General features: G+C 51.4%; 47 protein-coding genes and 1 other annotated feature (2 of these 48 cut by a window edge). Of the genes, 17 read left to right on the forward strand and 30 right to left on the reverse strand.

The window, feature by feature from the left end; all coding sequences use genetic code 11:
* The 5 genes from WDY75_RS29320 to WDY75_RS29340 all read right to left on the reverse strand — a co-directional run.
* Positions 1 to 905, reverse strand: partial view of a long-chain-fatty-acid--CoA ligase gene (locus WDY75_RS29320; protein WP_063478314.1) — the 5' portion only. The gene continues 772 nt to the left of window position 1, outside the view; 905 of the gene's 1,677 nt are visible here — the first part of the coding sequence; it begins with the start codon at positions 903 to 905; the stop codon falls past the left edge of the window.
* A gap of 99 nt (positions 906 to 1,004) precedes the next feature.
* Complete coding sequence (locus tag WDY75_RS29325) at positions 1,005 to 2,795, reverse strand: acyl-CoA dehydrogenase family protein (protein WP_063478313.1); 1,791 nt, start codon at positions 2,793 to 2,795, stop codon at positions 1,005 to 1,007.
* 521 nt (positions 2,796 to 3,316) lie between these two features.
* A complete protein-coding gene (locus tag WDY75_RS29330) occupies positions 3,317 to 4,507 on the reverse strand; it encodes an acetyl-CoA C-acyltransferase (RefSeq protein WP_063478312.1) in 1,191 nt (396 codons plus the stop codon).
* Positions 4,508 to 4,752: 245 nt separating this feature from the next.
* Positions 4,753 to 7,194 (reverse strand): 3-hydroxyacyl-CoA dehydrogenase/enoyl-CoA hydratase family protein, encoded by a 2,442-nt coding sequence (locus WDY75_RS29335; protein ID WP_063478311.1) that lies wholly within the window; start codon positions 7,192 to 7,194, stop codon positions 4,753 to 4,755.
* Positions 7,191 to 9,371 (reverse strand): heterodisulfide reductase-related iron-sulfur binding cluster, encoded by a 2,181-nt coding sequence (locus WDY75_RS29340; protein ID WP_063478310.1) that lies wholly within the window; start codon positions 9,369 to 9,371, stop codon positions 7,191 to 7,193. The genes WDY75_RS29335 and WDY75_RS29340 overlap by 4 nt, the downstream gene beginning before the upstream one ends.
* A gap of 451 nt (positions 9,372 to 9,822) precedes the next feature.
* On the opposite strand from WDY75_RS29340, the gene WDY75_RS29345 reads away from it, so the two are divergent.
* The 3 genes from WDY75_RS29345 (at position 9,823) to WDY75_RS29355 (ending at position 12,468) form a co-directional block, all read left to right on the forward strand.
* Positions 9,823 to 10,413 carry a TetR/AcrR family transcriptional regulator gene (locus tag WDY75_RS29345; protein WP_036644349.1) on the forward strand — a complete coding sequence of 197 codons (591 nt, stop codon included), beginning with the start codon at positions 9,823 to 9,825 and terminating at the stop codon, positions 10,411 to 10,413.
* 38 nt (positions 10,414 to 10,451) lie between these two features.
* Positions 10,452 to 11,219 (forward strand): electron transfer flavoprotein subunit beta/FixA family protein, encoded by a 768-nt coding sequence (locus WDY75_RS29350; RefSeq protein ID WP_063478309.1) that lies wholly within the window; start codon positions 10,452 to 10,454, stop codon positions 11,217 to 11,219.
* A 271-nt stretch (positions 11,220 to 11,490) separates the two neighbouring features.
* Positions 11,491 to 12,468, forward strand: coding sequence for an electron transfer flavoprotein subunit alpha/FixB family protein (locus tag WDY75_RS29355; RefSeq protein ID WP_063478308.1), 978 nt, complete (start codon positions 11,491 to 11,493; stop codon positions 12,466 to 12,468).
* 184 nt (positions 12,469 to 12,652) lie between these two features.
* Here the strand turns inward: WDY75_RS29355 and WDY75_RS29360 are convergent, their stop codons facing one another.
* Complete coding sequence (locus WDY75_RS29360; protein WP_063478307.1) at positions 12,653 to 12,970, reverse strand: MazG nucleotide pyrophosphohydrolase domain-containing protein; 318 nt, start codon at positions 12,968 to 12,970, stop codon at positions 12,653 to 12,655.
* 225 nt (positions 12,971 to 13,195) lie between these two features.
* Here WDY75_RS29360 and WDY75_RS29365 point away from each other — a divergent pair, with 225 nt between their 5' ends.
* Positions 13,196 to 13,774, forward strand: coding sequence for a TIGR00730 family Rossman fold protein (locus WDY75_RS29365; protein ID WP_006207631.1), 579 nt, complete (start codon positions 13,196 to 13,198; stop codon positions 13,772 to 13,774).
* A 173-nt stretch (positions 13,775 to 13,947) separates the two neighbouring features.
* Here WDY75_RS29365 and WDY75_RS29370 read toward each other — a convergent pair whose 3' ends face one another.
* Together WDY75_RS29370 and WDY75_RS29375 are read right to left on the reverse strand one after the other, a co-directional pair.
* Entirely contained in the window at positions 13,948 to 14,691 is a 744-nt protein-coding gene (locus tag WDY75_RS29370) for an SDR family oxidoreductase (protein WP_063478306.1), read from the reverse strand.
* A gap of 312 nt (positions 14,692 to 15,003) precedes the next feature.
* Positions 15,004 to 15,648, reverse strand: coding sequence for a TetR family transcriptional regulator (locus WDY75_RS29375; RefSeq protein ID WP_172964004.1), 645 nt, complete (start codon positions 15,646 to 15,648; stop codon positions 15,004 to 15,006).
* Between the two features lie 178 nt (positions 15,649 to 15,826).
* Between WDY75_RS29375 and WDY75_RS29380 the strand changes: the two genes are divergently transcribed.
* Complete coding sequence (locus tag WDY75_RS29380; protein ID WP_063478305.1) at positions 15,827 to 16,798, forward strand: helix-turn-helix transcriptional regulator; 972 nt, start codon at positions 15,827 to 15,829, stop codon at positions 16,796 to 16,798.
* 86 nt (positions 16,799 to 16,884) lie between these two features.
* Entirely contained in the window at positions 16,885 to 17,502 is a 618-nt protein-coding gene (locus WDY75_RS29385; protein WP_063478304.1) for a GyrI-like domain-containing protein, read from the forward strand.
* Positions 17,503 to 17,597: 95 nt separating this feature from the next.
* Here the strand turns inward: WDY75_RS29385 and WDY75_RS29390 are convergent, their stop codons facing one another.
* A complete protein-coding gene (locus WDY75_RS29390; protein WP_063478303.1) occupies positions 17,598 to 18,311 on the reverse strand; it encodes a methyltransferase domain-containing protein in 714 nt (237 codons plus the stop codon).
* A 196-nt stretch (positions 18,312 to 18,507) separates the two neighbouring features.
* On the opposite strand from WDY75_RS29390, the gene WDY75_RS29395 reads away from it, so the two are divergent.
* Both WDY75_RS29395 and WDY75_RS29400 read left to right on the forward strand, forming a co-directional pair.
* Positions 18,508 to 19,269, forward strand: a complete 762-nt coding sequence (locus WDY75_RS29395) for a kanamycin nucleotidyltransferase C-terminal domain-containing protein (protein WP_063478302.1) — start codon at positions 18,508 to 18,510, stop codon at positions 19,267 to 19,269.
* Positions 19,270 to 19,328: 59 nt separating this feature from the next.
* The gene (locus WDY75_RS29400; protein ID WP_063478301.1) at positions 19,329 to 21,077 is read left to right on the forward strand and encodes a M28 family peptidase; all 1,749 of its coding nucleotides are present in this window, start codon (positions 19,329 to 19,331) and stop codon (positions 21,075 to 21,077) included.
* 130 nt (positions 21,078 to 21,207) lie between these two features.
* Here WDY75_RS29400 and WDY75_RS29405 read toward each other — a convergent pair whose 3' ends face one another.
* Positions 21,208 to 21,651: a DUF3888 domain-containing protein gene (locus WDY75_RS29405; protein WP_063478300.1), complete on the reverse strand. Its 444-nt coding sequence runs from the start codon at positions 21,649 to 21,651 to the stop codon at positions 21,208 to 21,210.
* Positions 21,652 to 21,875: 224 nt separating this feature from the next.
* Between WDY75_RS29405 and WDY75_RS29410 the strand changes: the two genes are divergently transcribed.
* On the forward strand, positions 21,876 to 22,823 hold the full coding sequence (locus WDY75_RS29410) for an alpha/beta hydrolase (RefSeq protein WP_063478299.1): 948 nt from the start codon (positions 21,876 to 21,878) through the stop codon (positions 22,821 to 22,823).
* A gap of 61 nt (positions 22,824 to 22,884) precedes the next feature.
* Here the strand turns inward: WDY75_RS29410 and WDY75_RS29415 are convergent, their stop codons facing one another.
* Positions 22,885 to 24,333, reverse strand: a complete 1,449-nt coding sequence (locus WDY75_RS29415) for a serine hydrolase (protein WP_063478298.1) — start codon at positions 24,331 to 24,333, stop codon at positions 22,885 to 22,887.
* 241 nt (positions 24,334 to 24,574) lie between these two features.
* Between WDY75_RS29415 and WDY75_RS29420 the strand changes: the two genes are divergently transcribed.
* Positions 24,575 to 25,033, forward strand: a complete 459-nt coding sequence (locus WDY75_RS29420) for a DUF2306 domain-containing protein (protein WP_331000337.1) — start codon at positions 24,575 to 24,577, stop codon at positions 25,031 to 25,033.
* A gap of 268 nt (positions 25,034 to 25,301) precedes the next feature.
* Here the strand turns inward: WDY75_RS29420 and phnX are convergent, their stop codons facing one another.
* The 5 genes from phnX to WDY75_RS29445 all read right to left on the reverse strand — a co-directional run bounded on the left by phnX (position 25,302) and on the right by WDY75_RS29445 (position 30,893).
* Positions 25,302 to 26,120 carry a phosphonoacetaldehyde hydrolase gene (gene phnX / locus WDY75_RS29425; protein ID WP_063478297.1) on the reverse strand — a complete coding sequence of 273 codons (819 nt, stop codon included), beginning with the start codon at positions 26,118 to 26,120 and terminating at the stop codon, positions 25,302 to 25,304.
* Positions 26,117 to 27,211 (reverse strand): 2-aminoethylphosphonate--pyruvate transaminase, encoded by a 1,095-nt coding sequence (gene phnW / locus WDY75_RS29430; protein ID WP_063478296.1) that lies wholly within the window; start codon positions 27,209 to 27,211, stop codon positions 26,117 to 26,119. Before phnW ends, phnX begins: the two co-directional genes overlap by 4 nt.
* 21 nt (positions 27,212 to 27,232) lie before the next feature.
* Positions 27,233 to 28,228 (reverse strand): extracellular solute-binding protein, encoded by a 996-nt coding sequence (locus WDY75_RS29435; protein ID WP_036644328.1) that lies wholly within the window; start codon positions 28,226 to 28,228, stop codon positions 27,233 to 27,235.
* Positions 28,229 to 28,528: 300 nt separating this feature from the next.
* Positions 28,529 to 30,148, reverse strand: coding sequence for an ABC transporter permease subunit (locus tag WDY75_RS29440; RefSeq protein ID WP_063478295.1), 1,620 nt, complete (start codon positions 30,146 to 30,148; stop codon positions 28,529 to 28,531).
* On the reverse strand, positions 30,141 to 30,893 hold the full coding sequence (locus tag WDY75_RS29445) for an ABC transporter ATP-binding protein (protein ID WP_006207616.1): 753 nt from the start codon (positions 30,891 to 30,893) through the stop codon (positions 30,141 to 30,143). Before WDY75_RS29445 ends, WDY75_RS29440 begins: the two co-directional genes overlap by 8 nt.
* A 253-nt stretch (positions 30,894 to 31,146) precedes the next feature.
* Between WDY75_RS29445 and WDY75_RS29450 the strand changes: the two genes are divergently transcribed.
* The 4 genes from WDY75_RS29450 to WDY75_RS29465 all read left to right on the forward strand — a co-directional run bounded on the left by WDY75_RS29450 (position 31,147) and on the right by WDY75_RS29465 (position 35,748).
* Positions 31,147 to 31,911, forward strand: a complete 765-nt coding sequence (locus WDY75_RS29450; protein WP_006207615.1) for a DeoR/GlpR family DNA-binding transcription regulator — start codon at positions 31,147 to 31,149, stop codon at positions 31,909 to 31,911.
* 295 nt (positions 31,912 to 32,206) lie between these two features.
* Entirely contained in the window at positions 32,207 to 33,262 is a 1,056-nt protein-coding gene (locus WDY75_RS29455; RefSeq protein ID WP_063478294.1) for a hypothetical protein, read from the forward strand.
* A gap of 291 nt (positions 33,263 to 33,553) precedes the next feature.
* The gene (locus WDY75_RS29460; protein ID WP_063478293.1) at positions 33,554 to 34,672 is read left to right on the forward strand and encodes an ATP-binding protein; all 1,119 of its coding nucleotides are present in this window, start codon (positions 33,554 to 33,556) and stop codon (positions 34,670 to 34,672) included.
* Positions 34,673 to 34,893: 221 nt separating this feature from the next.
* Positions 34,894 to 35,748: an alpha/beta fold hydrolase gene (locus WDY75_RS29465; protein ID WP_063478292.1), complete on the forward strand. Its 855-nt coding sequence runs from the start codon at positions 34,894 to 34,896 to the stop codon at positions 35,746 to 35,748.
* An 82-nt stretch (positions 35,749 to 35,830) separates the two neighbouring features.
* Here WDY75_RS29465 and WDY75_RS29470 read toward each other — a convergent pair whose 3' ends face one another.
* The 3 genes from WDY75_RS29470 to WDY75_RS29480 form a co-directional block, all read right to left on the reverse strand.
* Positions 35,831 to 37,504, reverse strand: a complete 1,674-nt coding sequence (locus WDY75_RS29470) for a glycoside hydrolase family 13 protein (protein WP_063478291.1) — start codon at positions 37,502 to 37,504, stop codon at positions 35,831 to 35,833.
* A 1,007-nt stretch (positions 37,505 to 38,511) separates the two neighbouring features.
* Positions 38,512 to 40,152: a methionine--tRNA ligase gene (metG, locus tag WDY75_RS29475; protein WP_063478290.1), complete on the reverse strand. Its 1,641-nt coding sequence runs from the start codon at positions 40,150 to 40,152 to the stop codon at positions 38,512 to 38,514.
* Between the two features lie 45 nt (positions 40,153 to 40,197).
* Positions 40,198 to 40,468 (reverse strand) — a binding site (T-box leader).
* A 49-nt stretch (positions 40,469 to 40,517) separates the two neighbouring features.
* A complete protein-coding gene (locus WDY75_RS29480) occupies positions 40,518 to 40,841 on the reverse strand; it encodes a sigma factor-like helix-turn-helix DNA-binding protein (protein WP_338841552.1) in 324 nt (107 codons plus the stop codon).
* Between the two features lie 631 nt (positions 40,842 to 41,472).
* Between WDY75_RS29480 and WDY75_RS29485 the strand changes: the two genes are divergently transcribed.
* Both WDY75_RS29485 and WDY75_RS29490 read left to right on the forward strand, forming a co-directional pair.
* The gene (locus WDY75_RS29485; protein ID WP_063478288.1) at positions 41,473 to 42,396 is read left to right on the forward strand and encodes an ArsR/SmtB family transcription factor; all 924 of its coding nucleotides are present in this window, start codon (positions 41,473 to 41,475) and stop codon (positions 42,394 to 42,396) included.
* Positions 42,397 to 42,409: 13 nt separating this feature from the next.
* Positions 42,410 to 42,769 (forward strand): DUF4181 domain-containing protein, encoded by a 360-nt coding sequence (locus WDY75_RS29490; RefSeq protein ID WP_006207605.1) that lies wholly within the window; start codon positions 42,410 to 42,412, stop codon positions 42,767 to 42,769.
* A 131-nt stretch (positions 42,770 to 42,900) separates the two neighbouring features.
* On the opposite strand, the gene WDY75_RS29495 is transcribed toward WDY75_RS29490, so the two are convergent.
* The 9 genes from WDY75_RS29495 to WDY75_RS29535 all read right to left on the reverse strand — a co-directional run bounded on the left by WDY75_RS29495 (position 42,901) and on the right by WDY75_RS29535 (position 55,757).
* Positions 42,901 to 44,247, reverse strand: coding sequence for a glycoside hydrolase family 30 protein (locus tag WDY75_RS29495; RefSeq protein ID WP_063478287.1), 1,347 nt, complete (start codon positions 44,245 to 44,247; stop codon positions 42,901 to 42,903).
* A gap of 116 nt (positions 44,248 to 44,363) precedes the next feature.
* Positions 44,364 to 46,010 carry a hypothetical protein gene (locus tag WDY75_RS29500; RefSeq protein WP_063478286.1) on the reverse strand — a complete coding sequence of 549 codons (1,647 nt, stop codon included), beginning with the start codon at positions 46,008 to 46,010 and terminating at the stop codon, positions 44,364 to 44,366.
* A 92-nt stretch (positions 46,011 to 46,102) separates the two neighbouring features.
* A complete protein-coding gene (locus WDY75_RS29505) occupies positions 46,103 to 46,987 on the reverse strand; it encodes a carbohydrate ABC transporter permease (protein ID WP_063478285.1) in 885 nt (294 codons plus the stop codon).
* Positions 46,988 to 47,010: 23 nt separating this feature from the next.
* A complete protein-coding gene (locus WDY75_RS29510; RefSeq protein ID WP_006207601.1) occupies positions 47,011 to 48,000 on the reverse strand; it encodes an ABC transporter permease in 990 nt (329 codons plus the stop codon).
* Between the two features lie 136 nt (positions 48,001 to 48,136).
* The gene (locus WDY75_RS29515; RefSeq protein WP_006207600.1) at positions 48,137 to 49,156 is read right to left on the reverse strand and encodes a LacI family DNA-binding transcriptional regulator; all 1,020 of its coding nucleotides are present in this window, start codon (positions 49,154 to 49,156) and stop codon (positions 48,137 to 48,139) included.
* Between the two features lie 173 nt (positions 49,157 to 49,329).
* A complete protein-coding gene (locus tag WDY75_RS29520) occupies positions 49,330 to 50,142 on the reverse strand; it encodes an aminoglycoside phosphotransferase family protein (RefSeq protein ID WP_006207599.1) in 813 nt (270 codons plus the stop codon).
* Positions 50,135 to 52,354, reverse strand: coding sequence for a DEAD/DEAH box helicase (locus WDY75_RS29525; protein WP_063478284.1), 2,220 nt, complete (start codon positions 52,352 to 52,354; stop codon positions 50,135 to 50,137). The genes WDY75_RS29520 and WDY75_RS29525 overlap by 8 nt, the downstream gene beginning before the upstream one ends.
* A complete protein-coding gene (locus WDY75_RS29530; protein WP_063478283.1) occupies positions 52,351 to 53,688 on the reverse strand; it encodes an ATP-binding protein in 1,338 nt (445 codons plus the stop codon). The genes WDY75_RS29525 and WDY75_RS29530 overlap by 4 nt, the downstream gene beginning before the upstream one ends.
* Positions 53,689 to 53,750: 62 nt before the next feature.
* On the reverse strand, positions 53,751 to 55,757 hold the full coding sequence (locus tag WDY75_RS29535) for a TerB N-terminal domain-containing protein (protein WP_063478282.1): 2,007 nt from the start codon (positions 55,755 to 55,757) through the stop codon (positions 53,751 to 53,753).
* Positions 55,758 to 55,895: 138 nt separating this feature from the next.
* Between WDY75_RS29535 and WDY75_RS29540 the strand changes: the two genes are divergently transcribed.
* Complete coding sequence (locus WDY75_RS29540; RefSeq protein WP_006207595.1) at positions 55,896 to 56,558, forward strand: M50 family metallopeptidase; 663 nt, start codon at positions 55,896 to 55,898, stop codon at positions 56,556 to 56,558.
* Positions 56,559 to 56,884: 326 nt separating this feature from the next.
* On the opposite strand, the gene WDY75_RS29545 is transcribed toward WDY75_RS29540, so the two are convergent.
* Both WDY75_RS29545 and WDY75_RS29550 read right to left on the reverse strand, forming a co-directional pair.
* Positions 56,885 to 56,941: a putative holin-like toxin gene (locus WDY75_RS29545; protein WP_228029912.1), complete on the reverse strand. Its 57-nt coding sequence runs from the start codon at positions 56,939 to 56,941 to the stop codon at positions 56,885 to 56,887.
* A 375-nt stretch (positions 56,942 to 57,316) separates the two neighbouring features.
* Positions 57,317 to 57,671: the 3' portion of a glycoside hydrolase family 2 protein gene (locus tag WDY75_RS29550; RefSeq protein ID WP_063478281.1), read on the reverse strand. The gene runs 2,426 nt beyond the window's last position; 355 of the gene's 2,781 nt are visible here — the last part of the coding sequence; its start codon lies beyond the right edge, outside the window; it ends in the stop codon at positions 57,317 to 57,319.

Here is a 57,671-nt window from a genome sequence, read left to right on the forward strand (position 1 = left end):
CCCGGGAAGAGTGTCGGCTTCATTTTTTTGATCAGGTTCAGAATCATCGTCACTTCGAATTTCGGTACCAATATCAGCATACCCGCACGGTAGATCGCCTGGTTAAGCAGCACTGTCAACCCGAATACGTGAAAACAGGGGAGCACCGCCAAATAGCGCTCCTTCCCATCCTCCACCTGAAAGCACCAGTTCGCGGACTGCACCGTATTGGCGATCAGATTCATATGCGTCAGCATGACGCCTTTGGGAACACCGGTCGTGCCACCGGTATACTGGAGCAGGGCCAAGTCCTTCTCCGCCTTTACGGATTCGCAGATCGGGTCATTCGGTGAGCTCGCAAGCAGCTTTTTGAAGGCATGGACGCGGCTTCCATAATTGACGACCGGAAGGGGGCCCTCCTTCTTGGCTTTGATCGGATAGAGGAGATTCTTGGGGAATGGAAGATAATCCGCCACGGAAGTGACGATCATATGCTCCAGTTCCGTCTCCTCGATGACTTTTTCAACGCGGGACACGAACATATCCATCGTGATAATGATCTTGGCACCGGAATCCTTCATCTGATGCGCAATTTCCCGCTCCATATAGAGCGGGTTGGTCATGACGGCCACGGCTCCGGCGAGCAGCACGCCATAATACGAAATCACTACCTGCGGGCAGTTGGGAAGCATAATCGCTACCCGGTCGCCCTTCTTAATCCCTTTGCTGCGGAGCGCGTTTGCCATACGATAGGACGACTCCAGCAGACTCCTATAGTTGATCGTTTTGCCCATGAAATACATGGCCGGCCGATTCGGAAACTTCTGTGCCGACGTCACGAGAAATGATGCCAAATTCTGTTTCGGATAATCAAAAGCGGGGGCTACTTCGGGCGGATAAAACGGCAGCCAAGGCTTTGTATCCATACAAAACCAACCCTTTCCTAAGGAATGCTCCTTCTTTCCTACTCCAAGAAAACTCTCTCTCTTTTCAGGCTACATTCGCATCTATTACGGTGACGGATGCTACACGGTGTACCGTTCGTTCTTGACGACACGGGCGGCGATGCTGCGCTTGAGGGCCACCGTATCGACCGGTGTGCAACGCGTCAGCTTCTTAAGCACCGACAGCTGCATGCGCAGCATATCACCGGTTTCCACCGAGGCCAGCGTCTCTTTCGCGAGCGCTTCAATGCGCTGGAACGCCTCGTATGCAAACACCTGCGTCATCTCGATCATGCTCGCTGCTTTTTCCTCCGAGGTGCGTTCGATTTGCTTGCGAGTACGCAGCAGCGCACTCTCGAGGGCATAAATATCAATCATCATATCCGCCAGATTGGATAAAGCCTCCTGCTCTTTCTCCAGCTTCGTGCCGAATTTCTGAACCGCCAAACCGCCTGCGAGGAGGAAAATCTTTTTGCTCATGTCCAGGAAGTGCGTTTCCTGCTCCAGTGTGCCTTCGAAAGTTTGGCCAGGTACCAGCTGCAGCAGCTCACCTTGGAGGCCTTGCGCTTTTTGCAGGAGCGCGATTTCGCCCTTCATGGCCTTCTTCACGAGCGTGCCCGGAATCAGGAGCCGGTTGATCTCGTTCGTGCCTTCAAAGATGCGGTTGATGCGGGAGTCCCGATAGACGCGTTCCACTTTGTACTCTTGGATATACCCATAGCCTCCATGAATCTGCACCGCTTCGTCTGCTACGTTATCCAGTCCTTCCGAACAGAACACCTTGTTGATCGAGCATTCAATGGCATAGTCGGAGATCGCGGCAGCCGATTGGATTCCGGCATCCTCGCTGTTGTAATCGATGTCCTGCATCGCTTCGTCCAGCAGTCCTGCCGTACGGTACACCATACTCTCCATCACGAAGGTGGTGATGTTCATCTCGGCCAGCTTCTTGCGCATAAGCGGGAACTGCGAGATTGGTGTATCGAACTGTTTACGGGTGTTAGCATATTTCGCGCTCAGCTCGATGGATTCCTTCGCCGCACCGACCGTGCCGGCTGCCAATTTATACCTTCCGATGTTCAGGATGTTAAAGGCGATCCGGTGGCCCTTGCCGATCTCGCCGAGCAGGTTCTCCTTCGGCACCTTGACGTCTTCGAAAAAGAGCGGACGCGTCGACGAGCCCTTGATGCCCATCTTCTTCTCTTCCGGTCCGAGCGTGAAGCCTTCCATCTCCTTCTCGACAATGAACGCGGTAAAATGCTCCCCATCAATCTTGGCGTAGACAATAAAGATATCCGCAAATCCGGCGTTAGTTATATATAGCTTCGATCCGTTCAAAATATAATAGTCTCCGTCATCCGACAGGCGTGCCGTTGTTTTGGCACCCAGCGCATCGGAGCCCGAGGTTGGCTCCGTCAAACAATAAGCCGCGATTTTAGCGCCGGTCGAGAGATCCGGCAGATATTTCTGTTTCTGCTCGGTCGTACCGAAGAACACGATCGGCAGCGTTCCGATCCCGACATGAGCCCCGAAGGAAAGCGCGAAGGACGAACCCTTGGCCAACGCTTCGTTAATAATCGTAGAGCTGACCTTATCCAGTCCGATCCCGCCGAACGGCTCCGGCACATCGGCTCCGAGCAGGCCCAACTCGCCTGCTTTGCGAAGCAGGTCTACCGTCATTTCATAATTCAGCTTCTCCAGCTCTTCATCGTGCGGCACGACTTCCCCATCGATAAAATCACGCACCGTCTCGCCGATCATGCGATGCTCTTCCGTGAAATCCTCCGGTGTCAGGATGCGCTGCATATCGGGATTATCGATGACAAAGCTGCCGCCTTTGATTTTCGGTTCTTTGGTTTGGTTATCGCTCATGATTGGTTTCCCCTTTCGGAATGTGGAATAAGGTGGAGTGCAATGGTGGCCTTGGTGTTGCTAGGTTGCCAACTTGCTGGTTGGTCATAGATGATATGATGCATGCGTGATTGTGGTGCAATAGTGGCGCTCCGCGTGCGGATTGTACTTCCGATCGCTGTTGAGTTTGGATTTCAGGGAATGGATCAATTAATAGTAGAAATCCAAACTCAAAGGCGACCGCTATCGCTTCTCCAGTACAATTCCGCCCTCTCCGCTGGGCTGGCGCACTCTGGCTAATCCCCTAAGTTCAAACCCCTGCGACCGACTATCCTTGCACTCCCCTGTGGTTGGAGTGAGTGGTCCCGTGTCCGGTCCGTGTACGGAGCGGACACAGCTTGTGACCTGGGGGCCACAAGTTCCTCTTTGGGACTTGCTTCGCCTTAATTCGCCAGACAAGAAGGAGGCTACTTCCCTACGCCTGCCATCTAACAAGATTTGTTTCTATAACGAACGAGTTACGACTCCTATGAATGAGACAATTAAGCTCCGGCAGCGTGCACCTCGAACACCCCCGCGGCGCCCATGCCGCCGCCGATGCACATGCTCACGACGCCGTAGCCGCCGCCGCGGCGCGCGAGCTCGGAGACGAGGCTGACGGTCAGCTTGGCGCCGGTGCAGCCGAGCGGGTGACCGAGCGCAATGGCACCGCCGTTGACGTTGACCTTGCTCTCGTCAATGCCCAAGGCACGGATGATGTGCAGACATTGCGAAGCGAACGCTTCGTTAATCTCGAACACATCCACTTGATCCAGCTCGATCCCTGCCATGCGCAGCGCTTTCGGGATCGCTTCGACGGGTCCTACCCCCATTATCTGTGGCTCAACGCCCGCCAGGGCGAACGATCTGAAGGTAGCCAGCGGCGTGAGACCCAGCTCCTCCGCTTTCTCGCGGCTCATGACGGCTACGGCTGCTGCACCGTCGCTCGTCTGGGACGCGTTGCCTGCGGTAACGGAACCGCCGAGGGCAAAGGCCGGCTTGAGCCTTGCCAATACCTCCGGGGAGGTATCCGGCCGCACCCCTTCATCCGTATCCACGGCGAAGGTGCTGCTGCGGACCTTGCCCTGCTCATCCGCGGCAGCCAGCGATACGTTCACGGGCACGATCTCGTCCCGGAACTTCCCTTCAGCGATGGCAGCCGCTGCCTTAGCGTGGCTGCTGGCCGCGAAGGCATCCTGCGCTTCGCGGGTAATGCCAAAGCGGCGGGCCACCTCCTCTGCGGTGTGTCCCATGCCGATGTATACCTCAGACATCTCCTCCACAATTGTCGGATGCGGTGCTGGCTTGAAGCCGGTCATCGGCACATGGCTCATGCTCTCGACGCCGCCTGCCACGATGACTTCCGCATGGCCAAGCATAATACGCTCTGCCGCAAAGGCGATCGCTTGCAGTCCCGAGGAGCAGAAGCGATTGACGGTCAGGGCAGGGACCGTCACCGGATATCCTGCATACAGCGAGATGATCCGCGCTACGTTGAGACCCTGCTCACCCTCCGGCATTGCACAGCCGAGAATGATGTCCTCGACATCCTCTTTTTTTAGACCCGGCGCACGCTCAATGACGGCTTCCAATACCGCCTTACCAAGATCCTCTACGCGCGTCTGGGCGAAACTTCCTTTCTTTGCTTTCCCTACCGGAGTACGGGCAAGGGATACTATGACTGCTTCTCTCATGCCATTCACCTCATCAACTTGAAATGGTTGAATCCAATTCGGATATGATTGCTGGACACTAATCGGCCATGATATGAATTTGTAACGGGTGGAGCTAATTCAAGAGCCGCCATGATCTAACTTCAACAGCACGGATAACTGCCACCCACGCACTGTATGCACGGTTGATTTATCGAATCGCGTTGACGAATGATAACTAATCTTTAACTGTAAAGCAGCTCTCTCCAAAACAGCTCTCATCACTCCTAATTACGCAGCGGCTTGCCCTTTGCCAGCATGTGCTGCATGCGCTGCTGGGTTTTGGCCTCGCCGAGCAGGCTGAGGAACGCTTCGCGTTCCAGGTCGAGCAGGTGCTGCTCGCTTACTACAGTTCCAGCAGGAACGTCACCGCCCGTCAGGATATGAGCCAGCTTCTTCGCGATCAGCAGATCATGATCGCTGATGTAGCCGCTTCGCTTCATATCGATGGCACCCAGCTGAAGCACGGCACGGCCGTCGCGGCCGACAACGCGGGCTTTGCCCGGCTGTGGCGGCACATAGCCTGCCCGGTCCATCGCAAGGACCGCCTGCTTCGCTTCATAGATCCGGTAATCCTGATTCATGACCACCGTATCTCCGCTGCGTCCGTAACCCATGCGGATCGCTTCATGTCCGCTGGTCGATGCCTTCGCCATCGCCACCATCTCGAAGATCCTGTTGATCTCCGGCTGGAGATCATGGTCCGCATCCGGATGCCGGTTGCTGGTCATGAGCACCAGCTCCTTGCAGCCGCCGCCTGCCGGAATGAGACCCACCCCTGTCTCCACGAGACCGAAATACGTCTCCGCCGAGAAGATGATTCGGTCGGCCGGCAGGCACGCTTCCACGCCGCCGCCGAGTGTCATCCGGTGAGGCGCAGCCACAACCGGCTTCTCCAGCCCCTTCAGCTTCATCATGCTGCCCTGGAACAGACGGATGATGTCATCCACCTCATCCCAGTCACCGCTCTGCGCTTCCATCAGCATGAGCATCAGGTTCGCGCCAACGCAGAAGTTGCGGCCTTCGTTTGCGACCACGAGCCCGCGGTAATTCGCCCGAATCTCTTCGACGCTCTGCTGAATCATGACCAGAATATCGGCACCAATCGCATTATTCGGAGAGGTGAATTCAAGACACGCTACACCATCCCCAAGATCAATCAGGTTCGCGCCCGTGTTTGAGCGAATAATCCGGTTTTGCGACTTTAAAGTCTGCAGCGAGATCAGCTCCGGCTGAACCTCCACCCCTTTGTACTCGCCTTTGAAATAATGGAACGCCTCGCCGTCCTTCTGCTGATAGAAAGTCTTATTCCCGGCGGCAATCCAATCCTTCACCCAAGCTGGGACGGTCAGTCCTTCTGCTTCCATGCGCTGCACCGATTCCGGCAGTCCGATCAGATCCCAGGTCTCGAATGGACCGAGCTCCCAGTTGAAGCCCCATTTCATTGCGTTGTCGATGTCCTGAATGGAATCCGCGATCTCACCAAGCTTATCGGCTGCATATACAAGCACCTGCTTCAATACATTCCAGGCCAACTCCGAGTAGCGATCCTGCGTACTCAGGAATGCTTTGATCTTCCGTTTGGCTCCCTTCACCGCTTTCGCGGCTTCGATGGAAGCGGAGCTTATTTTGGCGCTCGGGTGGTACTCCATCGTTGACAGGTTGAGCGATAAGATCTGACTGCCTTTATCGCCCTTCACTTTTTTATAGAAACCCTGGCCGCCCTTCTCTCCGATCCAGCCGCGGGTGACAAGCTCATTCATCACATCAGGTACCGTGAACACGTCTTTCTCGGCGCCATCCGGCACTGAGTCGTAAACATTTCTCGCCACATGGACAAACGTATCGATGCCCACAAGATCCAGCGTACGGAAGGTTGCACTCTTCGGGCGTCCCAGAATCGGACCCGTGGCCGCATCCACTTCCTCCACCGTATAGCTGTTCTTCACCATCTCCTGTAGCGTAACGAGGAGTCCGTAGGTGCCAATCCGGTTCGAGATGAAATTCGGCGTATCCTTTGCCAGAACAACCCCTTTGCCAAGGCGCTTCGTACAGAATTCAACCATGAACTTCGTAATATCCGGATCGGTGTCAAAGCCCGGGATAATCTCCAGAAGCTTCATATGACGCGGCGGATTGAAGAAATGAGTCCCCAGGAAATGACTTCGGAATTCCTCGCTGCAATCCTCGACCATGGCATTAACGGAAATACCGGAGGTGTTCGTGCTGACGATGGCCCCTTCTTTACGCACACCTTCGATCTGCTTGAAGATGCTTTTCTTGATTTCCAGACGCTCCGTGACCACTTCAATGATCCAGTCCGCATCCTTCAACTGGCTTAGATGATCCTCCGTGTTCCCCGGCGTGATCCGGCTCACAAAGTCGGCGCTGTACAGCGGGGCCGTGCTGGATTTAGGCAGTGCCGCAACGGCCTTGGCTGCAAGCCTGCTTCGAACCTTGGGATGATCCAGCGTCAAGCCGGCTTTCTCCTCCTCGGCGGTCAAGGAATTCGGAACGATGTCGAGCAGCAGACAGGGAATTCCTGCATTGGCTAGATGGGCGGCAATACCCGACCCCATGACACCAGAGCCGATTACGGCTGCTTTGGTTATGTTTCGACCTGCGACACCGGAACCGCTGACGACTTCTTTGGTAATGGTATTACTCATTGCACAACGACCTCCTGTTCATGGATTTCAGATAGACCGAATACGGATAATTCCAAGATTTCCGCGATATCTCGCGTTTTGACGCTTTCTTCCACTTCCTTCAGCTTCGTGCCATCCTCCAGCATCGTCAGGCAGAACGGACAAGCCGAACTGATCATGGTCGGCGACACGGACAGCGCCTGCTCGGTACGCGCCAGATTCACGCGCTTGCCAGCGTCCTCTTCCATCCACATCTGACCGCCGCCGGCGCCGCAGCACATCCCGTTCTCCCGGCTGCGCTCCATCTCCAGCAGCTCGACGCCCGGAATGGCGCGCAGCACATCGCGCGGCTGATCATACACGTCGTTATAACGCCCAAGGTAGCAGGAGTCATGATACGTGATTTTCTCCTGAACCTGATACTGTGGCTTAAGACGTCCTTCCTTCACCAGCTGATCCAGCAGCTCCGTATGGTGAATCACTTCGGCCGTTAGACCAAATTCCGGATATTCGTTCTTGAAAATATTGAATGTATGCGGACAAGCTGTGACAATCCGTTTCACATCGTACTTCTGGAACGTCTCGATGTTCTCCATGCACAGCTGCTGGAACAGAAATTCATTGCCCATGCGGCGCGGCGTGTCGCCCGAATTCTTCTCCTCGTTGCCCAGAATGGCGAAGTTGACGCCTGCTTCGTTCATCAGCCGGACGAAGGCCCGGGTAATCTTGCGGCTGCGGTTGTCATACGAACCCATAGACCCGACAAAGAACAGCACATCAAAATCCGGATTCTCCTTCACGGTAGGAATCTTCAGATCCAGAGCCCCTTCGGGATCAACCTCCTTCACCCACTTGCTGCGATCCGCACGGCTGATCCCCCAAGGGTTGCCCTGACGCTCGATGTTCTGCATCGCGCGCTGTCCTTCCTGCGGCACGCTGCCCTCCATCAGAACGAGATGGCGCCGGAGATCCACGATTTTGTCGACATGCTCGTTAGCTACCGGACATTGATCCTCACAGTTGCGGCAGGTGGTGCATGCCCAGATCTCTTCCTCCGTCATGACGCCGCCGATCAATTGAACGTCCTTCGGGTCTACCCCCTCAACTTGATGCCAGGAGCTCTTCTGCACGTCCATTGTCGGACCGATATCAGTAATCCCCTCGCCCTTCCAGCCGACAAGAGCCAGATCCGTAGCAGCCATGGAGTGAACACCAGGCGATCCAAACACCGACGCCGGCATCCACGCCGATTTGGAGGTGAGTGCGGCTCCTTTTTCCGTCAGATGATCCCTGAGCTTCACAATCATGTGCATCGGCGACAGCAGCTTGCCTGTATTCGATGCCGGACATACGTTGGTGCATCTTCCGCACTCCACGCAGGCGTAGAAATCGAGCATCTGCTTCTGCGTAAAGTCCTCAATCTTGCCCACCCCGAATTCCTCGGCCTCTTCATCCTCCAGATCGAGCTTGCTGAGCTTGCCTGGAGGATCCGTGCGGCGTACCAGGATGTTGATCGGTGCCGTAATGAGGTGAAAATGCTTCGATTGCGGTACATAGATGAGGAACGACAGCAGAATAAGCAGATGAAGCCACCAGAACACGAAATAACCAACCGTGACCGCCACCGGCGGCATCCAGGTGAAAACAGCCGCAATGCTGGATGAGATGGGCGCCATCGCCGACCACGCCAGTCCTTCCCGAAGCCGTTCAAAAGCCATCGTCAGCAGTACCGAGGCCATCAGCGCCGTGATGAAAAACACGACAATGCTGGGCTTCCACCCTCGCTTCAGCCGCTTCAGCTTCTCGCCGTAACGCCGGTAAGCCGCATAACCGATTGCCAGCAGGATCAGTGTCACCGTTATCTCCTGCATGAGGATGAAGCCGCCATGCCCCGGAATCGGCAAGCTGTGCCCTGACAGCCCCTTCCATATAATGTCGAGCGCACCGAACTGCAAAATGATAAAGCCATAAAAAACGATAAAGTGCATGATACCGCTCTTGCGGTCCTTGAACAGCTTGCTCTGTCCGAACACCTGAATGGCGAACTGGCTCAGGCGTTCCTTCATATCCTTCTTCAAATTCGCTGGCTTGCCCAGACGGATATACAGGTACCGTCGATAAACCACCGTAGCGAACATGTACACTGCCCAGCCGGTGATCCCGACAAAGAGAAGCGCGTTGATTAGTTGTAGAATCATCTCTCTTCAGCCCCTTGCGTTAGAATCATCTGCCCTGGTTCTTCTAATGGTGCAGTCTTAATTTCGAAGACTCGTTCACTCCTTCCACAATCCGGCTCGTCACGGTGTCCATGTCGGGACAATATATAAAGCGCTTTCATTGGGGCTGCAAAAATAGACCTCCACATCGTGCCTTGCCGACCACTCTAAACCGAACATGAATTCTTAGCTGCATCACTTCATCTGTACTAGCCTAACGGATACCCAGCTGCTTCGTTTCTTCCGGTTGAACTGCTGTCGATTGCTCTGATATGAACGCCTTAATTGCTGCCCTTCTACGCCTGCTTCATCAAATTCCCGGGTCTTCGCAACCCATCGTTGACAACGACATGAACGTATTTTATGATGGATACAAGAAATGAATGAGTATTCATTCATAATTTTAACTGTATTCTAACATCGGGGTGAGCATATGACAAGTAAAAAAAATGATAAATATTACCTTATTCTCCAGGGCGCCCTGCAAGTATTCGCCGAAAACGGCTATCACCGGTCCCAGGTATCCAAGATTGCCAAGGCTGCCGGCGTAGCTGACGGCACCATCTATTTGTATTTTAAGAGGAAGGAGGATATCCTCATTTGCCTGTTCCAGGAGAAGCTCGGCGAGCTGGTCGGCAAATTCCACGAAAGTGTGGAAGGCACCGCGGACGCGGTGGAAGCGCTGCGTACGGTGTGCAGCATTCATTTTTCCGAGCTGGAGAGCAATCCCGAATTCGCTTATGTCACACAGATTGAGCTGCGGCAGAGCGATTTGGAACTGCGGAAGGAAATTGGCAACGCGCTTAAGCCATATATTGTGCTGATCGAGAATATCCTGGAACAGGGCATTAAAGAACAGAAATTCCGCTCCGACCTGAACATCAAGCTGGTGCGCAACCTGATATTTGGCGCCATGGATGAAGCGGTAACCTCTTGGCTGATCTCCGGCCGCAAATATTCTCTGTCCGATCAGGCGGAGGAGACGCTCAGCTTTTTTCTGAACGGTGTTTCCAGCGGACAATAAGTCCAGCTGATATTCATATTGAAGGGAGAGTTTAACCGATGAAGATTGTAGTACTGCTTAAACAGACCTTTGACACAGAGGAAAAAATCACGATTGAAAACGGATCGATTGCCGAGGATGGGGTGAAATTTGTAATCAATCCGTATGATGAATATGCTGTGGAAGAAGCCGTGAAGCTTCGGGATGACCATGGCGGCAGCGTAACACTCCTGTCCGTCGGACCGGATCGTACCGCAGAGGCCCTTCGGACCGCGCTCGCGATGGGTGCTGATGATGCCGTACTGATCTCCGATGAGCGGATTCCAGACGATGAGTATGCGGTATCGAAGGTGCTGCATGCGTATTTGTCGAAGGAAAGCCCGGATCTGATCCTCGGCGGCAATTTCTCGGTGGACCGCGGTTCAGGTCAAGTGGCGATTCGCCTTGCCCGTCTCCTCGGTATTTCCCATACCGGCTCCATCACCAAACTTACGCTGAACGGTACCACGGCTGAAGTACACCGGGACGCCGAAGGCGATCTCGAAGTGCTGGAGGTTCAGCTGCCTGCTATCTTCACGGCACAGCAGGGGTTGAATGAACCTCGCTATCCATCGCTGCCAGGTATCATGAAGGCCAAGAAGAAGCCTTTTCAGACGCTGTCGCTGGATGATCTCGGATTATCGGAAGGCGACATTCAGCCAGCAACGAAGCAAAGCGAATTGTCATTGCCGCCGGAGCGCAGTGCAGGAGTCATTCTCAAGGGTGAGCCTGCCGAAGTGGCACATGAGCTGGTATCCTTGCTGCGCACCCAGTCGAAGGTGATCTGAGTATTAGGGAATGAACGTATGAATCCCTTTGAATCTCACTTCTGAATGCGGTTACATGACATCAACAGTGCACCCTGCCCTCATTCCTTATGTATTCTGATTGTATGGTTTACAGGCTGTCCGTCATGCACGCTTTTCGCCTGATTGCTTTAGTGAATTGGGCCAACAGCGATTTTTGAAGTATCATCCGCATTCGCTTGGTTGTTAAGACAAGTCGGAATCGTAAAACTCTTTTCACTTCAATCTCAATTGGAACTTAGGAGGTTATGATATGAGCAAAACGATATTAGTATATGCCGAGAATCGGGATGGACGGCTGCGGCAGGTTGCCCTTGAGACCTTGGGCGCTGCCCGTTTAATTGCAGCTGATGATGACAGCATCCGCATTCTGGTTGCAGGAGCCAACATAACGGAAGCCGTATCGGCCCTGAACGGATATGGTGCTGATACGATCTATACTGTCGAGCATGATGATCTGGAAAGTTATAATCCTGAGGCTTATATGGCGGCCATTGAGGCCGTTATTCATCAGGCGCAGCCAGATGCGGTGCTCTTCGGGCATACGGCCATCGGCCGTGATTTGGCCCCGCTGGTAGCCGCGTCCCTGAATGCCGGACAGATTTCCGACGTGACGGCAATCGAGAACGAAGCTGGAGAAGCGGTGTTCACTCGCCCGCTCTATGCGGGCAAAGCTTTTGAGAAACGTGTGTTCCAGAACGGGCCATGGGTCGTAACGGTGCGTCCGAACAATATTCCTGCCGCGGAAGCCGTAGAAGGTGCAAGCACGAGCATTGAGGACATCGCTTACCCGGCCCCCTCCCTCCGCTCCGTGGTAAAGGACGTCGTTCGCAAGACCACGGGAAAAATCGACCTCTCGGAAGCTAAAATCGTCATTTCCGGCGGTCGCGGCGTCAAGAGCGCGGAAGGCTTCCAGCCGCTGGAGGAGCTGGCGGACCTGCTCGGCGGCGCCGTCGGCGCATCGCGCGGTGCGTGCGATGCCGGCTACTGCGATTACGCGCTCCAGATCGGGCAGACGGGCAAAGTGGTCACACCCGAAATTTATATTGCCTGCGGCATTAGCGGAGCCATCCAGCATTTGGCTGGCATGAGCCAATCCCGTGTCATTATTGCTATCAACAAAGACCCCGAGGCTCCTATCTTCAAAGTGGCGGATTACGGCATCGTCGGCGACCTGTTCGATATCGTTCCCTTGCTGACGCAGGAGTTCCGCAAAGTGCTGGTGTCATAACATTTTGTCATAACGACTTCATGTGATCATACAACGTCAATAGGCTGCACCCCATCGTCCAAGGGACCTTGGGGGCAGCCTTCTTTGCTGCGTCATTCTGTGGTAGGCACACCTTGGGAATTAAGAGTTTTCCAGGGACTTCCTTACCACCTGCTTGCGAAACAGACGCTATCCCATATCTCCATTAAGAGCCAAACCGCTTCAGCAGCTTGTGCTGATGGGCCGTGAATGCTTCTTCCAGCGTGATATCATAGAGATCGGCCAGCAGCGAAATGTTACCGAGCACGTCGCCGATCTCCTCCACCAAATCCTGCTTGAGCCGTTCCCTGGACTGGGCCTCCTCATCGGGCCGATCCCTGCCAATCTCATAAGCGCGGACGGCACGTGCCGTTTCCCCTGTCTCCTCCATCAAGAATCCGACCCGAATAAAGGGGCCGTACCCGGACCAGCCTCGCTCCCCGTAAAACTGTTTAATCCATTGCTGCGCTTCATTCATATCCATAGCTTGTGCTACCTCCGCGATTCCTTGGGATGAACCAACCCATCCCCTAATTTTTTTACATAATTCGAGATCAAACTCAAGATCATGTTAACACGTATGTCATAAGCTAAGAGAGGCAAACCTAACATTGAAGCGATATGTATCCCTGCGTTCCATGACATAGATCACTATATATAGTATAATTACTTCATTATAATATCAACATCTGGTTAAGGAGTGTGCGAATTGAAATCTATATGCGTATTTGCAGGATCCAACATGGGTGAACATCCCGATTATAAAGCGAAGGCTGCCGAGCTTGGCAGGCATATTGCCCACAACCAATACAAGCTTGTGTACGGCGGCTCCAGAATCGGATTGATGGGCGAAGTGGCTGATGCCGTATTGCAAAATGGCGGCGAGGTCATCGGAGTCATGCCCAGGGGGCTGTTCAAAGGCGAGATTGTACATACCGAGCTGACCCAGCTCATTGAAGTCGCTGACATGCATGAGCGCAAAGCAACGATGTCGAGACTGTCCGACGGTTTTATTGCCATGCCGGGCGGTTTTGGAACCTATGAGGAATTGTTCGAGGTATTGTGCTGGTCCCAAATCGGGATTCACCAGAAGCCGATCGGACTGCTGAGCATCCGGGATTATTTCGAACCGTTCATGAAGCTGATTCAGTACAGCATCACAGAGGGCTTCTCCAATGCCTCCCACTTAAACCTGATCAATATATCCAATGACCCGCTCAAGCTGCTGGAACTCATGGACAGCTACACGCCGCCGACGCTGGACATGAAGTGGAAAGACCTTGAGTAGAAACCATTTGCCGGATATGACCACCGGACTCCCTCGGTCAGGATACATCCTTGAATGCGCAGGCTCATAAGGAAATCCAACAACAGCCATCACTGTCATTGGGTACACAAAAAGCACCGGGAATCCCGGTGCTTTTCTCTTATCCTCGCACATCCTGATTAACGTCGCGGATTTTACACGAATCCCCCGTTCACGCGGAGTGTTTGACCCGTGATCCATTTTGACTCCTCGCCAGCCAGAAACAATGCCACTCCTGCGACATCATCCGGTTCACCCAGACGTCCGAAGGCATTCATGTTCACGATGCCCGCAATCTGTTCCTCCGACTTGCCTTCCATGAACAGTTCCGTATGGATCGGCCCGGGAGCCACCGCGTTAATCGTGATGCCTTTGGGACCGAATTCTTTGGCCAACTGACGCGTAAACTGCTCCACAGCGCCCTTCGTGCCTGCATATACGCTGTAAGACGGGAACATCTGTCCAGCCACCGACGTCGAGAAATTGATAATGCGGCCGCCCGAATTCATATGCTGAAAGGCCTGCTGAATCGCAAAATAAGTTCCCTTCACGTTAATCGCAAACTGCTTATCGAAATCCTCCTCCGTCATGGACGCGATCGGCTTGGTTGTCATGATCCCCGCATTGTTCACCAGGATATCCATTCCACCATAAACCTCCAAGGTTTGACGGAACAGCATCTCGATCTCCGCCACTTGGCTGATATCGGCTTGAATCGCCACTGCTTCGCCACCGCGCAACTTAATGCTGCTCACAACTTCCTCTGCTTTGGCCGGGCTGTTCGCATAGTTTATAACGACCTTGGCCCCGTTCTCCGCAAGCGCTATTGCAATTTCGCGTCCTATGCCTCTTGATGCGCCGGTTACGATGGCTACTTTGCCAATCAAGCTGTTTTTCATGATAAAAGCCTCCCGCTTGCGAATTTGTATATCTGTAAATGCTGGTGCGTGAATATCTCATCAGATGGATCAAGGACCTATAGGTATCTTATTCGCCATTGATTATATGCCGAGTCCTAACAAATAACAAGTGACAATTTTATATATTTGTCATTCACTCGCTTGATAAATGCATACAAAAAAGATGCTCTTCCATGCGAGTATCGCCAGGATCAGCATCTTTTTACATAGGGAACGATCTTACCACGCTTCTCCAAGGGCAGCATGAACCTTTAGGATGACCGTCGAACAGGCCTTATTCCATTTTTCGCATTATTCAGACCCGTTAACGGTTGATTTCATGATTCCCGACAGCAATAACGCCCATACCGAGTCAAAATCTGCTTCAATCTCGCTGGAGCTCCACTGATAGGCATGCGCCGGATGATGGAACTGGGACGTTGCCATGAACAAGGCCTTGGCCACCGGCTCCGGCTCGCCCGACTTAAATTCACCGGCACGCATTCCTTGCTTGATGATCTGGGCAATCTGCCCGGTCAATAACTTCACATGCGTATCAATCATCATGACGGCATCCAGCGTCACGGTGGTGTACATGGCAAACATCTCGGGGTCTTCCAGAACGTAATTCCGCTTGGTCCGGATGAGAGTATCCATCCATAACCGCAATCGATCAGCGGCGCTGCCATCCGTTCCGTCTGCAATTTCTTGCAACGGATCCGCAATCCGCTGCAGCCAGCGCTCGGTAACGGCTTCCCTGAGGGCCGCTTTGCTGGGAAAATGCCGATACAGGGAGCCATGGCTGACCTGAAGCGCTTTGGCAACGTCGACAACCGATGTTTTCTCAGGACCATAACGCCGCAGCGTCTGTTCGGCCGCATCTAATATGGCTTCTTTCGTTAAAGGCTGATCATGTGACATATATTTCAATGAGCGATGGTGAATGATAGACATCATCCCTCAACCCCATTCTCACGCCCCCTCTCTCTGCTGAACACATTATAACAAACAAGCCTTCGATATCCATATGGATCTTCTTCATCTTCTTGGTCACTGCCATGCATGGATTGGTATAATATGATCATTCATCCGGAAGCCACAACCTAAAATAACGTTAAGAAAGCGAGTGTGGACCATGGCTAAACTGGACTATCTGCTCTCCATTCTGTGGTTGCTTCGATCCCATGGAAAAATGACAGCTGAACAATTGGCCGAGAGACTTGAGTTAAGTGTCCGAACGGTCTATCGATATATCGACACACTGGGTGTGAGCGGAGTCCCCATTATATCCGAATCCGGGCATGGGGGGGGCTTTAGGTTGCCTGATACTTTTTTGAGCGTGCCTTTGTTCTTCGAATTAACCGAGCTTAAGGCCATGGAACACAGTGCGCTCCTAGCCCGGCATGCGGACTACCCTTTTACGGATGCGCTTGAAAAAGCACTTTCCAAGATTGAGCACCGGCTTCAGGAATCCCAATTGGAGGACTTGAGGCGTCATGTCGGCAGTATTAATGTCCTTTCCCCTTCACAGGGTGCCCTGCTTCAGCCCCTATTGCGTGAGTTAGAGCAAGCTGTCGCTACACGGGAAACGCTGATCCTTCACTATGCGAAGTCATCCAGCAGTTCCGCTCAAGAACGCCACATCGATCCCTATGGTCTCATCTACCGTCTCGGCAAGTGGTATTTGACTGCTTACTGCCATACACGGAAAGCCCTCCGCGTGTTCCGAGTGGACCGGATGAAGAGCCTGTCGTTAACAGGTCGCACATTTGAAATGCCGGAGCATTTCTCGGTCCAAGACTACCTGAGCAATGTTCATGAACATCAGGATCAGGTAACCATGGATACGCCGTCTGTGACCGTGCGCCTTCAGGGTCATACCGAAGCGCTGGACGCGATATGCAACCAGTGGTTTCTGCAGCCTTATCTTGTCGTCAGAAGAACTGAGTATGAAGCCGAGTTCCATATACAGCCTGACCGGATGATGAAATACATGCCGTATCTCCTGCTTTCTTTTGGCAGATCAATCAACGTGTTTGAACCGAAGGAGCTGCGCAGCGCTCTCTTCGAAACGGCAAGGGATCTTGCGAATTATTACGATGAATAATCTTTTAACAACTTCACTGACTCTCATGCAGTCAGTGAAGTTATTTTATGATAGGCATAATTCATGAGCAAAAAGGAGAGATTCGTATGCTGCTTCCTAAACTCGATCTGACCAAAAGTGATAAAACCTATTACACAGCCGGAAACACGCCTGAGCTTGTGCAATATGATCCCCTGCCCTATCTGTCATTAGCAGGCCAAGGCGCACCCGAAAGCCCCATGTTCGAGGATGCTACCGAGGCGCTGTATACGGTCGCTTATGGAGTTAAGGGATATTGCAAGACGGAAATTCAGGATTTTACGGTTCCTAAACTTGAGGGACAATGGTGGGTGGAATCGGATCAGTATGGTTTGGAGGTTCCGAAAGAGGAATGGTATTGGAAGCTGCTCATTCGGATGCCGGCGTTTGTCACCCCGGAGATCGTGGACTCCGCTCGGGAAAAAGCCTTCTCCAAGAAAAATCATCTGGAACCCATTCAGCGAGTGGTATTGGAGACGATCCATGAGGGGCTATGTGTCGAAATCATGCATATCGGCCCCTACAGCACAGAACCGGATACGCTGGCGAAAATGTATGCATTCATGAAACAGCATGCTTACGTCCCGAACGGACTGCACCATGAGATTTATTTATCCGACCCCCGAAAAGCCTCCTCCTCCTCCATGAAAACCATTCTTCGTACTCCTGTAAGACAGGAGAAATAGATGGGTCCAGTGAATATGGGACAACCTGTTGTGCTGACGACAGCCACCATCCTCAACCAAAAGAGGAAGCCGGTACATAACCGGCTCCCCCACATCTATATCTTGCGGATGCTCAGCAGCGAGCTGCCGTTTCGCATAAACTCGTAAGGCACCTTGTTCTCTGTCACCACCAGGCCTTCTGCCTCCAGCTCGTGAATCAAGCGATCCAGATGGTCGTAACGGGATCCCGTTAAATCGGTTAGCGGAAAGATGCGAACCTCCTCCGAGGCTACCCGCAGCAGCTCCTGTATCGTCTGCTTGTGAAAGTCATAATCCAAGCGGTCGCTGTACATAAACAGAAAATGGGCGGACAGCACCAGATCAAACTCTTCGTCTTTGAAAGGCAGCTCCGGCAGAACCGCAGCGACGTAGCGCTCCGGAAGCTCCCTCATATGCTGCACGCAATCCTGGAGTGCTTGGTGGCGATGTCGGCTAAGCCCCTCCACATCTCCATAATAATCCCAGACATAATTGCTCTTCGCCCGTTCTATCGTTTCCATGGCATGCCGGATATCCTGCAATCCCTTGCGCTCCAGATCATCAGGCTTGTGATCATAGGTTATATCGCTTGCAGTAATATCGAGTCCAAGCCTCGAACCGTGCGCGGTGAACGAACACGCTCCCCCGGGACAATCCAGAATCCTTTTTCCGACAAGCTCCTCCATGCGCAAATCAAACATGTTGTTATACTCTTCAAACGTGCGGCCAATGAACACAACCCGATCCAGTTCCTGCTTGGTCTTGCCTGCACTCTGCTCATCTCTGCTCATCTCTTCTCACCTCAGCTATATGATTTGACTGCGGACGCTACAGTTTCCTGTTTACCCACAAGTATATACTACCATAACATGGAAAATCCAAATAACAATTTCATCATTTCACAGAATCCTGAATTTCACGACGGGTTCAGCGGTCGTATTTATACTATAATGTAGATAATTAACTTTCTTCGAAGGAGATTGTCCTATGTTACCTTATCCAGCCGCTACGACCAGAGAAGAGAAAATGAACATCATTCATCAAATGAAAGACCGACTGCTTCAACTGCATGGAAATGATATTCTGGCCATTGGCTTGTACGGTTCGATCGCGCAGGGAATAGATGGCCCATACTCGGATATTGAACTTCGAGTTGTCACGAAGGACGGGGTATCCCTGCCTGGCCACGAATTCATATACGATCCCTTCAAAATCGAAATCGGCATGGTACAAAAAGGTGAAATATTCAAAGCAGCATCGTCTGTGGATGATTCCTGGGCTATTACGGCCGGCGCCTACGTACATTTACAGGAACTCTACGACCCAACCAATCTGTTGGAGGAGATCCGAGAATTGCCCCTTCAGGTTTCAGACGAAGCCATTAGAGAAACGATGCGGGAGTTCATGATCTGGGAGCCCTACGAAACGATGGGCAAAATACGGAACAATGTCCAAGCCGGGAACCTCTGTTACCTGCCACTGGGCGCAAAGGATCTGACCTGGCAGACGGCCAAACTGATTGGACTCGCCAACCGAACATTTTATAATACAAGAGCCAAAACGCTGGAGGAATCGCTGTCCCTGGAATCCAGACCTTCGGGGTATGATGAGTTGGCGCAATTGGTGATGCGCGGCCAGCTTCTCCAGATCGATCATCTCTATGAGCTGTGTGAACGGCTCTGGACCGGACTTAACACGTGGTATGAAAAAATGAATATTGAATATAAATCAAAAGAGCTTCCATTCTAATGGGAGCTTTTGCTTTGCAGCATTGGCCTGAATGATCCCATAAGGAAGTGAGTATTAACATGCAAATTCAATTGAGCAGACCACCGGACCGCAAGCCGCCTTATTGGCTGCCGCTTACGACCATCCTCGCCGTCATACTCGTGATCTCCCTCATGCTGTGGTTCGAGAAACCGCCGCAAGCCAGAAGCGCCGATACCCCCGCAACCGAATTCTCTGCTGAACGCGCAATGGTCCATGTCGAGCAAATCGCCCAGCAGCCCCATCCGCTGGGATCTTCCGCCCATGCAGAGGTGAGGGCCTATTTAGTGGAACAGATGGAGCAGCTAGGCTTGAACCCGGACGTACAAGAATTTAATGGCCGCCTGACAACGAAATACATCGACCAGAGCGTTCAGCTTACGAACATCTTGGGTGTCATTAAAGGCACAGGATCCGGTAAACCGCTCCTACTCATGTCCCACTACGACTCCGTTCCGGCCGGACCCGGGGCCAATGATGCTTCGGTCAGCGTTGCCTCATTGCTGGAAACGGCACGAGCGACTCAAGCTGGTCCCCCGCTGCAGAACGACATATGGATCCTACTTACAGACGGGGAAGAGAAAGGGCTGTTGGGTGCTGAAGTGTTCTTCCGGGATCCTCAGCACCGCGAGATCGGCATGATTGCGAATTTTGAAGCCCGGGGATCGAAGGGCTCGTCCTTCATGTTCCAGACGAGTGATGGCAACGGGCGAATCATCGAAGAATATGCCCGGGCTGTATCCAACCCGGTCAGCAACTCCCTCTTGGTGGCCCTGTACAAACAGCTTCCGAATGATACCGATCTGACGGTGGCGCTGGAGCACGGTCTTCCGGGGCTGAACTTTGCCTATGGTGATGGGTGGGTAGCTTATCATACTCCTATGGACAACACGGACAACGTCTCCCTTGAGACCATGCAGCATCAAGGGGAGAACGCACTCGCCATGGCCAAACATTTCGGCAATCTCGACTTGTCTGACCTGTCTTCGACAGGCGACCGCGTCTATTTCAATCTGTTCGGACTGCTGCTTCACTACCCTGCAAAATGGGTGGTTGCCATCACCCTTGTGCTCGCTGCGATATGGCTGGGTTTGGTGTTCATGTTTGCCCGCATCTCATCTCTCAGCATAAAGGGGAGCCTGATCGGCCTGCTGACCCCGATTCTGGCAGCTGTTCTATCCACCGCGCTAAGCTATGGCTTATGGAAGCTGATTGATGCGCTGTGGGCCGGTAAAATGACGCAGCCCTCAGGCGCAACCTACGACTCACTTCTGTACAGTGTCAGCTTCATACTGGTAACACTCATCGTTCATGTTGCCCTTACCCGATGGATCCTACGGAAAGCGAATGAACTGGAAATGCTGCTGGGGGGAGCATTCTTATTCCTGCTGCTGCTTGTCGGCTCAACCTGGCTCCTGCCGGGTGCAAGTTATCTGTTTGCGATTCCGCTGCTGGTCCATTTCATCGCTTTAGCGTGGGCGGCATTTACCCGGGATCCGCTGCAATCCTTGCATCATCCAGCTGTGGTACTCACCACCACGCTCGTTCCTATCCTGTTGTTCGCCTCCATCTTTCATATTGTGTTCCTCTTGCTGCCGCCTGGGATTCACCTGTTCAGTGTTGTCCTGATCGGGTTCATACTTGCCTTGATGTCACCGGCCGTACGAATGCTCGCGCAATCCTGGAAATGGGCCGTGCCCGCTGCCTTCATCGCCATCATCGTTCTGCTCGGCATCGGCTGGACTCAGGCCGAGCCCGGACCGGATCGGCCCGTGTACGAGAGAAGGTAGCCTACGTCTCGCACCTACCGTGCTGATCCCATGTACGAGGGCACACCCGGTATGGGTACCATGAAATGCCAAACAAGCAAACGCAAATCACGTTTGCTTGTTTTTTTACAACTATCAAGCTAAACCCATGCTACTTCACCATATCCTGCCAATGCGGGGGCACCTCATGCGTCTCCAGATGCTGAAATTCCACCAGTTTGACCATACCACCGGGAAGCGTCGGGGCTACCTCGAAGACAAGCCGGTCCTTTCCGACCGTAATATGCGGACCGACCGTTGGGTGTGCCTCGAGTGTAAGGATGAAATGAAAGCCGCGAAAGCCGTTCACCCTCTTCACTTCGGTCACATCCACATAATATGGGTAGACAATGAGCTGCTCTTTAAGCGATTTGGAGTAATGCTCACGAACCGCAGCCTCGATATGAGGAAGAAGAACGATCATCAGCATGTCTTGATATTGCAGCTCGGTGCTGTCCCTCTTCGGTGAAGGAGAGGAATTCTCTGCATGGGATGTCAGCGGTAAACCAGTAGTCATAACAACAACAAGGATCAGCGCCATGAAGCGTTTGTTCATGATTCTACAATCACCTCCTGCCGAAACTCTTTGGTTTTAGGTTCCCCCAACCGATAGAATTGATGTAACACAAGGGCCGAAGCGTGATCTGCCGTATAGATTAATCAGAATACGTACGATATGATAGGTGGAAGGAACTACTGCTTCGCATCGGCCCATTTTCCTTCGTAACCACCATCATATGACGCATACGAGCGGCTGCGAGGGGGAGGATATCCATCATTATGAAAAAAAGGATTATGATCATGTCTGCAACTATCATTGCACTTTTAGTCATCATTATTGTCTCAGCAAGCTTCTACTTCTATAACGTTGCCATTGCACGTGCCGACAAAACCTTCCTGGACGGCAACCCGGATCTGGAAGCCAACTCCAACATCGACAATCCGTTTGCGGACAGCAAGGATTGGTGGGCCAGGCAAAGCCTGCAGGAATGGAGTCTCACATCGGACGACGGTCTCAAGCTGCATGCGTACTATTTGCCCGCCGCCGCACCCACGGACAAAACCGTCATTATCGCACACGGATATTCCGGGCATTCAGAGCTGATGAGCGGGTTCGCCCAAATGTACCATGAGGACTTGGGTTATAACGTGCTGCTGCCCGATGCCCGTGGTCACGGAAGAAGCGAAGGTGATTATATCGGATTCGGATGGCCCGAACGCAAGGACTATCTGAAATGGATCGATTTAGTCATCGAGCGTACGGGTAAGGAGACGCAAATCGTTCTTCATGGCGTATCCATGGGCGGTGCCACGGTGATGATGACCAGTGGCGAGGAGCTTCCTCCCCAGGTAAAGGCCATTGTGGAAGACTGCGGATATACCTCGGTTACGGATGAGCTGACCTATCAGCTGAAGCGCATGTATAAGCTGCCTTCTTTCCCGCTTGTTCAGTCCACGAGCCTGCTGACCAAGATTCGGGCCGGATACTCATTCGGCGAAGCCTCGGCACTGGAGCAGGTTAAGAAGTCCAAGACGCCGATGCTGTTTATTCACGGCGGCGGGGATTTATTCGTTCCTACCGAGATGGTATATGAACTGTACGAGAATGGTCCGGAGCAGAAGAGGTTATTCGTCGTTCCTGACGCAGGCCATGGCATGGCGCGTCAATTCGATCCCGAGGGGTATGACCGGGAAGTAACGGAGTTTATCGGCACATACGTGCAATAAAGAAAGAGCAGTCCATGCGGACTGCTCTTCTGTGTTGAGATGAACTGTACGGACACGTGACTTAATTGGACTGAAGCAGCTCATTCACCATACGAATTCCTTCAGCATGCTCGGGGTCCAGCTCAACCGATTTCTCATAATGCATTAGCGCCAGCGCGCGTTCACCCGCAAGCAGATACATCTCGCCAAGACTATCATGAAGGTTCGAGGATCCCGGGAAAATCTGTACGGACAGTTCGAGCAGCCGGATTCCCTCTTGAAGCCATCCTCCCGCCATCAGCGTATATGCACCCGCATTGAACTCGCCTTCAATCACCAGGAAGCGTTCCGGACACGACTGTTGAATCTCCTCGTACTCCCTAAACGCCGCATCTACCCCGGAAGTGATCGTAAGCTGCGATAAGTGATGAGCAAGCGATTGTTGTACATAGGGAACATCCTCCCCCAGCAACACATCCAGAATGGCTGAACCGAGTATTTTGCCTCCGACGTAATCGGCATTCATCATGAACACGACGCCCATTCCTTCATCCGGCAGCAGCATAAAGCCGCTGCGAAACCCCGTATCCCGTCCCATATGGGACAAGACACGGCGTCCACGGTATAAACCCATAAACCACCCGAGGCCCATGTCCTCGAGAATATCGCCGTAATCGGTCGAAGCTGCTCTACGCCACATTTCACTATAGCTGTTAGCTTCAAGAAGGAGTTTTCCGTCTCCCCGGGGCGTGCTGCTCCCACTTAAATGTGCCAATGCATAATGGCACATATCCACTGCATTTGCGTAAAGAGTGGAGCTTGGCGCATGGGCACGATGGTATGGGAATATGCTGCTGGGTTCAGCTCCATACCCTCCCTGAAGCCCAAGCACATGGGGTACAGCCAGAGGGTAATCTGTTTCTGCTGCCTCTTCCTTCAGAAACGTACTGTTTAACATGGAAGCTGGCTCCAGCAGCTTCTGTTTCATATAAAGTTCAAACGAAAGGCCTGTGACCTTCGCTATCACGTCGCCTAATATTTCGTAGCCGATATTGCTGTAAGCAAAAGCCTGACCCGGCTCTCTTTGCAGCTTGCAATCCTTCATGCTCCTTACGTACCGCTCCAGGCTTCCCTCATCATATTCAGGGCGGTCCCACGCAAAGTCATCCTCATCCGGCAAACCCGACGTATGGCTTAACAGCTGGCGTATCGTCAAATTCCGGGATCGGTCATCCGCCATTTCAAAATAAGGCAAGTAATCGGACACCACCCCGTCCAGGTCGATGACGCCCTCCTCTGCAAGCTGCATCATGCCGGTGGCAACCAATGTTTTGGAAACCGAGGCCATGTGAAACAAGGTATGCTCCGTCACGGCTTCGCCGCTCTGTATATCGGATACCCCGAATCCTTTGGCATAGATCATTCGGTGATCATATACCACGCCAACGGCCAGGCCGGGCAGCGGTTCATCTTGAATAAACTGAGGCAGTATTCGATCTAAATGTTCTACAATCCGCTGTATCTCGCTCATTGTATCCCCCCATGGGTATGTTATGAAATGATCAAACAGTATGAACATACGATACAACGCGTTATACCAACGGTTTCACGTCCTTTCAGAAACATCTGATTCCATCTTACTTGATTTCTCTCCGCATAAGCCGGTAATAATTAACTATAGCTGAACACTACCCGTCTGCTAAGATTAAGAAGAGTTGGGCGCTAACCTAGCAATCTCTGGCTCTCTATCAAGGTCAAGGCGGTTATACAACATGAATCCTAGAAAAACTTCCCGGCGTCTCTACAGTTCCATGCTGATGGTGATCGCTGGATTTGTCCTGTACGTCCTGTATGCCAACTTCATCCACGACCCACAGGCCGGTGAATTTCTAAGCCACAAGGAAAGCCCGAAGCGCACGGTGCCGGTGTCAGCCTGGCTGCACGTGATGTATGTACATGTGATTTTTGCATGTATTGCCATGGTTGGCGGCGCGATGAACTTCTCGAACACGGTGCTGCAAAAGTACCGGCGATTTCACCGGGCGAACGGTTATGTCTACGTCGCTTCCGTCATGGTGGTTGTGCTGACCTCCGGGTATATGGCTCCTTACGCCACCGGCGGCAAGTTAACGAGTGTCCCGTTCAATCTGCTGAACATCATCTGGCCCGCGATAACGGTCATCGCCATTCTAAAAATCAAAAAGAAACAGATCCATCAACATCGCCAATGAAGTTATGCCTTCTGCTTCACGAACCTGTTCATTCATCTGTTTGCGGCTGTGTTCCACAGCGGATTCGGACTCGCCTATAAAACGAGTTATGTCATCGGGGTGTACAGTGCCATTCTGTCCCTGTTTCTGCTGGCTGAGATTGTGGTGCGAACCGTGTTTCGGGAACCGCTGCCCCAGTTGGGGGATGTAAAATCACGGTAGAAGACCCTATACCCGCCACACAGCAGAAAAAGCCGCGTGAGAACGCGGCCCTTTTACTATCATTCCTTTATGGTTGCATTCCCGGTCTTTTTCCCTCGGACAACATTCCATTTATGTTCTCGATGAGTTGTGGGAGCTCGGACATCGTATGAATTGTAAAGTCCGCCCCGTTCCGGATAAACGTCTGCTCGGCCTTCGCGATCGCAGCTTCCCGCTCCGATTCCGACAAGGCCTGGAATTCCTCCAGGCTCAGGCCCATTTCCGAGCTGCCGATGACGACTCCAACCGACCATACGCCTGCGTTCATGCCCTCTTTTACATCCGAGACGGTGTCGCCCACCTTAACGACTTTCCATGAAGCCGACAATTGGAGAAACTCCATATTCCGATAGATCATGTAAGGGTAAGGTCTTCCCTTCGAGTGTGTGTCATCCGGGGTGAAATAGACATCCGGACTGTAACCCTTCTGCCGGGCATTCGAGACAACAACCTCCATCATATTGCTTGTATAGCCTGTTGTGGAGCCAATCTTCAGCCCTTGTGACTTCAACGCTTCCACCGTCTCGATGACACCCGGAATCGGGTCCGTATACTCGGATAAGGAAGCCATTAAGGCCGGCTCAAACTCCGCATACAGCCGCTGCACATCCTGCTCTTGATAAGCTTCTCCATACTTCGCTTCCCATAGAGCCGATACTCTCGGCATCGACAGCATGGCACGGATATGATCGATCTTCAGCATGCCCATCGGTGCTCTCGCTTCGTCCATCGTCACTTCAATACCCGCATTCTTGAAAATATCGACAAACACATTCACAGGTGCAAAACATCCGAAATCAACGGCCGTTCCGGCCCAGTCCAATATAACGCCTTCGATTCTGTTCATTGTGCTATCACTCCCCTATATTCTTCGATAATGCGGCATAACTCCTCGATGTCCTGTTCATAGATTTCCCCGATATTCCCGATGCGGAAGGTATCCACGTCGGTCAGTTTGCCCGGGTATATGACATAGCCTCTTTCTTTGATATAAGCGTAAAATTGCCCAAAGCTAAACCCTTCACCAGGGAACAGAAACGTTGTGATAATTGGTGATTGCTTGTCTTCGGTTATATAGGCATGAATGCCGATCCGGGCCAATTTCTCCCGCAGCAGGCGATTGTTATTCCGGTAGCGTCTGAATCTGGCGGATACGCCGCCTTCTGCATCCAGCTCATCCAGCGCTTTGGAGAATGCCGCCACCACATGCGTCGGTGAGGTATAGCGCCATTTGCCATCCTTGTCCATGCCCTTCCACTGATCGTACAGATCCAGCGACAGGCTGCGTGCAATCCCCTCGCATAACGCAAGCTTCTCCATCTTGGCGATGACGAATCCAAATCCCGGGACGCCTTGAATGCATTTATTCGCACTGCTGATCAGGTAATCGATGCCAAGACCCTGAACGTCAATCTCCATTCCGCCAAAGCTGCTCATGGCATCGATAATAAGGGTTTTCCCATACTCCTTGGACAGCCTGGATACCATCTCCAGCGGGTTCAATATCCCCGTTGTTGTCTCGCAATGCACCATCGCAATATGCGTAATTCGCAGATCCTTTTGAAGTCTCGACCGCAGCTCATTCTCGCTTGGTTGTTCATTGTAATTCAACTTGTATTCCGTGTAATGCAGTCCGATGTACTCCGCCATCTTCACGAGTCGCTCGCCATAGGCGCCATTGGTCACGATCAGCACCTTATCTTCCTTCGATATGGTTGACGTCATCACGGATTCGACGGCAAACGTTCCGCTTCCCTGCATCAGAACAGCTGTGTATTGTGCCGCATCCGCCCCGGCTAATGCCAGGAGCTGTGATCTTATTTTTTGCGTAATGGATTTATATTCGTCATCCCATGTACAGCGGTCAAGGAGCATCTCCTCCTTCACCGAGCTGGTTGTCGTCAAAGGGCCGGGTGTCAAAAGTTTATATTTATTCATATCGTATCGCTCCTAAGGTGCCTATTCTTTAGATCCGTTGAAAAATTGCTGGTGCTCTTCCAACAGCTCTACCGTCAATGGTTTCTCAAACTTCATGGCGTACGCTGGTTTATTGACCTCATCCACAGTCTCCCCCTCATACAGGGCTACCGGATAGTTCACAATCAGGTCTTTTCTGGCGTCCTTGATCAGGGTTTCCGCCATTTTCATCGCCAAATCTGTTGTTGCATTCTCCTTGTCCACCACCGCAACCGACTCGGTCAGGGAGAAGTTGCCTTCAACCGGATCCACGTAATCAATCGGTGCACCGGCAGCTTTGGCCGCTACAGCCTGATGGCGGAGTCCAAACCCGGCTGCCACTTCGCCGGCCTGCACCTTCTTGATCGGACCCGAGCCCGAGCTTTCCAGATGCGGTCCGACATTGGCAATCAGATCATGGAGCACCTGCCGGCCTGCGTCTTCACCGTATTGGCTGATAATGGCCTGAACCAGCAGCCAGCCGGTGGAGGAATCCATAATGTTCGGAATCGATACGAGTCCGCTGAATTCCGGTTTGGTCAGGTCGGTGATGGAGGTTGGCATCGGCAAGCCTTTTTCCTTCAACACCTCCGTATTGACGAAGATGGACCCGGTATTCGCCAGAATCGGCGTGTAATAGGCCGGATAGGAGTCAACGGCGCCTGTATCAAAAGCCAGGTCCTTGAACATGGAATGCTCGCTCTGCGAGCTCTCGATAAAGTACGAGCTCATCGTGATCAAGTCGGCCTCGATTTTGTTCCCTTCGGCCATGAGCTTGCCTCCCAGCTCTGAAGTGCCTAGTGATTGCACGAGATATTGTCCGTCATATCCCGCGTTCTTCAACGAGGTTTCCATCGCGGCGACGGCTTCTTCATCCCCGTTCGTGTAGATGACCACCTTCTTCGCTTCCCCCGCGCTGCCGCTGCCACAGGCAGCCAGTGCAAACACCATGCTGATAGCGATTAATGACAGCAGCATTCCTTTTAACGTTTTGATCATGAGTAACTCCACTCCTTGTTGTGTTGTTATATTAGAAATCAAGTGAAAAGATGGGTCTAACTTGCTTGCGCATATCTTTGATTGAATTGCAGATGATGCTTCTGGGCACGGTACTTCTTGCTTCTTGCTTGGTGCTTCGTGCTGTCACCCAGCGAAAGAGGACGGAATCGTACTGGAGAAGCGTATGCGTTCGCCTCGGATTTCTGCAGTTGATTCATTCAATCAGAGAAATCTGAAGATAACAGCGATCGGAAGTACGATCCGGCGTCGCAGCGGACATGCATCCCTTGCAGCAATAGCTCAGCGTCGAACGGAAGTCCTCCGCTGCCATGCGTCGCACACCAGCTTGATGATCAGATTCGTGAAGAAGATCAGCATCGACAGCACGAAGATTTCATTAAACTTGGCGAAATGCTGCAGCTCTTTGATCTTGCTGGCAACAAGCGACGTCTGGGCCGATACGAGAAAGATAATCCCGCTGACCGTCACCATAGCGTTGATGAAATAGTAGCCAAACATCTCGATGACGGTTGAGGCCGAGTTCGGCAGGATCACCCGATATATGGTCTTGAACCAGCTGTCGCCCAACAGCTCCCCGGTAGTCTCCCAGGATGGATTCATTTTGGACAGAGAGTTCTTGGCCATTAAGTACGGCGTCGTAAAGAAATGCACGATATTGCATAAGACAATAATGACAAACGTGCCCTTCAGGCTGCTTCCATTAAAGAGGAGCAGGTAGGAGATCCCCAGCACCATGCCGGGTACCGTATTGGTAATCATCGATACCATATCTACCGCCGATCGGGCTTTTAACGAGGTGCGGACATTGAGCAATGCCGATCCGTATGCCATCAGGGTTCCGAACAGAGCCGTCAGGAGGGCGACCCAGAGCGAGTTGCGATATACCCCCGTCAAATCGCTCGATTGAAACACGTCCCGTACATGCTTGAACGTAAACGTCAGGTCATAGGGATAACTGCTCAGCCATGGTGCAATGAACATCACGGCAAAAATAGAGAGCATTCCAAGCACGATCACCGATGAAATAACTCCGAATGCGATATCCCGCACTCGGTGCCGCGGCAGCTCGATATCCGACAGCTTGTCATAGTGAAAATTCCATTTCTCCAGATAATTCAGCAGCCAGATGCCGAACACGGCCGGAATCAGCATCAGAACCGCAATAACAGCGCCTTGGTTGAAGTCCGGAATGGAGCCCAGCATCACCTGATACAGCTGCGTTGCCACGACGGGATAGGTACCGCCAACGGAAGCCGGTATTCCGAAATCCGTAAAACTTAAAATAAAGGAAAGTACAAAAGCTCCGCCCAGCGCACCTGCGAGAGGGCGCAGAATGGTGTTCATGAAACTTCTCATCGTTCCGTCTCCCATTAACTTGGATACGATGATGAACTTTTTATCAATGTATTGAAAAGCGTTATGGATCAGCAGGAATACGGGAGGCAGCGTGTATACGACATAGCCGATGAGTAATCCGTTCAATCCGTAGATTTCGAACAAATTGCGTCCGGCAAGCCGGGTGATCAATCCCTGGTTACCAAACGAATACATAATGGCGAACCCATACGTAATCGTCGGAAGCAGCATCGGGACGATGATGACGGTTTTTAACACCCCTTTGAGGGGCTGATATATCCTCGTGCAATGAATGGAGTACGCCAGCATAAATCCCAGGATGGTTGTGATCAGCGCCGTTAACGCCGATACCTTCACACTGTTGCCGATCGCTGTCATCAATTCCCGGTTCGAGCCTAGTGACATATAGTGACCGAGGGTAAATCCCTGATCGGACTCGAAGGAACGAACCAGCAATATAAGCAACGGCAGGAACAGAAACCCAGCGAACAAGATCAGAATGACGGTGAAGATTACCCGCATTTCCGGCTTCACATTAGGCATAATGCTCACCGAACAGATTGTAAATATTCTGCCTTTTGATATGCAGCTGCTTGATGATGAACTGCTTCACAAAATCATCCTGGGGATGATGAACAATCTCCTGTGGCGTACCGAACTGGGCGATTTTCCCTTGGTTAATAATCAGGATTTTATCGGACAGCGTCAGCGCCTCCTCCGGATCATGCGTCACAATGATCGTGGTGAGTTTGAATTCTCTGGCAATCGACTGGATACGCTGCTTGATCGACTCCTTAATGACGCCATCCAGCGCACTGAGCGGTTCGTCGAGCAGCAGAATTTTCGGCTTGGTGACAAGTGTTCTTGCCAGGGCCACCCTCTGCTTCTGACCCCCTGACAGCTCGCTGATCCTCTTCTTCAAGTGGGGCTGCAGCTCCAGAAAGTCGATGTATTCCTGTACCTCCTGCTCACTCACAGTTCCCTTCTTATTGCGCAGCCCGTATACAATATTGTCGTAGGCATTCAAATTCGGGAATAAGGCATAATCCTGAAAAACAATATTAAAGCCCCGCTTCTTCATCGGTACGCTGCTCAGATCCTGATCATGGAACACGATGCTTCCCTGGTCCATCCGGGTGAGTCCCAAAATGATATTCAGTAATGTGGTCTTTCCGCTGCCGCTCGGACCAAGCAGTGACACAATCTCACCTGTACCGATTTCTACGCTGATGTCATCCAAAACCACTTTATCGTCGAATTGTTTGCTTATATGCTGAAGCTTCAACAATCGGCTCACCTCCTTGAACACATCCTCAGTATAAAAACCATATGTAAACAAGAATCATGCAAACTGTTAAATGTAAGTAAATTATGCATATATCATTCATAAATTAATACTAATTGTTGACTATATTTAACTGTATCACATGCCTAACTTACGAATAATATGGGTAAATCTATTGAATATGGAGGCACGAATGAGTAAACTAGACTTGAAAGCGAGCGTCAACTACTAATGCAAATTGAATGGGTGAGGGCGAATGTTTCCACTGGAGAGGCACAAGAAAATACTAGAGCTGCTTACGATTAGAAAAGTATTAAAGATCACGGAACTAACCGAAGAGCTGAATATCTCTGTGGATACACTGCGCCGGGATCTGAACACTTTGACCAAGCAAGGCCGGATTGAGAAGATTTACGGCGGGGTTAAACTCGTAGAGTCCCGGTTCGGCGAATCCTCCATGGATGAGCGTATGGTCAGCCAGTTGGAAGAGAAGGACAGGATCGCCCGCAAAAGCAGTGAATTCATCCATGACGGCGATTGCATCTACATCGACAGCGGCTCGACCACGTATCAGATCGCCAAATACGTGAAGCATAAGAAGAAGCTGACGGTGGTTACGAATTCGCTTCCGGTTGCGATTGAGCTGATGGACAGCGATGTAGAGCTGATTATGATTGGCGGCAAAATCCGGCGCGAGGAACAGTCCGTCGTAGCGTATGAATACATTTTCAACTTCCATGAGCTGAATGTGCTGAAGGCCTTCATCTGCTGCAGCGGCATTACCATCGAAAAAGGCATTTCCGACTATAATCTGGAAGAAGCCATTACTCGTAAAAAAATGATCGAGCTGTCCAAAGAGGTGTTTGTTATGGCGGACAGCACCAAGTTTGGCAAAGACGTTACCATCTCTATCGCATCACTCGACAAAATTGATACCATCGTGACAGATGCCAACGTCAATGCAAGCCTCATTCCAAAATTCAAAAAAACCAGTACAACGCTAGTGATTGCGGATGAATAGAATAAACATCAAAACGGACATTCTCCATCGTCGAAGCTTCAGCGATGATGGGAATGTCCGTTTTGGCATTTCACGTTGGATATACCGATGCTGCTTATGAGCGCTAACCTTCTCGAATCCCTCCACCCGTACCATGTTCCCTTCTTCCCTAATGCCGCCAATCCCTCGGCACAACGAGAGCCATCAAGCCTCATGCGGTTGTACTCTAGATTTAAAGCCCATATAATGTAATGAAGAATAGGATATTTTTGTTATTTTACTTAGATACTCATGCAGGTAGAGGAGGAAGTAGGACATGAACGTGGGATCAGCACGAGCAGCAGCCACCGATTGGGTCTTGCAGCATGCTAGCAGGGAGCCCGGCTTTATGGGTGCCTATTTTAGCGGCTCCACCGTAGGGAAGCCGGATGATGTTGAGATGGCCCCGTCCTCGGACATCGACGTTGTCGTTGTCACTGAAGACGCAGAACCCCCTCTCAAGCTCGGAAAGTTTGTCTACCAGGACGCCTTGATTGAGGCCACCTATCTTTCCTGGCGGGACCTGTCCTCGCCCGAGCAGGTATTAACGTCCTATCATCTGGCCGGCAGCTTTCGGGTAGACACCCTGATGTCCGATCCGACCGGTCAGCTCCGCAAGCTGCAGACAGAGGTTTCCCGGCATTTTGCGGACCGGATCTGGGTCAGCCGCCGCTGCGAGAATGTGCGAGAACGCATCATTACCGGGCTCAGATCCATCGATCCTTCTGCCTCCTGGCATAGACAGGTTACCTCCTGGCTCTTCCCTACCGGCGTTACGACCCACTTGCTGCTGGTTGCCGCTCTTCGGAACCCAACCGTCAGACTGCGTTATGCGGCAGCCCGCGATGTGTTTAAGGAATACGGCCGAGAGGAAATCTACGAAGAGTTGTTAAGACTGCTGGGCTGTAAGGACATGACGGCCGAGCAAGCGATGAATCATCTCAATGGACTCTCTCGAACCTTCGACGCCGCTGCCGCGATTGCGAAGACAACTTTCTTCTTCAGCAGCGATATTACCATGGACGCAAGACCGATTGCTATTGAAGGCAGCCGCGAGCTGATCCTGAACGGCAGCCATCGAGAGGCTGTTTTCTGGATGGTCGCCACCTTTGCACGCTGCCACAACATTTTGGAAGCTGATGGACCTCCTGAGTTTCAACGGGAATACGCCCCGGCCTTTGACGCCATACTTGCGGATCTTGGCATTACCTCCACGGCAGACCTGCAAAAGCGGGCAGACGAAGTCATTCGCTTCCTGCCCATGCTTTGGAACATCACGGAGGGGATTCTGGAGGCCAATCCCGAAGTAACAGGAGGCCCAGAGCCGACCTAGAATTTCTATATAATTTAAGACCACGCCCCCATATGGCAGGCGTGGTCTTTGTTTTTGTATATGGGGATCTCCTGGTCACCAAACCGCCAGAGCAACGCATCCTATCCAGACTTTACCGCTGGTTACAGTTCCCCCCAGCAGAAGCATTTGCCCTTCCCAAAACCCCGAACGATCTTTCCTTTCACTCATACGAATGGAAATTTCCTTAAAGTGGATTTACATTTATGTTATTACGTAATATAATAATTACGTAATAACATAATTTTACGATAAGTGAGGTTGATGACTCCTATGACACGCGACCTGCTCCATGAAATGGATGTCTTACAGAAACAAATGGCGGAGCTGCAGCAGCTTGTATACCAAGCTCTGGTGGAACGAAAACCAGCTTCCGCATCAAACCAACAGCCCCAAGAAATCACTTCAGCATCCAACATACATGAATCGAACCATGAACCCGGCTCCGTCTTTTACTCCGGACAGGTGCACCTGAACGGCGATGGACTCCGGTGGGAGCCCCAGGAACGCCGAATGGAGCAATTGCTGGACATGAACACCGAGAAGGCAGCCAAAATCCTCGCAGCCCTGGGCAATAAGCAGCGCCTCGATATTTTAAAGGCCGTCATGACAGAGCCCTTGACCGGCTCCGAGCTGGTGGAACGCTTGAACATGGGGACGACCGGCCAGCTGTATCATCACCTCAAGGCGCTTCTCGGCGCGGATTTACTCGTGCAAGAGCACGGTGGACGCTACGCTCTGCCAAAGCACCGGAGCCTGCCGTTCCTGCTGCTGCTGTCTGCGGCGGGCGATCTTCTTGATACGAGCGATTATCTGGAAATGACAGAAACCCGCAATCATGCGGGGATGTATTTCGGAACCTCGCAGAATTTCGATATTCATCAGCTGCTCTGGGCGGTGGTGGAGAATTCGATATTGGAGCATACGAACGGGTACGGCAATCAGATTGGCATCTTTCTGCATGGGGATGGCAGCGTAACGGTGACCGACAACGGCAGAGGCATTCCCGTGCAGGCCCTTCCGAATTCCAGCATTCCTGCCGTCCAATCGATTCTGACCGATGTCCACCGCTTGAATTCAAGCGCACACTTCCTCGTCCCTGGCGCGGAAAAAGGCATCAGTATCGCCGTCGTCAATGCCCTCTCTCAGCGTCTGGCCGTAGAGATTCGTCGCGACGGCAAGGTGTATCGGCAAGAGTACCGCCACGGCATTCCGCAAACCGGACTTTTGACAGTTCGTTTGACTCAAGACACTGGCACCAGTGTGACTTTCAAACCCGAGCCCGAATTATTCGGCTCCACCTTTGAAATGAACCACATCATGGAGCGGAAGAAGGCGATTGACGCGGATTATCCTGAGCTCACCCTAACGATCGGTGACATTGCTGAATAAAAGAAACGCAGGAGATCGGTTTCGCACCCCCTTTTTTCCCAGTCTGTAGTAATGTAGTAAGCTCCCGCAAACCGGCTTTACGCGCTTGTGATATACTGAGCTTGAACGAACGCTAATCGAGGTGATATAGAATGTTGGAACGTTCTATGGAGAATGTAATGGAATCCGAACAGGAAAGGGGATGTTGCGATTAAACAAAATATGAAAAGAGGACGATACACATGCACACACAGCGTACGATCATGAGCGACGGATTTGCTTTGAGTGTTTCCATTCATGGAAGGGGCATGCCCATATTGGTGGTGGGAAGCAGCCTTTACTATCCCCGCTTATTTTCGGAGTTGCTCTATACCCAATTTCAATTGATTTTCCTGGATCACAGAGGATTTGTGAAGCCCCCTCGAGCACTGGAACCGGAAGACTATACACTGGATCAGGTTCTGGATGATATCGAAACGGCAAGACAAACGCTGGGACTGGAGGATTTTATCATATTAGGGCATTCGGGGCACGCCTTCATGGCCTTGGAGTATGCCGCCCAATATCCGGAGTCTGTCCGGAAGGTCATTCTGCTGAATGCTGCGCCGACCAACAGCCTGGAACGACAGCAGCAGAGTTTGTATGGCTTCAACGAGACGGCAAGTCCTGCCCGGAAGCTGCAGTTTGAAGGTGATATGGCCCTGCTGGAAGGTGATATTCAGAGGGAGCCCGAGCGGCGCTTTGTTCATATGTGCATCCGGATGGGAGCCCACAGCTTCTATAACTATGCCTTTGATGCGGCATCGATGTGGGATGGAGTTTTCACGAACATGCCCGTTATGGATCATTTATGGGGAGAGGCTTTCGCGCAGCTCAATCTGATCGAATCACTGAAAGGCTTCACCAAGCCGATATTCCTCGGTCTTGGGCGTTACGACTACCTGGTCGGCCCCGTATCGCTATGGGATACTGCCGACGGGTCGCAAGAGAACGTGAAGAAGGTTATTTTTGAAAAAAGCGGCCATAATCCGATGTTCGAGGAGCCTGAGCTTTTTGACGCCATATTGACGGCTTGGATTCATGAAACAGACAGCTAATCCGGTGAAGTAACTAACGTATACCGATGGATGAACTAAGAGGAGCCCGCAGCATTCCCGCTGGGGCTCCTCTTCTGTGGTACTAGCGTTTCAACCGATAAACCCTCGCTTCATACGGCTTCAGCGGCAGTGTGCGGACGCTCTTCTCCTTGCCGACCTCCATGTTGGAAATCAACAGCTCGAATTCACGGTACTTGATATCCTTCGACAGATTGAATACCGTTTCATCTGCCGTCAGGTTCGTGATGATCAGCAATTGCTCGTCTTCCAGCGTTCGGGTGTACGCATAAATCCGCTTATGATTCTTCAACAGAAGCTCATAGGAGCCGTATACCAATGCAGGATGCGCCTTGCGAATTTCAATCATTTTTTTATAGTAGTGATAGATGGAATTCGGATCTTTCCGTGCCTTCTCGACATGGATCTCCTTGTAATTCGGATTTACCTTCAGCCACGGGGTGCCGCTCGTGAATCCTGCCTGCTCCCCGTCACTCCACTGCATCGGTGTTCGGGAATTATCCCGTCCATTCTTCCAGATGATCCTCATGATCTCGTCATGACTCTTGCCGTTCTCGGATTCGATGCGGTACAGATTCTTGATTGCCACATCATTGTAGTCCTCAATGGATTCAAACTGCACGTTTGTCATTCCGATTTCCTGGCCTTGATAGATAAACGGAGTCCCCTGCATGAAGAAATACATCGTAGCCAGCGACTTGGCGGATGCATCCCAATACGCACCGTCATTGCCCCATGTAGATACCGACCGCGGCTGGTCATGATTCTCCATGAAGAGAGCGTTCCAGCCTACGCCTTCAAGGCCTTTTTGCCAGCGGGTCAGGGTTTTCTTAAGCGCATAAATGTCTGCGCCCCCGGTAACACTCTTGCTCCAAAGTCCCATGTGCTCAAATTGAAAAATCATGTTAAATTTGCCGCTGGACTCTCCTACCCACAGGTCCGCATCCTGAACGCTGACGCCGTTCGCTTCGCCCACCGTCATAATGTCATACCGATCAAACGTTTCTTGCTTCAGCTCGTTCAGGAACATATGAATGCCTTCCCGGTTCATATGTCCGTCCATGGAAGGCACATATCTCAGCTTGTATTTATTTGGCATATCGGGGAATCCCGGTACCTTCTTGATGTGGGAGATCGCATCAATCCGGAAGCCATCGATACCTTTATCCAGCCACCAGTTGATCATATCGTACAGTTCTCGGCGCACGTTCGGATTTTCCCAATTCAGGTCCGGCTGTTTGCGGGAGAAAATGTGCATGTAGTACTGTTCCGTCGGTTCATCATATTCCCACACGGAACCACCGAAGATGCTCTCCCAGTTGTTCGGCTCCTCGCCGTTCTTGGCATCCGTCCATATATAATAATCACGCTTGGGATTGCTCTTGCTCGAACGCGATTCGATAAACCATGGATGCTCATCGGAGGTATGGTTGATCACCAGGTCCATGATCAGTTTCATGCCCCGATTATGAACCTCTTGGAGCAGCTGATCAAAATCCTGAATCGTTCCAAACTCCTCCATGATGTCCTGATAATCGGAAATGTCGTAACCGTTATCGTCGTTCGGCGATTTGTATATCGGGCAAATCCAGATGACATCGATGCCGAGCTCCTTCAAGTAATCCAGCTTCGATATAATACCTTGCAAATCTCCGATGCCATCGCCATTGCTGTCCATAAAACTTCGAGGGTAGATCTGATACGCTACGGCCTCTTTCCACCAAATTCTCTCTGTCATTCGTGCACTCCTCGTATGTTGTCCTTGTTTGTTATCGTTTTGCTCTATATGGACTCTAAAAATACATCCTTCATCATTATCCATTGTCTGCGTTCCCCGTCAAGTCCCCATATGAGGTTCCATCTATGGTGTAGAAACTCTGAAATTGGAAATTCGTGAGAATTTCCTGGAAAACAACTAATTATCGTATGTAGCTGTTCAGGCTAGGACCGCTTCGCCTGCTGAATCCGTGCATGATTGAGGTTAAGTTAACAAGGCTATTTCGTGTCCATTCGGACACAGGTTCCGTTATTTGCTCAAAACCACTCTATTTGCGAGTCCACTCGGACTCAGGTTCCGTTATTTGCTCAAAACCACTCTATTTGCGAGTCCACTCGGACTCAGGTTCCGTTATTTGCTCAAATCACGGATAAATACCCCGAAAATTGTGAAATAACGGATCTCTTGTCCTCATATCGTTACAAATCAGCAAAAAACAACAAAATAGCGGAACCACGGTCCTCTAAAAGCGGCCAATCCATACTTGATCGTAAATGATACCCGTGCTCCCTTGATGAAGCCCTGTTTTTCCCCAAGGTCTTGGCGCAAGATGCATTAACACCTAGGGTCTCGTAGAAAGTACATAACCCATAAGGCATTGTACAGAGCACATACACCCTAAGTCATACAGAGCACATAAACCCTAAGGTCCTCATAAAGGGCACATTAGCTCTTAGGGCGATCGTACAGAGCACATCCAACTGCTAGAGTCATTGCAGAGTACATAAATCCTAAGGTCATCGTACAGAGTACAAACCCCCAAGGGTCATCCTACAAAGTTACAAAGTACATAAATCCCCCAAGTCATCGCACGGAACACAAAATACCCTAAAGTCATCATACTAAGCACATAATCCCTAGACTCGCCGTACGAAGCACACACTCAACGGATTCAGCACCCGCTCCCCCAACTCCATCTGCCTCAACCTTCCTTCAAGATTTAAGGAGGCGGAACTCTTCCGCCCTCCTCAGAAGGACAACCCCTCCAGCCTGCGGGTCTCCTCCTCAATCCGGCTTGTATCGATACGTTCAAACAAGAGCTCCACGTGATGGAGGGGCTCGCCAGCCGGAACATTGCACCAATTCCACGCTGCTGGCTTCAACGAGAGAAAGCCTCTTATTTTGTCACAGGAAAACGGGATAAACGGCTGCAGAAGATTCGTCAGGTTAGCGATGATCTGAACACAGGTGAAGAGGGTATCCCCGCAAGCTTCGCGATCCTCCTTGACCTGAATCCATGGCTTGCGCTCATCAAAATATTTGTTCGCATGACGTACCGTACTAAAAATTAATTCCAGCGTCTCCTTCAATCGCCCCTCTTCGATGAGCGTTCCGGCCTCCCGGTACAATGACTCCATACGTCTCTGCCACTCTTCAGTTATGCGCCCTTCGGGTACCTTCCCGTCAAACGATTTGTTCACAAACACCAAAGTTCGATTCACGAGATTCCCAAAAGCTCCAAGCAGCTCGCCATTATGGCTATGAATGAACTCCCGCCAGGAAAAATCGGTATCCCGCTTCTCGGGACCGTTCGCAATGAGGAAGTAGCGGATCGAATCCGGCTGATAGCGACTTAGCAAATCCGGTACCCAGATCGCCCAGTTCCGACTGGTCGAGAACTTCTTCCCTTCCAGCGTCATGTACTCACAGGAAATGATCCGATCCGGCACATGCAGTCCTCCGGCACCCTTAAGCAGCGCTGGCCAGATCAATGTGTGAAACGGGATATTGTCTTTCCCATGAACATAATAAGCTGTTATATCCTCCCTCTCTTTCAGCCAAAAGGACTCCCAATCGCCGCCCGTTTCCGCGGCCCACTGCTTGCTGGCGGATAGATAGCCGCTTACCGCCTCAATCCATACATAGATTTTCTTATCCTCGAAGCCAGGGACGGGTACATCCACTCCCCAAGTGAGATCCCTCGTCGCCGCCCGGTCCACAAGCCCTTCCTCCAGATATCTTCGAGTCAGCTGGATCGCATTCTCCCGCCAGCCCTTGGCGTTATTCAGGTCATCGGTGAGCTCTGCTTGAAAATGCGACAGCGAAACATAATAATGCTCGGTTGGCCGTTCTACTGGCGGGTTGCCGCAGATTTTGCAGGCTCTGTTACTCAGATCCGACGGATCCAGTAGGGTTGAACAGACGTCGCACTGGTCACCGCGAGCCCTGCTGCCGCATACCGGACAGTCTCCTTCCACATAACGGTCCGGCAGAAACCGCCGATCGGTCTCGCAATACGTCTGCTGGATCGTTTTCCGATACAGATGGCCGTTATCCAGCAGCTTCAGAAACAGCTCCTGAACCACGCCATGATGAAATTCCTGATCGGTTCGCGTATACAAATCGTAGGAAAAACCCAGCTGTTCGAAGCATTTCGCAAACTCTCCATGATACCGATCCGCAATATCCCGAGGCGTTACCCCCTCTTGAATCGCCTGCACCGCCACCGGCGTACCATGGCAATCGCTGCCGGACACATACAACACCTGCTCTCCCTTCGCGCGGAAATAACGTGCTAACACGTCGCCGGGCAGTAAGCTTGCGAGCCTCCCCAAATGTAAGGAACCGTTGGCATAAGGCCAGGCACCGCCGATAAAAATGTTTGTCATATCGTTCATCCTCCTTTTTATGGACAACAAAAAAAGCCCTCATCCCAAAGGGACGAGAGCTTGTCGCTCACGTGGTACCACCCAATTTCATTCATGCCTCGCGGCACTCACCTCTTCGGGTACGGCGCGAATCATCGCGGGTATACCCTAGCATGTTAACGGATGCGGGTTCCGGCACAGCCTACAACCCGCTTACGGGTTTCGGTGCACAGCTCAGAGACCATGTTCCCAAGGTTCTTTCCTTACCCCTTTTCACCAACCGGGGCTCTCTGTTCAAAGACGTCGCCAAGGTACTCTTTCTCTTCATTGCTTTTGCTTGATTTATTCAAGTTATTGGAGATAATACCCGATCCTAACTCAAGAAGTCAAGAGGAAGGAGGCGAAGCCTTTCTTACTTTCGTTCTGCCGTCCCGCAACGCCCCCACTTTCTTGCCCAGCATGATATTCAATTTCTTGCGGGCTCTGCTCATGCGATTCCGTACATTGACAGGCTCAATCTGAAGGACTTCCGCTATTTCCAAGGTGTTGAATTTCTCATAGTAATACAAATACATCGGCTGTCTCAAGGTTTCAGGCAATGCAAGCACAGCGGACAGCAGAGCATCGCCTGGATCCTCACTACCAATAGCCAATTCCGGAGGTGTCTGCATGGTGCATTCGCTTAAACGATCCCTAGAAAGAAAGTCCATCGATATCAGCTCCATTTCGTCATAGGTCGATCCATTCTTCCTTATCACCCCTTTAAGGTTGAACTCAGGCCCGCTTACTGATCGGTCGAAATGGCCTTACATGGCGTAGTTCAGGAGTTGATTGGCCGGTCTTTGAGGACCGTGGTTCCGCTATTTTGCTGTTTTCTGTTGGTTTGTAACATTATGAGGACAAGAGATCCGTTATTTCAGGATTTTCGATAATTAATCCTCGATTCTGGCACATTAACGGAACCTGTGTCCGAGTGGACAGGAAAATAGAGTGGTTTTTAGCGAATAACGGAACCTGTGTCCGAGTGGACGAAAGTGGACCGCAGTGTCAGGAATAAAGCACCCCATGTCGGGTTATCGAGATCAAGCTTCGGACTTGCCTGTATTTCCAAGCCTCTCCAGCCTCCTGATCCCGCTCCATCAGCTGCAGCCGTATGAGGTAATCCACAACAAATCAATTGTTCATCCCCACCTCTCTCCTTTCCCTGCCCATAAGTTCATATTTTTTTGAACTAATTAATTTAGTTCAATTATATACGAACCAATAATAAGTTCAATATTTATTTTTCCCAGGTTGTGGTATCCTAAAAACGGATAGATGAGCCCTTGAAGGAGAATGACCATGACCTTAATCAGAATTGACTATTCGCCTGTTCACGAGCTGGTAACCAGCTTGTTCGCATATACAGACAATAGAAATCAACTGCACGATCTCGGCAATAAATGGAGGAAGGAAATTGAGAAGAAGCTGCCTGCATCTTTTAAGAAGAAGCTGGAAGAGCTGAACCTGTACGAAACCATTGCTTATCTGCATCTGATTATTGTCGACAGCCCGGAAAAAGACAACGTCGAGCGGTTTCTCAGCTGGTTCAAAAGCTTAGGCGAAGGTCAGTTGTATGAGCTCTTGGCGCCTTATCTTGAGGATGGAATACCCATGGGGCTTAAAACGTTCCGTGATCTTAGCCATGAGGTCATGTTAGAGTGGCAACAGGCCTATACCATCCCGCCTGAGATTCATGAATTACTGGGGCGCTCCGCCGCACGTATGGAACAATTGAAGCCACAACTTTCATACATCGATCTGATTGATGAAGCAACGAGCGGCATTGTGCTGGATTCCTCAGACGAATACAACGGCCTGCTTCTCATCCCCACCTATCACATCAAGCCGCTGAACCGGCTGGACTTTGTGAGCAATCAACTCATCGTTAGCTATGCTGTAGACGATGAGCAGATTGACGAGGATACACCAACCAATCAGCTGCTGCGCATGACCAAGGGATTGGCTGACGAGAAGAGGCTGACGCTGCTGCACATTTTGGCTAACGGACCGGTCACATTTACCGAATTGCAGCAGAAGACCAAGCTCTCCAAGAGCAATCTCCACTATCACCTGTCCCTGCTCAAAACCGCGGGGCTCTTGCGAATGCATTTCAAAATGCCAAACGAAAAATATAAATACAGCGCAAGACCCGAGTCATTCAATCAACTGAAGGGTTTACTGGAGTCTTATGTGTTCGGACTTACAGGCTACAATGATCGGTGAGGAGGAATAATGGGTGTTTATCATCTTTGTAGGTGCGGTCCTCGGCGTCATGCAAACGTTATTGAACTTCATTATCGTTGACAAAGAAGAAAGCAAGTTCAAAAAAATGTACGATACCGCCGGAGCCTCATATTATTTCCGCGGAAGCGTGATCTTCTTCATCGTGATTATCGGAATTGCAATCATCAGCTTCTTGGACATAATCACGGCGGCAGCTATTCAGCGGATGTTTCTCGTCTCCCTGATTATTGCTCTGGCCCTTCGCGCGTATATGGAATGGAAGTACCTCCGCAATACGAACCAGCATAAAGCCACGCTGATCCTATTAGGCACCCTGCTTCTTTTTTCTGTATTTTTCTTTTTGTTAAAATAAGTTCATGCTCATCACAAAAAAGCCTGGAACACAAGGTTCCAGGCTCCAGGCTGCCGAGGACATCCCGGCGGCTGTTTTTATAGTTCCGTACGAATATGGAGCCGACCGCTAATCTCGACTCTGTTCGTTCACTAGCTGTTCGCCAGCATGACAGTCAGAGCGCTCTTGGCCGGCATCTCCAGCTGCAATGCCTCTTCCCCGCGCAGCTGGATCGCCACGCTCTCTGGTGCCTCGCTGTCGTTGAACAATACGGCTGCGATTGAACCATCCGTATTCTTGAAGGCAACAGAGCGGATCAGATCATTGCTGGTGGAAGCAACACGCAGCGCTTTCGGACGGACACATTTGCTGAAATGTGCCAGCGCATAATAGTCCAGCGTATACGTTAGCTCCTTTGTCTGCTGATTAACGGTCACGATGCCGCGGCAGGTGCTTTTGCCAAAGCCAGGTACGGTAGGACCATTCTTCTCGTCCAAGGCCATATTCCACAGCACATAGGACTTACTATGATTGCGCAGAATCTCAATACCCGTCCGCATTACATTGGAGAAGGCCTGCTCAAACGGCGGAATCCACTCCCCGCCCGACCCTTCCGTAAAATGCACCTCTTTGCCGGGGAAAGCTTCGAATACGTCCGATTGGGCCGATGGCTTGCCGCCATACCAGTGCCAGGCAACACCATCCACTGCATCTTCCGCTTGCTCGAACACCGTCATCGGGTAATCCGGCTGATCCCAGTTATGATCATAACAGAGGATTTTTGTGTTGATCCGGTTCTTCACGAATTGCGGCTTCAAGTGATTCTTGATGAATTCGCTTTGCGCTTCAGGCAGCATGATCATGCCCGGATAGTGCCCGGGTGAATACAGCGCCTCATTTTGGGGGGTAACGGCATAAATCAGGAGACCGTGTGAAGCATATCCCTGAATATAGCGCACAAAATAATCAGCATACACCGAATAATATTCCGGCTTCAGCTCTCCGCCAATCATCGAGCCGCTCGTCTTCATCCAGCCTGGGGGACTCCAAGGCGAGCCCATCAGCTTCACATCGGGATTCAATCGCAGCGCTTCCTGCAGCAGTGGAATCATATCATCCTCATCGTGTGCGATGGAGAACTGCTTCAGTTCCTCATCGGATTGACCTTCCGGCAGATCATTATAACTATAGAAATCCCGAGCGTAATCAGACGCGCCCATCGGTTGCCGCAGTACCGACAGACCGATCCCTTCGTTGGCATCGAACAATTGTGTCATGAGCTCCGAACGCTGCTCGGTCTCCAGCACTTGATGAATCAGATAAGCAGCGGAATCCGTAAAGGACGCTCCAAAGCCATCCATCTCCTGAAACGTCTGCTCCTCATCGATAACAATTGTGTGCTGCTGTGCCTCCGGGGATACGGGCGCCAGCTGATCCTTGGTTTTCTTAACGAATAATTGCTCTTCACCGTTTGACTGGTAGATTGTGATGTTCGACATGTTGTTTCCCTCCAGTGTTCTGTTTATATTTCCTATCCCATGGCTTTACTCTGAACCGCTGACATAGAGAAAGCCCCTTCCTATCAAGAAAGGAGCTCTCCCAGCAAGAGATTTACTTATTTCAGCCCCAGCTTTTCTTTGTTCGCTTTCATCTTCTCGTTACGGACTTCGGTGATTTTATCCCAGTTGTTATCGTCCAGGAACTTTTTGTATTCGTTCAAAAGGCTATCGAATGCTGCATCATCCTTCGAACGGATCATACTGACGAGAGTTGAGTTCCATTTCGTATTGATGGCCGTCAGGGAGCGTGCTTCCGGTGTTCCTTGGTCCGGGTTGATATTCTCCAAAATAAAGTGCGGTACGAGCTTCCCTTTGCCCCATTCCTGCATCTGCTTGATGGCATCCGGGAATGCATCCCCGCTCAGCGCTTTGTGGCGGTCATGACCGAAGAACATGAATTCGCCCATACGGTAGTCCTTCTTGAACGTATCCGAATTGTTCATCTGAAGATCCTTCACCTCAGGAAGGAACTCTACTGTTCCATCTGCATTCACCTGATAGGTCTCGCCTTCAATCCCATAGTTCATCAGCATTTGTCCTTCTTCGCTTAACAAATACGTGAAGAGCTGAATGGATTTGGCAGGATCTGCATTCTCTTTGGTAATAAAGCTGATCATCCAGCCGGTGATACCGGATTGGTTCAGGGTCGGCGCATGTCCGACCGTGCTTTGCGGTCCGTCAATCGCGATGTACTCACTGCCTTTGTTGTTGCTGTAGAAGCTCTGCAGGTTACCACCCTGCTGCGGCGTGCCGTCCAGCATCATCGTTGCGTATTTGCCTGCTTTGACCTTCTCTTCAAAAGCTGTTCCGTCATCGGCAAAGCTGTCATCGCTGATCGCTCCGTCACGATATACGGTATTGAATGCCTTCACCCAAGTCAGATAGTCTTCATCCAGGTTACGGTTATAGAAACCGCCGTTCTCGTCTTCGAGCGGCACGCCGATGAAATCCTGCAGCACGTCGCCAAGCGAGCCGGTGCCTTCACCGATGGAGTTAAAGCCCAGTGGAATCAGAGCAGGGAACTGCTTCTTGATGTCCGCGAGAGCAGCCCGGAATTCTTCCGGCGTTCCCATAGCCGGCTTCCCTATAGCCTCATATACGTCTTTGCGGATGATAAATGCCGTTTTGGCAGGAATGTTACCGCTGTCATAATCCTCCTGCGTATTGGAATAGTTCGGATATCCGTACGTTTTGCCGTCCTTCAACTGGAACCAGTTGATCGTATCCTGTGCTGCTACTTTATTGAAATAAGGATCATATTTCTCGGCAAGATCATTTAACGGCAGCGCCCATGTGGCCGCCTTTTGCACAACCGGGGAGTTGGAGTCAAACGTTGTGATCAGATCCGGCATTTCTCCGCCTGCAAAAAACGTATTTAATTTGGTGTCGTCACCCGTAATGAATTTGATGTTGATGTTCAGATCTTCCTTGATTTTTTTAGTTACAACGTCCTTGCCAAAGTCCGTGTTCCACCAGTCTGCATTCACGTACCAAGTGAGCTCGGTTGTCTCCTCTTTTTTATCCAGCTGCCAAGCCGGGGTCTCTGCGTCCGGTGTATAACGATCCTCGATTGAAACCCAGTTTTCCTTCTTGGAGCCGGAATTGCCGCCAGATCCGCCGCATCCGCTAACAACCAATACAACAGCCATCAATGCGGTGATCAGCGTGAGTCCCTTCTTGCCCAAAGCTTTGTTCTTCAACATCCTGTAACCCTCCCTTTAAATAAAAGCGCTTTCTTGTTAGACCCTAACCTGTCCAGGTGTGCTTCTGTTCCACTCCCCTAAGAGCAGCAGCTTTACTCTTTAACTGCCCCCAGCATCATGCCGGAGATAAAATATCTCTGTAATATTGGATACATCACAACAATTGGCAGCGTTGTCACGACAATTGTTGCTAGTTGGACCCCTTTGGTGGTCGTCTGGATCGCAACCGAACCGATATTTTGCATCGATTGGGTCTGGGACTGCACAATAATCTCATACAGCATCATCTGTAATGGATATAGCGACTGATCCGTGATGTACAATTTGGTGGTCATGAAATCATTCCACTGTCCGACCCCGTTAAACAACGCAATGGTCGCCATAGCTGGCATGGAGAGAGGAATGAAGATGCTCAGGAAAATTCTCCAGTCACCCCCGCCGTCGATCTTCGCCGATTCCTCCAGCGAATCCGGTACGTTGCGGAAGAAGTTCATCAGAATGATAACATCGTAAAAACTCAACAGAGCTGGAATGATATAAACCCAGAAGCTGTTTAGCAGCCCCAAATCCTTCATCAACAAGTACGTCGGAATCATGCCGCCCGAGAAAAACATGGTGACGACACCCATCGACACGTAGAATTTACGGCCGCGGACGTATTTTTTGCTCAAGCCATAACCCACCATGGCACAGAAGAACACGTGCGTGATGACCCCGATTACGGTTTTGGCAACCGAGATGAAAAAGGCATTCCATATGCTGGCATCCCGGAACACGGCCTGATAATTCTCAAGAGAGAATTCCGTAGGCCAGAAGATGAACCCGCCCTCGGCCAGCGACCTGCCCGAGCTGAAGGATGAAACAACCACGTTCCACAGCGGAACGACAATGATGATGGTAAACGTAACCAGTAAAATGATATTGATCGTATCAAAGATCTTGCTGTCGAGATCCCCTTTTGCTGCTTTCAAATTCACCGTATTACCTCCTTCTGCATGACCTATAGAACGGATTGATTATCATTCAATTTACTGGTCACCTTATTAGCCGTAACGAGCAGAATGACAGATATGATGGATACACCCAAACCAACGGCGGTGGCATAAGAGAAATCGCCTTGTGTCATACCCATCCGGTATACGTACGAGTTAATGACTTCGGCCTTTTCCCGGTTCTGCGAATTCATGAGTACCAGGGTTTGATCCAGATTCGATCCCAATAAACCGCTTACAGTAAGGATTAAATTCAAGCTGATGATCATCTTCATGTTCGGCAGGGTGATGTTCCAGATTTGTCTTAGCCGACTGGCCCCATCAATCTTGGCAGCCTCGTAATAGGTAGGATCAATCTTGGCCATGATCGCCAAGTACAGAATCGTTCCCCACCCGGCTTCCTTCCATATATCCGATAACGTTGCGATCCACCAATACTTACTCGGGTCGAGCAGAATATTTTGCGGCTGCGAGATTAACCCGAGACTCAGCAAAATTTCGTTGAATAGTCCGGATGTCGAGAACCAGGTAATGAGCATGCCGCCCAATACGATCCAGGACAAGAAGTGAGGCAGATAGGAGATCGTTTGGACGAATTTCTTGAATCGCCCCATGCCCACCTCGTAAATCATAATGGCCAGAATAATCGGAATGACAAAACCGATCGCCAGCTTCAGGAAGCTGATGCCCAGCGTATTGACCACGGAGTCCCAAAAATACTTATCCGATAAAATAATTTTGAAATTATCGAAGCCAACCCATGGAGCAGAATCCAGCGTATCGATCACGGTGTAATTTTTAAAAGCAATTGTCAAACCGTAAATCGGAATGTAGCAAAAAATAAACATAAAAATAACGCCGGGAATAATCATCGACTGAAGCTCCCATTGCCGCCTGAAATCAATGAAGAATTCCTTGATCCTCTGCCCCATCGGCTTCTTCCCGGTTGGCTGAACCGTACCCGTGCCAGTTGACTGAACTGCAGCTGTTTTGCTCACCTGCTTAGCCTCCTTTGATCATAAAATCGATAAGATAAATCAGCGCTAATAAAAACGTTTTTATTTTTGGCGAAAAAATCACCATGACATGATGATCATTTTAAAAAAACAGATACAAAAAATTCCGTTTCTTCACTTAAACCGATTCGTTCCGATTCATCTTCACGTGACTGGAACCGCGAACGACCAGTTCCCCCGGCAGTTTCTGAATCTTGCCCTTCTCTTTCTTCTGAATCATGCGAACCAGATGATCCACGACCAGAATGCCTTGTCTGGCAATCTGATTGCGTACGGTCGAGAGAGGCGGGGTAAAATACTGCGCGATATCGATATCATCAAAGCCCACAACGCTGATATCCTGCGGAACCTCGTAACCAAGGGACTTCAGCGCCTTGATGCAGCCAATGGCACTCACGTCGTTACCGGCAAGGAAAGCATCCGGCACTTTGCCGGGATGGAGATGAAGAAGCGACTTTACAGCAGAATAGGAGCCTTCCTCCTCAAAATAACCTTGCAGTATGTAGTCGCCATCGATCGGGAACTGGCACTCTCGCAGTGCAGCCAAATATCCCTCTTTCCGCTGAACGCTGTCAAACATCGTATCCACGCCGGATATATACGCAATTTTCTTATGACCCAGGCTGATCAGGTATTTGGTTGCCTCATAACCGGCTACGTAAGAGTCGAATATGATGCTGCCCATCGTCTCGTTCTGAACCTCACGGTCCAGGAATACAGCCTTAATCTTGTCTTTCTCCATGGCGGCGATGTCTTTATCGTCGATCTTCAGCTCTTCAAAGATAATGACGCCATCCACTCGGCCGCCCATTATATTGCTCATAATGACCTGCTTATCCTTGGTAACAAACACGTTCAATCCATAACCCAGACGGTCACATTCACGTGACATCGACTCAACCAGTGTGTAGAAGTAAGGCCCTGACACGCTTGTTGTAAAGAAGCCCAGCATATTGGTCTTCCCCGACTTCAACAGCTTCCCGTTCAGGTTCGGTACATAGTTTAGTCGCTCCGCCACCTTCAGCACATGTGATTTGGTCTCCGGGTTCAATACATCTACATCATTCAAAGCATTTGAAACCGTTGAAATAGAGACTCCGGCTTCTCTTGCCACATCCTTAATCGTTACCTTACCCATATAACTATTCTTCCTTTGCAATAAAAACGTTTTTATGTACATAAGTTACCATACAAGCGCTTACAATTCAATGCTTTTTTTCAAGGCGTTACAAATATTTTTTTCGATTATACTTAACAACCCTTGGGGAGATAGGATATGAAAAAAACAGGCACTCTTCAAAGCGGTACCCTTCATCGGTACCACTCTTCAAAGTGTGCCTGCAGGAATTGAATCTCTTTTTCGTAATGAGCCACATGCCCTTCATCGATCATTTTCTGGTAAGCCTTGTTGCCTTGTGCCGCACCGGTTGTAAGTGTATCGCATAATGCCTTAATGCGTCTTATAATCCACTCTTTCATGTTGGGAGGCGGAGCTATACCATAAGACTTAAAGAACAGCGATATTCTGTGAGTACGATCCGCAGCATGTAATTCCGATCGATAAGGTATCGATGTCCCTGTAGTGTAATTTATTGCAAAGCTTGCTAGCGGGACTGAAGTGTACAGCATATAAACCATGTCCCAGATTCGTGGGCCTTGTGCAGCCAGATCAAAATCGATCAGCGCTACCGGAACCTCGTCTCTAAACACGATATTGTACAAAGCGGCATCATTGTGACAGATCACTTCATCGTCCCATTCCCCCGAAGCCTGAGGGTTATGTTCAGACTCCGTTTGGATTGAAGTAGTTGCAAAGCCTTGTACGGCGTCATGATAACGCCGTAACAACGCTGCACTCTGGATAAGGGCATGGTCCGACCATATATAGGGTTTAAAATCAGGATATTGGTTTCCCGGTACCTCTCCAGGAATAAAGGACAAGATCTCGCGACCGCTATGATCAATACCTATAAACTTGGGAGCGCCATCAAAGCCCTGCTTATCCAAATGTCGAAGCAAATCATGGACGAAAGAACTCCAATTTGTAGTACGGTGAACGTTATTTCCGATACGTACGACTTCGTTAACATTGCCACCGGGAAGTACTTCCTCCTTGTCACACATCCATAGCTCCCCTTCCCGCTGCTCCATGTGCCATCCCCAGTACCTCAGCCAGTCCCTCCAGATCCAGTCCGTCGGCGGCAAAAGCGGTGCGGACAAGCTTCGGCGGAACAAACTCGTCATATTTGCCGAGATACGGCGCCTCATCCGGATCGAGAAGCGCTCCGGCATCCTCGCAATCCGTCAGCTCCTTGCGGATTTCCTCCATCAGCGTCTCGTTATCCACCTTGCCCGCGACAACCATGTAATACGGCTCCATCGGCACGATGGAGCGAAGGGCCAGCCGCTCCGACAGATTATGCTTCAGCAATCGCTCCAGCGTCCGGAACTGCTTGCTCCCTGCCCAAGGCAGAATGAACAGGGAATCGCCTCCCGCCGGAATGACCACCTGCTTCAGCAGTCCGCTCTCCCGGGCAAGCCGGCGAGCCCGCTCCAGGCGGTTTACCGCACCCGGTGCCAGGTACGGATAGATGGTGCTGTCCTCCAGCACCTCCCGCATCTTCTGCACCACACGGGTATGCACATCGCCGCCTGCGCCAAGCCACAAGGTATCAACCTTGCCCTTGGCCGACTTCACGTACAGTGCCTTATGCTTCGTGTCGACTTCCTCCACCTTCCACAGCATGCCTGCCAGCGAGAAGCAGTAGCCGGGCGGGGGTACGGTCGTAATCGATCCGATTTCTTCCGACCCGTTATAGACGACATGCTCTTCATCGTCTTTAAACACCGCATAGAAGCGGTAGTTGTTGACGATTTTCTCTCCGCCAAGGCCGATGATCAGGCTGCCTTCTTCCGTACGCTGGATGTGGTCCGTCTGGATCAAATACTGCAAGAACTCCTTGTATTCCTCCAGCTCGATGCCGCGGAAGGCCGGGAGCGTCAGCACCGCTCGCGCCAGATCTGGCGGCTCGGCCTCGCCCATGCTCTTAAGCGTGCTCATCGTCTGATGGTAGAGTACGCCCACCGGTTTCTTCCGCAGGGCCAGCGGTTCGACCCACTTCTCGCGAATATATAGCTCAATGACAGCAATGGCCCGAAGCAGCATCCATGGCATGCGTGCCGGCAGCTGAGCTTCTTCGTCCTCATCCTCCGGACAGAGGAACATCATCTCGGAGGCCTGATCCCCGCGCCGTCCGGAGCGGCCGAGCCGCTGAACGAAGCTGGAGCAGCTGTACGGCGCGCCCAGCTGGATGACCCGCTCCAGCTCGCCGAGATCGATGCCGAGCTCGAGCGTCAGGGTGGCCGCGGCAACCGCAGGCCCCGGGCCTTCGCGGAGCGCGGCCTCGGCTTCCTCGCGCAGCATGGCCGAGATGCTTCCATGGTGCACATGGAAGACATCCCGCTGCTCGCGCTTGGCCGCAATCCGCCGCAGCTCAAGCGTAGTTAGCTCGGCATCCGAGCGGCTGTTCGTGAAGACCAGCGCTTTTTTCAGGTGGGTGTTGTCGTACACGAAGTCGTAATAGGCTTTACGTGCAAGCGCGAGCTGCTCCGCCTGCTTCTCATCCCGCGCATCCGGGAATGAGAAATGCTCGACAGACAGCCGCAGCTTGCGTCCTCCTTGCGGCGAAACGACCTCGACCGCATTCTTCGTGCCTGCGCCCAGCCAGGCGGCTGCGGTCTCATAATCACTGAGCGTTGCCGACAGCCCGATGCGGCGAGGCGAGCAGGAAGCCATCCGCTCGATACGGGTCAGCTGGCTCAGCACCTGAATGCCCCGATCGGCACCCATGAAGGCGTGCACCTCATCAATGATGACGTACCGCAAATCCTGGAACAACGCCGGAATGGCATTCGGCCGGTTCATAAGCAGTCCCTCAAGCGATTCCGGCGTAATCTGCAGCACGCCGCAAGGCTTCTGCATCAGCTTGGTTTTCTCAGCTTGGGACACATCGCCATGCCAATGCCACACCGGCACCTGACCTTCCTTCAACAAATCGGTGATGCGTTCAAACTGGTCGTTAATCAGGGCCTTCAGCGGCCCGATATACAGAATTCCTACCGAGCTGGAAGGCTCATTGTACAGCTCCGTCAGCGCCGGGAAGAACGCGGCCTCGGTCTTGCCCGATGCGGTACCGGAAGCAATCAGCAGATGGTTCGGCGTATCGAACAGGACGCGGCAGGCTTCCACCTGCGCCTCGCGGAGCGTGTCCCATCTTTTTTTATAAATAAACTCCTGAATGAACGGAGCCAGTCTGGTAAAAGGGTTCGCACTCATAATTCGAACTCCGCCAGCAGATCGTCCAAATCGTCCGAAGCCGCTTCATTATTCCTCTTGCCTTGCGGCTGCGCCGCGGCGCGTTCTCCCAGGAGCTCCTCGAAGACGGCCTCCGGATGCTGATGCAGTGTATGCAGCAGATCCATAAAGTCCCGCACCACCTCGCGGGTGGTAAGCAGCTCCTCAGCCCCCAGCCGGTTCACGGCTATCTGCATGAAGGCGATCAGCTGCTCATCCGTCAACTGCGGCTCATACTTGAAGTGCAGGGCGTGAATGTCCCGCAGCTTTTGCAGCAGAATGAGAATTTCCTCGTACGACAGCATGTCCAGCTTCAGGATGGGCGAGGTGTAGGTTTTCAGTGAACCGCTGCCGTAGCGCCCGTCGATCAGGCGGGAGCGCAGCGCATCATAACTGAACAGCCCCCGGCGCTCATCCTCGACAAACTGCGGCGTTCCGCCCATATAGATGCCCAAATGCTCCGCCTTGCCCTGCATGGTGTCGTTGAACATGGTCAGCAGCTTCTCGTAGTTGCTCTGGCGGGATACACTATTGGTAATTTTGTAGAGGTTAACCCCTTCATCAATAAACAACAGCAGTCCCTTGTAACCGATGGCCGCCGTAAATTCGGACCACAGCTTCATGTAGTCATACCAATTGTCGTCATCGATAATGATCCCCACGCCGAGGTCCTTGCGCGCTTCTGTCTTCGTTGGCACTTCTCCGCGGAGCCAGCGCAGCGCTGCCCCCTTGCGGTCATCGTCGCCCAGTTTATAGCCGTTCCAGTAAGCAGCCAGCACCTTCGCAAAATCAAACCCATGCACCAGGTTCTGCATGCCGTTAGTCACCGCATAAATCTGCAGCTCCACGCTTTCGTTCAGGGCAGGGTCATCCGGGCGCATGCCCGTTTCCTGCATGATATCCTGCTGGATCGCGGTGATCCATTTCTGCAAAATGGCTTCCAGCGCACCGCCGTCCGGCCTGGTTCTCGTGGACAGATGGGTCATCAGCTCCCGGTACGTGGCAAGCCCCTGCCCCTTCGTACCCACCAGCCGCCGCTCCGGCGACAGGTCCGCATCCGCCACTACAAAATCTCGATCCATCGCGTAGTTGCGGATAATCTGCAGCAGGAAGCTTTTGCCGCTACCGTAGCGGCCCGTAATCAGGCGGAAGGCAGCCCCGCCCTCGGCGATATTATCCATATCGAGCAGGATAGACTCCACCTCCGGCTTCCGTCCAACGGCAATAAACTCCAGCCCCACCCGGGGCACAACGCCTGCGGTTAAAGAGTTTACAAGGGCCGTTGTGAGCCGTTTGGGGATTTTTAATTCAGTCATGGTTCCACCTCTTTCAAGCAGCTTACAAACATAACGATTCCAATGCGTTTCAATCCGTTCGTTTACACGGACTTCAACGTTTCCAGCATCTCTATATAATCATCCGCAATGGTCTCCCCATCAATCAGAAGGTCCCCGATGGTATCCATTGCGGCATCATTGATCTCATCGAGCAATAGCGCCGGCATGGAGCCGGCTTTCTCCGCAATCCGCTGCAGCCCCGGGCGGTTCGGACCATCCTTCAGAACGGACAAAGCTTCCAAATGGAAGAAACTCAGACGCTCTGCGAGCTCCTGCCATTCCTCATCCTCGACCTCCCATTGCCACGACTGCTCTACTACTGCAAGCATCCCTGTAGGCATTCCGGTGTGCACGTCATTCTCTACGGGGTGCGGGTCCATACCATGGATAACTCCAACTTCAGAAGAATGCTCTTCTCGTGAACCCATGGATTGCATCAAGCTATCATCAGCGCTCCCTGACGACTCCATATAGCAGCCTTCAGCTGCTCCTAATTGGGACTCTGCTTCTGGTTGCTTCGCTTCTAGCGTATTTACGGAACTAGCGATGTCATCTGCATCATCCGATTGTTCCCGCATCTCGATGGAATCGAGCTCATAAGGATCTGCATCAAAATCCATCACGGCCTGGAACACGTCCGGTTTCTTAGGCGCGGATCTGGTGGCGGATCGGCTCCTGGAAGGCGTTTCGGTCTTAGCGCTATCTTTTGTAATAGAGCCTGCGTCGTCCAAAGGTACTCTTGGCGCTGGCGTCAGCTCGCGCTGAAACACTTCAGCCTGCTGCTGCCCGGCTTCCTCCGTAAGCAGCATGTCGCGGACCTGGTCCGACTCCCGCTGTAGCCGGCGCAGCTTCCCTGTGTCGATCTGAACCTCAGGCAGGCTCTGCTTGCGCTCGGCCTCCATCTGCTCCTGAATCTCTTTGTTCAAGTAACGGGTGATGATCTCTTCCACTTCGGGCTCAACCACATCCGCGCCGCGCAACCTTCCCTTGAAGCCTCTCAGCTCTCGCAGCTTATTCTCGGTCAAGCGGACAAGCCCGGTTATATAGGAACGCAAAGGAGCGTACTCGCTTAACGACACCACCGTCAGCACGACGGTGCGCCCGTATAACCCGTGATCGTACACCGCGCTGCGGAATAAATGGCGCTTTACCTGCCGGGGCCGTGGCTGAAAGCGGTCGATGAAGCGCTGACCCTTCATTTTTGCCAAATAGCTGTCCACGAGCGCAATCACCTTCGGGGCGTACCGTTCCAAGTCCTTGCGGCCACTCTCCTGGTAAAAACGGCTCTTCTCCACGTCATAATCCAGCAGTTCCAGCAGCAGATCCCATGTCAGCTCCACCGGCTGGAGGGAGAACCGGCGCTTCCATTCCGTCTCTTTCAGCTCAGCGGATAAAACGCGTGGAAAGCGCTGGTACGTCTCCCCGATCGGCATATCAAGGCCATGCACGATCATAAAATCATATAACCACTCCCGCATGTACGTATCCAGCTTGGCATAGCGCTTGCGGTATGCGGTCCACGTCTGCTCCATCCATTCGTACCCTTGGAGGGGATCACTCCAGCCTACGCCATGGATCAGCTCATAAAAATACACAAATAAATAGGATAAGTCCGTATCCGGGTACCGCCCGGACCTGACTTCCTCCCGCCAGTAGAAATACCATGTGAACTGGTCGCTAGTCATTTGGTCGTAGGTCGGCCAATAGCTTTTGAAGGTAACAAAAGGGGTCTCCCCCTCCACATGCCATGCGAGCTCCCTTGCCTTCTGCACGAATTGCTGCTCCTTGGTCACGTAGCGGAAATCCTCGCCCCAGTTCATATCGAGCGACTGCTGCGGCTCGACAATCAAGGGCTTCTTCGTTGGGACAGCAGGGTCAACTGTTTCCTGCACCTGATTCAGCGTATCCGGGCGCTTGTCCGGCAGCGAAACATCCTGCTCATCACCGGCCAGCTCGAATTCGGCAAAACGAATCCCCTGGTCGTTCACGTGCGTAGTATGTCTTATTGAATTTATGTGATTGTCGTTGTTAGGCTTATCATTTTTCATCAAACATGAACCTCCGTCACAACTTCAATTATACCATTTAACCGAAAGGGTCTACCCGATTTTCACATGTTTCTCATCTGTATTATAATGGACGGAATGATAGTCTAGCGAATGACTTTACGCTGAAAGGACCTTCGAATGAATAAATGGCTAAAAGCACTCTTGTTTCTAGTGGGCGCAGCTTTTCTAACGAGGCTGATCCCCTTCTCCTCCTGGTTCCGTATCCTGGATACGATGATCCACGAGCTGGGGCATGCCGTGATGACCCTTATTATGTCAGGGCGGGTACTTAGCATTGAGCTGAACCCCGATCACAGCGGTGTAACCTATTCCATGCTGGCTTCAGGCGGGTGGAGCCCGATTGTCGTCTCGCTTGCAGGCTATATGTCCGCATCCCTGTTCGCCATTCTGATGTTCTACGGCTACGCCAAGAAAAAACAGGCCGCCGGCCTGATCACCATTACCGTGCTTGCCCTCATCATGATTATTTTCTTCGTTCGCACCGGCTACGGATTATGGTGGCTGATTATTTTTATGATCGTGAATCTGATCTTTTATTTTCTCGGCGAGAAGATCCGCAATTTCTATTACCTGCTGCTCGCCTTTCTCGTACTCGAAGAATCCGTGGTCGGTCCGCTCACCCTCTTGACCATGGCGCTGACCCAGCCCAATCAAGCAGGCGACGCCTCCAACCTGGCTAACTTGACCGTGCTCCCGGCCTTCGTCTGGGCGCTGCTGTTCCTGCTGTTCTCCCTGTGGTGCGCAAAGGTGGCGCTGCAGCTGTTCTGGAAGAAGCGGTGAGGGTGAAGGAAGGTATATAGATTAAGCCAGCGTTATCCAACATGTGGATGGCACTGGCTTTTTTTATAGCGACTTTTTACTCATATGGATCTAAGGGTCACAATTCACTGCGCTTTGGAAGAGGATTAACTCCCTCATCATGGAAATTGTATAAATCAAAATAAACAAATAAAACCTATAAAAGCGTTATAAAATGAGCTATACTGAGGTAAGAATAAGTAAGGAGTCGTGCTGCGAACACGACTCCAGAGTACAAAAACTGCATAAAGAGCAGTCGGCCACGAAAGATAGGTCGAAAAATAGACCGTTACCTTAGGCAGGGCGGTCTATTTCTTTTTCATGTAGGTGAGCAATGCCAGAATGAACATGCCGAACATGAACATTAAGGAAAGGAAAGTGCATCTTTGACCTCCATGGGCATCACCTCCCTTCTGGGAGATTAGCCGACCGCCTTTATAAGCCGTATATTGTACTAGAAAATTATAACATAACGAAGACGATCTAATACGCAAACAAGCATAAAATACGATAAAAGAGTAATGAAAAAAGACTATATAAGGCAGTATATACCAATCACCCAAACCATTCTTAGGACATAGAACTCCATAAAAAATGGGCAACCCAGCAAGTAGTTCCACTACTGGCAGGTTGCCTATTTTCTATTTATACTTCACACGAATTAATTATCGCAATCTCTGACATAATCCAATTAAGTGCCTGAAAACTGAGTGACATCCTTCATCCTTCAACTACCACTCTCACCGACACCGCACCAACAAATCGATCGGATAGCGGCCTGCATTCCGTCCATACAGACTGATGCCGCCTTCTTCGGCTCGCAGCTCCAGTCGGAAGCTGCGCTTGCGGTCAAGCTTCGCCGAAAGTCTTCCCGGCACCTGCGCCTGGCACAGGTAGCCGTACGAACCGGCCTCTTCCAAGAGGTTATGAACCGGCTGATAGTGCCACGACAGAACGCCTCGGCAATCGGCAGGATCATCCGCGAGCACAGCCTCGCCGATTTTGACATCGTCTACCCAAACAGATACACGCGATTCATGCAGCTCTTCATCCGTCATATAGTAAGTGCTCGGGTTATACTCTACGTCCGCCGAT

Origin of the sequence: Paenibacillus glucanolyticus, assembly GCF_037333485.1 — a bacterium.
In the GTDB taxonomy this organism is placed as follows: Bacteria; Bacillota; Bacilli; order Paenibacillales; family Paenibacillaceae; genus Paenibacillus_AQ; species Paenibacillus_AQ glucanolyticus.

What these genes read in the sequence shown, in the direction of transcription:
- WDY75_RS29325 (WP_063478313.1), bottom strand. Translation starts at nt 2,795, where the DNA reads ATGAGCGATAACCAAACCAAAGAACCGAAAATCAAAGGCGGCAGCTTT.
- WDY75_RS29330 (WP_063478312.1), bottom strand. Translation starts at nt 4,507, where the DNA reads ATGAGAGAAGCAGTCATAGTATCCCTTGCCCGTACTCCGGTAGGGAAA.
- WDY75_RS29335 (WP_063478311.1), bottom strand. Translation starts at nt 7,194, where the DNA reads ATGAGTAATACCATTACCAAAGAAGTCGTCAGCGGTTCCGGTGTCGCA.
- WDY75_RS29340 (WP_063478310.1), bottom strand. Translation starts at nt 9,371, where the DNA reads ATGATTCTACAACTAATCAACGCGCTTCTCTTTGTCGGGATCACCGGC.
- WDY75_RS29345 (WP_036644349.1), top strand. Translation starts at nt 9,823, where the DNA reads ATGACAAGTAAAAAAAATGATAAATATTACCTTATTCTCCAGGGCGCC.
- WDY75_RS29350 (WP_063478309.1), top strand. Translation starts at nt 10,452, where the DNA reads ATGAAGATTGTAGTACTGCTTAAACAGACCTTTGACACAGAGGAAAAA.
- WDY75_RS29355 (WP_063478308.1), top strand. Translation starts at nt 11,491, where the DNA reads ATGAGCAAAACGATATTAGTATATGCCGAGAATCGGGATGGACGGCTG.
- WDY75_RS29360 (WP_063478307.1), bottom strand. Translation starts at nt 12,970, where the DNA reads ATGGATATGAATGAAGCGCAGCAATGGATTAAACAGTTTTACGGGGAG.
- WDY75_RS29370 (WP_063478306.1), bottom strand. Translation starts at nt 14,691, where the DNA reads ATGAAAAACAGCTTGATTGGCAAAGTAGCCATCGTAACCGGCGCATCA.
- WDY75_RS29375 (WP_172964004.1), bottom strand. Translation starts at nt 15,648, where the DNA reads ATGATGTCTATCATTCACCATCGCTCATTGAAATATATGTCACATGAT.
- WDY75_RS29380 (WP_063478305.1), top strand. Translation starts at nt 15,827, where the DNA reads ATGGCTAAACTGGACTATCTGCTCTCCATTCTGTGGTTGCTTCGATCC.
- WDY75_RS29385 (WP_063478304.1), top strand. Translation starts at nt 16,885, where the DNA reads ATGCTGCTTCCTAAACTCGATCTGACCAAAAGTGATAAAACCTATTAC.
- WDY75_RS29390 (WP_063478303.1), bottom strand. Translation starts at nt 18,311, where the DNA reads ATGAGCAGAGATGAGCAGAGTGCAGGCAAGACCAAGCAGGAACTGGAT.
- WDY75_RS29395 (WP_063478302.1), top strand. Translation starts at nt 18,508, where the DNA reads ATGTTACCTTATCCAGCCGCTACGACCAGAGAAGAGAAAATGAACATC.
- WDY75_RS29400 (WP_063478301.1), top strand. Translation starts at nt 19,329, where the DNA reads ATGCAAATTCAATTGAGCAGACCACCGGACCGCAAGCCGCCTTATTGG.
- WDY75_RS29405 (WP_063478300.1), bottom strand. Translation starts at nt 21,651, where the DNA reads ATGAACAAACGCTTCATGGCGCTGATCCTTGTTGTTGTTATGACTACT.
- WDY75_RS29410 (WP_063478299.1), top strand. Translation starts at nt 21,876, where the DNA reads ATGAAAAAAAGGATTATGATCATGTCTGCAACTATCATTGCACTTTTA.
- WDY75_RS29415 (WP_063478298.1), bottom strand. Translation starts at nt 24,333, where the DNA reads ATGAGCGAGATACAGCGGATTGTAGAACATTTAGATCGAATACTGCCT.
- WDY75_RS29420 (WP_331000337.1), top strand. Translation starts at nt 24,575, where the DNA reads ATGAATCCTAGAAAAACTTCCCGGCGTCTCTACAGTTCCATGCTGATG.
- phnX (WP_063478297.1), bottom strand. Translation starts at nt 26,120, where the DNA reads ATGAACAGAATCGAAGGCGTTATATTGGACTGGGCCGGAACGGCCGTT.
- phnW (WP_063478296.1), bottom strand. Translation starts at nt 27,211, where the DNA reads ATGAATAAATATAAACTTTTGACACCCGGCCCTTTGACGACAACCAGC.
- WDY75_RS29435 (WP_036644328.1), bottom strand. Translation starts at nt 28,228, where the DNA reads ATGATCAAAACGTTAAAAGGAATGCTGCTGTCATTAATCGCTATCAGC.
- WDY75_RS29440 (WP_063478295.1), bottom strand. Translation starts at nt 30,148, where the DNA reads ATGCCTAATGTGAAGCCGGAAATGCGGGTAATCTTCACCGTCATTCTG.
- WDY75_RS29450 (WP_006207615.1), top strand. Translation starts at nt 31,147, where the DNA reads ATGTTTCCACTGGAGAGGCACAAGAAAATACTAGAGCTGCTTACGATT.
- WDY75_RS29455 (WP_063478294.1), top strand. Translation starts at nt 32,207, where the DNA reads ATGAACGTGGGATCAGCACGAGCAGCAGCCACCGATTGGGTCTTGCAG.
- WDY75_RS29460 (WP_063478293.1), top strand. Translation starts at nt 33,554, where the DNA reads ATGACACGCGACCTGCTCCATGAAATGGATGTCTTACAGAAACAAATG.
- WDY75_RS29465 (WP_063478292.1), top strand. Translation starts at nt 34,894, where the DNA reads ATGCACACACAGCGTACGATCATGAGCGACGGATTTGCTTTGAGTGTT.
- WDY75_RS29470 (WP_063478291.1), bottom strand. Translation starts at nt 37,504, where the DNA reads ATGACAGAGAGAATTTGGTGGAAAGAGGCCGTAGCGTATCAGATCTAC.
- metG (WP_063478290.1), bottom strand. Translation starts at nt 40,152, where the DNA reads ATGACAAACATTTTTATCGGCGGTGCCTGGCCTTATGCCAACGGTTCC.
- WDY75_RS29480 (WP_338841552.1), bottom strand. Translation starts at nt 40,841, where the DNA reads ATGGACTTTCTTTCTAGGGATCGTTTAAGCGAATGCACCATGCAGACA.
- WDY75_RS29485 (WP_063478288.1), top strand. Translation starts at nt 41,473, where the DNA reads ATGACCTTAATCAGAATTGACTATTCGCCTGTTCACGAGCTGGTAACC.
- WDY75_RS29495 (WP_063478287.1), bottom strand. Translation starts at nt 44,247, where the DNA reads ATGTCGAACATCACAATCTACCAGTCAAACGGTGAAGAGCAATTATTC.
- WDY75_RS29500 (WP_063478286.1), bottom strand. Translation starts at nt 46,010, where the DNA reads ATGTTGAAGAACAAAGCTTTGGGCAAGAAGGGACTCACGCTGATCACC.
- WDY75_RS29515 (WP_006207600.1), bottom strand. Translation starts at nt 49,156, where the DNA reads ATGGGTAAGGTAACGATTAAGGATGTGGCAAGAGAAGCCGGAGTCTCT.
- WDY75_RS29520 (WP_006207599.1), bottom strand. Translation starts at nt 50,142, where the DNA reads ATGTGTGACAAGGAGGAAGTACTTCCCGGTGGCAATGTTAACGAAGTC.
- WDY75_RS29525 (WP_063478284.1), bottom strand. Translation starts at nt 52,354, where the DNA reads ATGAGTGCGAACCCTTTTACCAGACTGGCTCCGTTCATTCAGGAGTTT.
- WDY75_RS29530 (WP_063478283.1), bottom strand. Translation starts at nt 53,688, where the DNA reads ATGACTGAATTAAAAATCCCCAAACGGCTCACAACGGCCCTTGTAAAC.
- WDY75_RS29535 (WP_063478282.1), bottom strand. Translation starts at nt 55,757, where the DNA reads ATGAAAAATGATAAGCCTAACAACGACAATCACATAAATTCAATAAGA.
- WDY75_RS29540 (WP_006207595.1), top strand. Translation starts at nt 55,896, where the DNA reads ATGAATAAATGGCTAAAAGCACTCTTGTTTCTAGTGGGCGCAGCTTTT.